General features: G+C 66.7%; 36 protein-coding genes, 2 rRNA genes and 1 riboswitch (2 of these 39 running past the window's edge). Of the genes, 26 read left to right on the top strand and 12 right to left on the bottom strand.

What is annotated here, in order from left to right; genetic code table 11:
• Positions 1 to 1,835, top strand: a 23S ribosomal RNA gene (locus ACSYS9_RS24000) (it extends 1,045 nt beyond the left edge of the window).
• A gap of 127 nt (positions 1,836 to 1,962) precedes the next feature.
• Positions 1,963 to 2,077 (top strand): 5S ribosomal RNA (rrf, locus tag ACSYS9_RS23995).
• A gap of 452 nt (positions 2,078 to 2,529) precedes the next feature.
• Here the strand turns inward: rrf and ACSYS9_RS23990 are convergent.
• The 3 genes from ACSYS9_RS23990 to hemH form a co-directional block, all read right to left on the bottom strand.
• A complete protein-coding gene (locus tag ACSYS9_RS23990) occupies positions 2,530 to 4,635 on the bottom strand; it encodes a methyl-accepting chemotaxis protein (RefSeq protein ID WP_071229438.1) in 2,106 nt (701 codons plus the stop codon).
• A 290-nt stretch (positions 4,636 to 4,925) separates the two neighbouring features.
• The gene (locus tag ACSYS9_RS23985) at positions 4,926 to 5,780 is read right to left on the bottom strand and encodes an alpha/beta fold hydrolase (RefSeq protein WP_071229439.1); all 855 of its coding nucleotides are present in this window, start codon (positions 5,778 to 5,780) and stop codon (positions 4,926 to 4,928) included.
• Complete coding sequence (gene hemH, locus ACSYS9_RS23980) at positions 5,777 to 6,739, bottom strand: ferrochelatase (RefSeq protein ID WP_049462244.1); 963 nt, start codon at positions 6,737 to 6,739, stop codon at positions 5,777 to 5,779. Before hemH ends, ACSYS9_RS23985 begins: the two co-directional genes overlap by 4 nt.
• 165 nt (positions 6,740 to 6,904) lie before the next feature.
• Between hemH and ACSYS9_RS23975 the strand changes: the two genes are divergently transcribed.
• From ACSYS9_RS23975 to tatC, 4 genes are all read left to right on the top strand, one after another.
• Positions 6,905 to 7,798, top strand: a complete 894-nt coding sequence (locus ACSYS9_RS23975; protein ID WP_071229440.1) for a lipid-binding SYLF domain-containing protein — start codon at positions 6,905 to 6,907, stop codon at positions 7,796 to 7,798.
• A 75-nt stretch (positions 7,799 to 7,873) separates the two neighbouring features.
• Positions 7,874 to 8,101: a Sec-independent protein translocase subunit TatA gene (gene tatA / locus ACSYS9_RS23970; RefSeq protein ID WP_032128453.1), complete on the top strand. Its 228-nt coding sequence runs from the start codon at positions 7,874 to 7,876 to the stop codon at positions 8,099 to 8,101.
• Positions 8,102 to 8,116: 15 nt separating this feature from the next.
• Positions 8,117 to 8,578: a Sec-independent protein translocase protein TatB gene (gene tatB, locus ACSYS9_RS23965; protein ID WP_071229441.1), complete on the top strand. Its 462-nt coding sequence runs from the start codon at positions 8,117 to 8,119 to the stop codon at positions 8,576 to 8,578.
• Positions 8,575 to 9,324 (top strand): twin-arginine translocase subunit TatC, encoded by a 750-nt coding sequence (gene tatC / locus ACSYS9_RS23960; protein WP_071229442.1) that lies wholly within the window; start codon positions 8,575 to 8,577, stop codon positions 9,322 to 9,324. Before tatB ends, tatC begins: the two co-directional genes overlap by 4 nt.
• Before the next feature lie 86 nt (positions 9,325 to 9,410).
• Here the strand turns inward: tatC and ACSYS9_RS23955 are convergent, their stop codons facing one another.
• From ACSYS9_RS23955 to ACSYS9_RS23945, 3 genes are read right to left on the bottom strand one after another with little or no spacing between them, the layout of a single operon-like run.
• The gene (locus tag ACSYS9_RS23955; RefSeq protein WP_012512520.1) at positions 9,411 to 10,322 is read right to left on the bottom strand and encodes a BPSS1780 family membrane protein; all 912 of its coding nucleotides are present in this window, start codon (positions 10,320 to 10,322) and stop codon (positions 9,411 to 9,413) included.
• Positions 10,323 to 10,372: 50 nt separating this feature from the next.
• Positions 10,373 to 11,119 carry a glutamine amidotransferase gene (locus ACSYS9_RS23950; protein ID WP_071229443.1) on the bottom strand — a complete coding sequence of 249 codons (747 nt, stop codon included), beginning with the start codon at positions 11,117 to 11,119 and terminating at the stop codon, positions 10,373 to 10,375.
• Positions 11,091 to 12,926 carry a GspE/PulE family protein gene (locus ACSYS9_RS23945; RefSeq protein ID WP_071229444.1) on the bottom strand — a complete coding sequence of 612 codons (1,836 nt, stop codon included), beginning with the start codon at positions 12,924 to 12,926 and terminating at the stop codon, positions 11,091 to 11,093. The genes ACSYS9_RS23950 and ACSYS9_RS23945 overlap by 29 nt, the downstream gene beginning before the upstream one ends.
• Positions 12,927 to 13,009: 83 nt before the next feature.
• Between ACSYS9_RS23945 and glyQ the strand changes: the two genes are divergently transcribed.
• From glyQ to ACSYS9_RS23910, 7 genes are all read left to right on the top strand, one after another.
• Positions 13,010 to 13,921, top strand: a complete 912-nt coding sequence (gene glyQ, locus ACSYS9_RS23940) for a glycine--tRNA ligase subunit alpha (RefSeq protein ID WP_006403404.1) — start codon at positions 13,010 to 13,012, stop codon at positions 13,919 to 13,921.
• A gap of 69 nt (positions 13,922 to 13,990) precedes the next feature.
• Entirely contained in the window at positions 13,991 to 16,066 is a 2,076-nt protein-coding gene (glyS, locus tag ACSYS9_RS23935) for a glycine--tRNA ligase subunit beta (protein ID WP_071229445.1), read from the top strand.
• A gap of 33 nt (positions 16,067 to 16,099) precedes the next feature.
• On the top strand, positions 16,100 to 16,288 hold the full coding sequence (locus ACSYS9_RS23930) for a hypothetical protein (RefSeq protein ID WP_143048257.1): 189 nt from the start codon (positions 16,100 to 16,102) through the stop codon (positions 16,286 to 16,288).
• 34 nt (positions 16,289 to 16,322) lie between these two features.
• Positions 16,323 to 18,119 (top strand): autotransporter assembly complex protein TamA, encoded by a 1,797-nt coding sequence (locus ACSYS9_RS23925; RefSeq protein WP_081352361.1) that lies wholly within the window; start codon positions 16,323 to 16,325, stop codon positions 18,117 to 18,119.
• Positions 18,116 to 21,976, top strand: coding sequence for a translocation/assembly module TamB domain-containing protein (locus tag ACSYS9_RS23920; RefSeq protein WP_049424283.1), 3,861 nt, complete (start codon positions 18,116 to 18,118; stop codon positions 21,974 to 21,976). Before ACSYS9_RS23925 ends, ACSYS9_RS23920 begins: the two co-directional genes overlap by 4 nt.
• A gap of 171 nt (positions 21,977 to 22,147) precedes the next feature.
• Positions 22,148 to 24,295, top strand: a complete 2,148-nt coding sequence (locus tag ACSYS9_RS23915; protein ID WP_049462250.1) for a S46 family peptidase — start codon at positions 22,148 to 22,150, stop codon at positions 24,293 to 24,295.
• Positions 24,296 to 24,430: 135 nt separating this feature from the next.
• Positions 24,431 to 27,877, top strand: coding sequence for a hybrid sensor histidine kinase/response regulator (locus ACSYS9_RS23910; protein WP_049399156.1), 3,447 nt, complete (start codon positions 24,431 to 24,433; stop codon positions 27,875 to 27,877).
• Between the two features lie 72 nt (positions 27,878 to 27,949).
• On the opposite strand, the gene ACSYS9_RS23905 is transcribed toward ACSYS9_RS23910, so the two are convergent.
• The 4 genes from ACSYS9_RS23905 to acs form a co-directional block, all read right to left on the bottom strand.
• Complete coding sequence (locus tag ACSYS9_RS23905) at positions 27,950 to 28,525, bottom strand: manganese efflux pump MntP (protein WP_032128462.1); 576 nt, start codon at positions 28,523 to 28,525, stop codon at positions 27,950 to 27,952.
• Between the two features lie 88 nt (positions 28,526 to 28,613).
• Positions 28,614 to 28,703: riboswitch (yybP-ykoY riboswitch) on the bottom strand.
• Positions 28,704 to 28,949: 246 nt separating this feature from the next.
• Positions 28,950 to 29,321 (bottom strand): hypothetical protein, encoded by a 372-nt coding sequence (locus ACSYS9_RS23900; protein WP_071229446.1) that lies wholly within the window; start codon positions 29,319 to 29,321, stop codon positions 28,950 to 28,952.
• Positions 29,322 to 29,489: 168 nt separating this feature from the next.
• A complete protein-coding gene (locus ACSYS9_RS23895; protein ID WP_005420420.1) occupies positions 29,490 to 30,155 on the bottom strand; it encodes a response regulator transcription factor in 666 nt (221 codons plus the stop codon).
• 121 nt (positions 30,156 to 30,276) lie between these two features.
• Complete coding sequence (gene acs, locus ACSYS9_RS23890; RefSeq protein ID WP_071229447.1) at positions 30,277 to 32,220, bottom strand: acetate--CoA ligase; 1,944 nt, start codon at positions 32,218 to 32,220, stop codon at positions 30,277 to 30,279.
• 245 nt (positions 32,221 to 32,465) lie between these two features.
• On the opposite strand from acs, the gene ACSYS9_RS23885 reads away from it, so the two are divergent.
• The 4 genes from ACSYS9_RS23885 (at position 32,466) to xth (ending at position 38,244) form a co-directional block, all read left to right on the top strand.
• Positions 32,466 to 33,893, top strand: coding sequence for a DcaP family trimeric outer membrane transporter (locus ACSYS9_RS23885; RefSeq protein ID WP_071229448.1), 1,428 nt, complete (start codon positions 32,466 to 32,468; stop codon positions 33,891 to 33,893).
• Positions 33,894 to 34,086: 193 nt separating this feature from the next.
• On the top strand, positions 34,087 to 35,748 hold the full coding sequence (locus ACSYS9_RS23880; protein WP_032128465.1) for an MFS transporter: 1,662 nt from the start codon (positions 34,087 to 34,089) through the stop codon (positions 35,746 to 35,748).
• A 184-nt stretch (positions 35,749 to 35,932) separates the two neighbouring features.
• Positions 35,933 to 37,342, top strand: a complete 1,410-nt coding sequence (locus ACSYS9_RS23875) for a coniferyl aldehyde dehydrogenase (protein ID WP_071229449.1) — start codon at positions 35,933 to 35,935, stop codon at positions 37,340 to 37,342.
• 119 nt (positions 37,343 to 37,461) lie between these two features.
• Positions 37,462 to 38,244: an exodeoxyribonuclease III gene (xth, locus tag ACSYS9_RS23870; RefSeq protein WP_049455824.1), complete on the top strand. Its 783-nt coding sequence runs from the start codon at positions 37,462 to 37,464 to the stop codon at positions 38,242 to 38,244.
• 103 nt (positions 38,245 to 38,347) lie between these two features.
• Here the strand turns inward: xth and ACSYS9_RS23865 are convergent, their stop codons facing one another.
• A complete protein-coding gene (locus ACSYS9_RS23865) occupies positions 38,348 to 38,599 on the bottom strand; it encodes a GlsB/YeaQ/YmgE family stress response membrane protein (RefSeq protein WP_005411656.1) in 252 nt (83 codons plus the stop codon).
• An 84-nt stretch (positions 38,600 to 38,683) separates the two neighbouring features.
• Between ACSYS9_RS23865 and ACSYS9_RS23860 the strand changes: the two genes are divergently transcribed.
• The 9 genes from ACSYS9_RS23860 (at position 38,684) to ACSYS9_RS23820 (ending at position 46,862) form a co-directional block, all read left to right on the top strand.
• Positions 38,684 to 39,283 (top strand): 4'-phosphopantetheinyl transferase family protein, encoded by a 600-nt coding sequence (locus ACSYS9_RS23860; RefSeq protein WP_049399162.1) that lies wholly within the window; start codon positions 38,684 to 38,686, stop codon positions 39,281 to 39,283.
• 39 nt (positions 39,284 to 39,322) lie between these two features.
• Positions 39,323 to 39,961, top strand: a complete 639-nt coding sequence (gene rsmG, locus ACSYS9_RS23855; protein WP_012512505.1) for a 16S rRNA (guanine(527)-N(7))-methyltransferase RsmG — start codon at positions 39,323 to 39,325, stop codon at positions 39,959 to 39,961.
• 112 nt (positions 39,962 to 40,073) lie between these two features.
• Positions 40,074 to 40,871, top strand: a complete 798-nt coding sequence (locus ACSYS9_RS23850) for a ParA family protein (RefSeq protein WP_071229450.1) — start codon at positions 40,074 to 40,076, stop codon at positions 40,869 to 40,871.
• The gene (locus ACSYS9_RS23845) at positions 40,871 to 41,794 is read left to right on the top strand and encodes a ParB/RepB/Spo0J family partition protein (RefSeq protein WP_071229451.1); all 924 of its coding nucleotides are present in this window, start codon (positions 40,871 to 40,873) and stop codon (positions 41,792 to 41,794) included. Before ACSYS9_RS23850 ends, ACSYS9_RS23845 begins: the two co-directional genes overlap by 1 nt.
• Positions 41,795 to 41,919: 125 nt before the next feature.
• The gene (locus tag ACSYS9_RS23840; RefSeq protein ID WP_071229452.1) at positions 41,920 to 42,660 is read left to right on the top strand and encodes a suppressor of fused domain protein; all 741 of its coding nucleotides are present in this window, start codon (positions 41,920 to 41,922) and stop codon (positions 42,658 to 42,660) included.
• Between the two features lie 46 nt (positions 42,661 to 42,706).
• A complete protein-coding gene (locus tag ACSYS9_RS23835; RefSeq protein ID WP_071229453.1) occupies positions 42,707 to 43,672 on the top strand; it encodes an NAD-dependent epimerase/dehydratase family protein in 966 nt (321 codons plus the stop codon).
• Between the two features lie 89 nt (positions 43,673 to 43,761).
• Entirely contained in the window at positions 43,762 to 44,484 is a 723-nt protein-coding gene (locus ACSYS9_RS23830) for a glycosyltransferase family 2 protein (protein WP_010482377.1), read from the top strand.
• A complete protein-coding gene (locus ACSYS9_RS23825) occupies positions 44,484 to 44,831 on the top strand; it encodes a lipid-A-disaccharide synthase N-terminal domain-containing protein (protein ID WP_005414908.1) in 348 nt (115 codons plus the stop codon). The genes ACSYS9_RS23830 and ACSYS9_RS23825 overlap by 1 nt, the downstream gene beginning before the upstream one ends.
• Before the next feature lie 258 nt (positions 44,832 to 45,089).
• Entirely contained in the window at positions 45,090 to 46,862 is a 1,773-nt protein-coding gene (locus ACSYS9_RS23820) for a DUF885 domain-containing protein (RefSeq protein ID WP_071229454.1), read from the top strand.
• 133 nt (positions 46,863 to 46,995) lie between these two features.
• Here the strand turns inward: ACSYS9_RS23820 and ACSYS9_RS23815 are convergent, their stop codons facing one another.
• Positions 46,996 to 47,038, bottom strand: partial view of an efflux RND transporter permease subunit gene (locus tag ACSYS9_RS23815; protein WP_071229455.1) — the final stretch only. 3,167 nt of this gene lie beyond the right edge of the window; 43 of the gene's 3,210 nt are visible here — the last part of the coding sequence; the start codon falls outside the window, past its right edge; the stop codon is at positions 46,996 to 46,998.

Genomic DNA, 47,038 nt, shown 5'->3' with positions numbered 1-47,038 from the left:
GCTTAGAAGCAGCCACCCTTTAAAGAAAGCGTAATAGCTCACTGGTCGAGTCGGTCTGCGGGGAAGATTTAACGGGGCTAAGCACAGAACCGAAGCTTGGGGTGCATAACTTTGTTATGCGCGGTAGAGGAGCGTTCCGTAAGCCGTTGAAGGTGGATTGAGAAGTCTGCTGGAGGTATCGGAAGTGCGAATGCTGACATGAGTAACGATAATGCGGGTGAAAAACCCGCACGCCGAAAGCCCAAGGTTTCCTTGCGCAACGTTAATCGGCGCAGGGTGAGTCGGCCCCTAAGGCGAGGACGAAAGTCGTAGTCGATGGGAAGCAGGTTAATATTCCTGCACCTCGCGTAAGTGCGATGGAGGGACGGAGAAGGTTAGGTGTACCAGGCGTTGGTTGTCCTGGGGAAAGGCGGTAGGTTTGGATCTTTGGCAAATCCGGGATCCTCTAAGACCGAGCACCGAGACGAGCCTTTAAGGCGAAGTCACTGATACCACGCTTCCAGGAAAAGCTCCTAAGCTTCAGCTTACGCAGACCGTACCGTAAACCGACACAGGTGGGTAGGATGAGAATTCTCAGGCGCTTGAGAGAACTCGGGTGAAGGAACTAGGCAACATGGCACCGTAACTTCGGGAGAAGGTGCACCCTTTTTGGTGGCTCGTGCGAGCTATAGCTGAAGAGGGTCGCAGTAACCAGGCCGCTGCGACTGTTTATCAAAAACACAGCACTCTGCAAACACGAAAGTGGACGTATAGGGTGTGACGCCTGCCCGGTGCTGGAAGGTTAATTGATGGGGTCAGCCGCAAGGCGAAGCTCTTGATCGAAGCCCCAGTAAACGGCGGCCGTAACTATAACGGTCCTAAGGTAGCGAAATTCCTTGTCGGGTAAGTTCCGACCTGCACGAATGGCGTAACGACAGCGGCGCTGTCTCCACCCGAGACTCAGTGAAATTGAAATCGCTGTGAAGATGCAGCGTTCCCGTGGCAAGACGGAAAGACCCCGTGAACCTTTACTATAGCTTTACACTGAACGTTGAGTTCGTCTGTGTAGGATAGGTGGGAGGCTATGAAACTGTGGCGCTAGCTGCAGCGGAGCCATCCTTGAAATACCACCCTGTCGTGCTTGACGTTCTAACCTGGGCCCATTATCTGGGTCGGGGACCGTGTATGGTGGGTAGTTTGACTGGGGCGGTCTCCTCCTAAAGAGTAACGGAGGAGCTCGAAGGTACGCTCAGCGCGGTCGGACATCGCGCACTGTGTGCAAAGGCATAAGCGTGCTTGACTGCAAGATCGACGGATCAAGCAGGTAGGAAACTAGGACTTAGTGATCCGGTGGTTCTGTATGGAAGGGCCATCGCTCAACGGATAAAAGGTACTCCGGGGATAACAGGCTGATACCGCCCAAGAGTTCATATCGACGGCGGTGTTTGGCACCTCGATGTCGGCTCATCACATCCTGGGGCTGTAGTCGGTCCCAAGGGTATGGCTGTTCGCCATTTAAAGTGGTACGCGAGCTGGGTTCAGAACGTCGTGAGACAGTTCGGTCCCTATCTGCCATGGGCGTTGGAGATTTGAGAGGGGCTGCTCCTAGTACGAGAGGACCGGAGTGGACGAACCTCTGGTGTTCCGGTTGTCACGCCAGTGGCATTGCCGGGTAGCTATGTTCGGAAGCGATAACCGCTGAAAGCATCTAAGCGGGAAGCGCGCCTCAAGATGAGATCTCCCGGGGCACAAGCCCCCTGAAGGAACCATGTAGACTACGTGGTTGATAGGTCAGGTGTGTAAGTACAGCAATGTATTGAGCTAACTGATACTAATGATCCGAGAGGCTTGACCATATAACCTCAAGTTGCCTTGGCTTTACGACAACGTCGTAAGAGCATCCAAGTGCACGCTACGTCACAAGAACTACGAGAGGCAGGCGCCTTATCCAGCTGCATCGGATGGCGACGCTCCAACCGCCTCCCTGGTGAAATTAGCGCTGTGGAACCACCCGATCCCATCCCGAACTCGGAAGTGAAACGCAGCTGCGCCGATGGTAGTGTGGCTCAAGCCATGCGAGAGTAGGTCATCGCCAGGGTTTATACCCAAAAACCCCGCTGCTTACGCAGCGGGGTTTTTCTTTATGTGCAGAAAATGCGGTTCGTGCCGGCCGCTGGCTGGCACTGCCGTGGCTGCACAGCGGCCGGTAGATCCACGCTATGCGAGGATATTCTCCGCGGGCAGCCACAGCGCCAACCAAGGTTGGCGTCTACCGAGTGCAGCCGGACCAACAGTAGGTCCACGCCATGCGTGGATGGGCTGTCCCTGCAAAGATCGGTGCCAACCCCGGCAGCAGACCAGACAGTGCGCGTCGCTGTGATTGCCGGCCAGCGGCCGGCATTACCAGTAGATCCACGCCATGCGTGGATGCCCTCCGTGAGGAACCACGGCGCCAACCAAGGTTGGCAGCTACTGGCAGCAAGGCCTACGCAACAAAAAGACGGCGCCCTGCGGGCGCCGTCTTGATCAGGATCGAACTGAAGGCCCGGATCAGGCGGCCTGCGAGACCTCGTGCGGTTCCTGCTGGCGGAACACCGACACCGCCTCGGTAAGCGTACCCGCCTGCGATTGCAGCTCGCGTGCGGCGGCGGTGGCTTCTTCCACCAGCGCGGCATTCTGCTGCGTGGCCTGATCCATCTGCACCACGGTCTGGTTGATCTGCTCGATACCGATCGACTGCTCCTGCGACGCCGCGGATATCTCGCGCATCAGGTGGCTGACATCCTCCACGCCGCCAACAATGCCCTGCATGCGTTGGCCGGCGTCAGCTACCAGCTGGGCACCCTCACCCACCTGGCGGCCGGCTTCGTCGATCAGCTTCTTGATCTCCAGGGCCGCCGCCGCAGAGCGCTGCGCCAGTACCCGCACCTCGCTGGCCACGACCGCGAAGCCTCGGCCCTGTTCGCCGGCGCGTGCCGCCTCCACGGCTGCGTTCAAGGCCAGGATATTGGTCTGGAAGGCAATGCCGTCGATGACGCCGGTGATGTCGCCGATCCGCTTCGAGGCACCTTCGATGGCCTGCATGGTATTCACCACCCGCTGCATGGCCGTGTTGCCGTCACTGGCAGCGCTCTGCGTGGAAGCCGCCAACGCACTGGCCTCACGCGCATGGGCGGCGTTCTGGCGCACGGTGGCGGTGAGTTCCTCCATCGATGCTGCGGTCTCCTGCAGGTGCGCGGCCTGGCGCTCGCTGCGCTCGGACAACGCGCCGTTGCCGGCGGCAATCTCGCTGGCGGCGGTACTGATCGACGCCGCACATTCCTGGATGCGACCGACCATGCGTGCCAACTGACCGGCCGTGGCATTCGCATCGCGCTGGATGGCAGCGAAAGCACCGTGATACTCGCCGTGCATGCGCCGGTCCAGATCGCCATTGGCCAGTGCCGAGAGCATCTGCCGCACTTCGTTGACGGTGCTGCCGAGCGTATCGAGCAGCTGGTTGATGCCACCGGTCAGCCCATCGAGGAAACTGGCACCTTCAGTGGCCTGCAGGCGCTGGTCCAGATCACCGGCCGCTGCCGCTGCGACGATGCCGGCCACGGCGTTTTCCAGCGCGAGTTCATGGGTGCGGTCATGCCATTCCACGGCGAAGCCCAGGCGCACGCCCTGCGCATCGAACACCGGGGTGACCACCTGCGCGAAGTGCACCGGGCCGATCTGGACCTTGCCGTTGTGCGTGACCTGCAGGCCATTGAGGATCGCGCGGATGCGGTCCGGGTTGGCGTGGAAGCGGTGGATGCTGCTGCCGACCAGGCGCTCGGCATCGAAGTCGGGGAAGGCCTGGCGCAGTGTTGCCTGCTGGTTGCGCAGCAGGGCCACCACCGAGCGGTTCACGTAACGGATCACGTGGTCGTTGTCGGCAATCATCATCGCGGTGCGCGAGGCATCCAGCGCCTGGCGGATCTGCGCATTCTCGGCATGCGCGTCAGCCTCGCGCCCACGCTGCGCCTGCACGTGGCGGGCGGTATCGGCCAGCGCATGGGCCAGCGAACCGGGTGCATAGGCCGCAGTATCCGCATGTGCGCTCAGATCGGTGCCCGTCGCGATATCGCGCGCCAGTGCCGCCAGGCGGCGTGGGCCGTGGCCAAGTGCCTCGGTCTGCTGCCGCAGGCGCAGCGCGACCTGGCCGAGGAACACGGTCAGGCTGGCGAACAGGCCGGCCTGCAGCAACGTCGGTCCCACGGCTGCGCCGTGCAGCAGCGGTACCAGCAGGGCGAGGGTGCCAACACCACCGGCCAGCCATACCGGCAGGCGATCGCGGTGGCTGAGCAGCACGCCCAGCAGCAACGCGACCGGCAACGCCGGCGCCAGGCCGACGATCGCGCACAACAAGGCCAGCTGCAGCGACAACAGCAATGCCAGGCCATTGCGGGCGACGGCCCGGCCCGCCTGTGGACCGGCCAGCCAGAGGGCGGGCAGTACGGCGGCCGCGGCCAACGCAGCGCCCGGTACGTGGGGCCCACGCAGGGCCAGCACGAGGCCAGCCACAGCCAACGCCGCGCTGCCGATCAGCAGTCGACGGTCAGCGCGGCGCGCGAGCTGCTGCAGATGCGGCATGCGGGCGGTATCGGGGGGACGGGAGGATGCAACGGACATCGGCGACTCCTGGATCAGCAAACGACAACAGCCACGCCGCGGCGCACGCAGGAGTGCGTGAGCAGGGCGCGAGCCGGGAATTCGGGGAATGCGGCGCGATCAGCGACGCGGAGACGGGACACCGTGGCCACATCCTGTGGGTGACGGTGCAGCAGAGCGGGCATGCGGACTTCCTTGCAGAACCAGACACACGCCGCAGGCCCGACCGGACCTGCGTGCTGCGGACGCAGGGGCCCGCAACTGATGTATCGGCCGCAAACGCGCGGAGTGAAGCGCGCGGATACGTTTGCTCAGCCGGCGTTGCCGTTGCTGAAGAAGTGCAGGATCACGCCCGCGATCTGTTCCGGGTCTTCCATGTGCAGGTGATGGTTGCCGGCAAACACCGCCAGACGGCCATCGCGCAGGTGCTGCAGGCGATCGCTGCGCATCGGCTCGGGATAGTACGACTGCGCCGGTGTGGCGTAGATCACCTGCGTCGGGCAGGCGATGGCCTGCAGCAGGTTGTCGATCTGGCCTTCGCTGAGGCGGATCGCAGTGGGCAGCATCAGGCGCGGGTCGCTGCACCAGCGGTAACCACCTTCGACCGCCTCCACGCCGCGCTCGACCAGCAGCCGTGCACAGCGCTCGCTGAGCTGGTTGGTCATCATCCGCGCGCGGATCGGCGCGGCGAGGTCGGGGAACACGCGCAGCTGCTTGCGTGCCAGTGCGCGCGTGGCATTCACATGCTCGCGCAGGCGGTTGGCGGTTTCTTCCTCAGGACCACGCAGGCCGCCGAGTGCTTCGATCGCCACCAGCCGTTCGACACGGTCGCTGACTGAGGCGGTGAGGCTGGCGATGCCGGCGCCCATCGAATGGCCAAGCAGGCTGAAACGGTCCCAGCCCAGCGCGTCGGCGACGTCGAGTACGTGACAGATGGCGGCGGCCGTGGTGTAGCTGGCACCGGCCGGCAGATGCGCGCTGTGGCCGTGGCCGGGCAGGTCGATGGCCACCAGCTGCAACGACGACAGGTGCGGCGCCAGCGGCACGAAGCTGGCCGCGTTGTCGAGCCAGCCATGCAGGGCCAGCACGCGCGGGCCGTCACCGTGGTTGCGCAGGCCGGCGACGCGCGCGCCACCGACCTCCAGTTCAAACGGTTGCAGACTCATGCCAGCGAGGCCACGGCAAGCCGCGCAAGCGCACGCGCGTGCTCCGGTTCGGCGTTGAGGCAGGGGATGTAGCGCATCGTCGCGCCGCGCTCGGCCAGTGTTTCGGTGAAGCCCAGTGCCACTTCTTCCAGCGTCTCCAGACAGTCGGTGGCGAAGCCCGGACACACCACGTCGATCTGCTTCACGCCGGATTCGGCCAGCGCCCACAGGCTGGGCTCGGCATACGGCTGCAGCCAGCGCTCGCGGCCGAAGCGCGACTGATAGCCCATCTGCCAGTCGTCCCTGCCCAGCTCCAGCGCCTTGGCGATGGCCTGCGCACTGGCCTCGCAGCGCTGCGGATACGGATCGCCGGCATCGGCCAGGCGCTGCGGGATGCCGTGGAAGGAGAACATCAGTTTCTGGCCGCGACCGTGCTGTTCCCAGTAGCGGCGGATCGAGCCGGCAACGGCGTCGACCCAGCCCGGATCGACCGAATAGTCGCGTACCAGGCTCACGGTCACGCCCGGATTGCGGCGCTGCCAGGCATCGACGCGGTCTTCGACCGAGGCGGTGGTGGTGGTGGAGTACTGAGGGTAAAGCGGCAGCACCACGACGCGGCGCGCACCGTCGGCCGCCAGCCGGTCGAGTTCGCTGGCCAGCGCCGGTTCGCCATAGCGCATTGCATGGCGCACCGTCAGGGTCGGCAACAGCGCTTGCATGGCCTGCGCCAGCTGGCGCGTATGCACCATCAGCGGAGAGCCCTCCGGCAGCCAGACCTGGGCGTACTTGGCCGCTGAACGGCTGCTGCGCAGCGGCAGGATCAGTCCGCGCAGCAACGGCTGCCACAGCAGTGCCGGGATCGAGACCACGCGGGGGTCGGACAGGAATTCAGCCAGGTAACGGCGTACGGCGGGGGCCGTCGGCGTCTCGGGCGTGCCTAGGTTGACCGCCAGCACGGCGGTATCGGGTGCGTCGAGCATGAGCGGTATTGTCGCCGATCCGGTGCCGCGCCGGGATGCAGGGTTCGGATTGCAGGCATAGCGCGCATCAATGTGAGCAGGGAGCGCTCATTGGGGATTCATGACAACACTACTAATTTCAGTCACTTGCTATATCTTCCTATGGACTGACTTCTGGAGCCTGCCATGCGTCGCCCGATCCAAGCCCTGCTGATCGCCGCCAGCCTGCTGTCCAGCCAGGCCATGGCCGGACCGCAGGAAGACCAGCGTGCCCGCAATGCCGTGCGCGTGCTGGCTGAAATCCAGGAAATCCCTGAACAGGGCATTCCGGACAAATTGCTCGACGAAGGCCGCGCGGTCATCGTCATTCCCGACACGATCAAGGCCGGTCTGGTCATTGGCGGTCGTCGTGGCCACGGCCTGATGTCCGTGCGCATGCCCAACGGTGCCTGGTCCAACCCGGTGTTCGTGAAGCTCACCGGCGGCAGCATCGGCTTCCAGGCCGGCGTGCAGTCCTCCGATGTGGTGCTGGTGTTCCGCAACGACCGGAGCCTGGACAACCTGGTCAACGGCAAGTTCACGCTGGGCGCCGATGCGGGTGTCGCCGCCGGCCCGGTCGGCCGCAATGCCGCCGCCGCCACCGACGGTCAGCTGAAGGCCGAGATCTGGTCCTGGTCGCGCGCCCGCGGCCTGTTCGCCGGTGTCGCCCTGGATGGTGCGGTGCTGCAGATCGACGATGCCGCCAATCTGGACGCCTACGGCAGCAACACCACGCCGCGCATGATCTTCGAAGGCCGCGCGGCCGGTTCGCCGTCGATGGATGTGGTCACGTTCCGCGACCGCCTGGAAGAGGCCACCTACGCCGCGCGTAACAACCGCAGCGGCAACGGCGGTAGCGCGCCGCGCCCGGCAGCGGCCCCGGCGGTTGCTCCGGCGCCTGTTCATGCAGCGCCGGCCGCCCCGGCCGAAGCCACTACCGCACCGCTGCAGAACGTGCCGCAGAACCCGCCGCCGCAGCAGCAGGGCTTCCAGCCGGTCAACGACGGCGAGATCCGCACGGAAACGCTGGGCGGAAACTGACTTTCGTCACGCGCGCCGGCTAACACCCGGTGCGCTATGCTCGACAGCCTGATCACTAACGTAACGAGCGTCTTTATGGGCAGTTTCAGCATCTGGCATTGGTTGGTCGTGCTGGCCATCGTCCTGCTGGTGTTCGGCACCAAGCGCCTGACCAGTGGCGCCAAGGATCTCGGTTCGGCGGTCAAGGAATTCAAGAAGGGCATGCGCGACGAGGACAAGCCGAACGCGCAGCTGGGCGATGAATCGCGCAGCCAGGACGCCTCGCGCGCCGCGCAGGACGAGCACGATCGTAACGCTCGCTGATCCGGAGCGGTCGCGGTGTTTGATATCGGCTTCAGCGAGCTGCTGGTGATTGCAGTGGTCGCCCTGGTGGTGCTCGGTCCCGAGCGCCTGCCCAAGGCGGCCCGCTTCGCCGGCCTGTGGGTGCGTCGTGCCCGCAATCAATGGGATTCGGTGAAACAGGAACTGGAGCGCGAACTGCAGGCCGAGGACATCAAGCGGCAGATGCAGGACGTGCGCCAGGGCATGCAGGACACCGAGAACCAGCTGCGCGCCAGCGGTGAAGCGATCCGTCGCGAAGCGCAGGAGGCCCAGCAGCAGGGCGATACGCTGGCGCAGGAGGTGCGCGCGCCGGCGCCCGCAGATCTTCCGCCGCACATGAGCGCCGTGCCCGACGCCGATGCGCCGGCACGGGAGAGCGTTGCTCCCGAGCCGACGCCGGCGACACCCCCTGATGCCGGTGCGACGCCGCCGCAGAGCAGCCCGGAGCGCCAGCCATGAGTGAACAGGATTTCGGCGAAAGCTCGCTGGTCGAACATCTGGTGGAACTGCGCGGCCGCCTGGTGCGCGCATTGCTGGGCCTGGGCGTGGTGCTGCTGGCGCTGCTGCCGTTTACCCAGAAGCTGTACAACGCGCTGGCCGAACCGCTGGTCTCGCAGCTGCCGAACGGGCAGACGATGATCGCCACCAACCCGGCCGGTGCGTTCTTCGCCCCGCTGAAGCTGACCTTCTTCGTCGCCCTGTTCGTGGCGGTGCCGTGGCTGCTGTACCAGCTGTGGGCGTTCGTCGCCCCGGGCCTGTATGCGCGCGAGAAGCGCCTGGCGGTGCCGTTGCTGGTGTCGTCGGTGCTGCTGTTCTACGCCGGCTGCGCCTTTGCCTACTTCCTGGTGCTGCCGGCGGTGTTCCACTTCCTGACCACCTTCAGCCCGGACGTGATCGCGATCACTCCGGATGCGAACGCCTACCTGGACTTCGTGCTGGCGATCTTCTTCGCTTTCGGCGGCAGCTTCGAACTGCCGGTGGCAATGGTGATCCTGGTGCTGCTGGGCTGGGTGACGCCGCAGCAGTTCAAGGAAGGCCGTGGCTACGCGATCGTCGGCATCTTCGTGGTGGCCGCAGTGCTGACCCCGCCGGACGTGGTCTCGCAGCTGATGTTGGCGATTCCGATGTGCCTGCTCTACGAACTGGGCATCCACGCCGCACGCTGGCTGGTGCCGTCGTCGGTAGCGAAAAAACCCGCCGCCTGAAAGAAAAAAAGGGGACGGAGGGGATTAAGTCGTTAGCTGCACACACTGGGCATAAACGACTTAATCCCCTCCGTCCCCTTTTTCCGTCAGGCGTGGAACACGTCGCTTGAGGTCGGCGTGGTCGGGATCGGTGGGGCCGCGCGGCTGCCGCGATGCACGAACATCTGCTTCCACGCGGCGTAGACCGCGCCGACATACAGCGGCATCAGCACCGTGGTCAGCACCAGCTGGGCGATGAAGGCCGCAGCCAGCGGGCCACCGATCAGCATCGCGACCTGGATCACGATCACGAACAGGATGTACATGCAGAACGCGGCGATCAGGCCGAGCGCGGCGAACACGAACATCGCGCCGATGTTCTCGATGCAGCCCTGCAGGCTCAGGCGCAGCGCATGCATGCCGCTCTGCTTGTCGAACACCACCAGCGCCGGCTGGGTGAACATCGCCAGTGACAGCGCCACCGCGCTCAGGAACACCAGCAGCATCCACAGCGCGATGCGCTTGGCCGGCAGGTTGGCGACCAGCGCGGCCGCGTCGTCCGGCTTGATCTGCTGGCCGCTGCGGCTGATTTCTTCCATCTTGGTCATGACCTCGCTGAAGGCGGTGAAGCCCTCGCGGCCGATCATCATGAACAACAGTGCGCCCAGCAGCAGGACCGCCAGCACCTGTATCGCCAGCGGCACCAGCAGGTGGCTGACGCGGTGGTCGCGGATCGGCTGCAGCAGGTGCGAGGCCAGGCCCGGGCGGCCCTCGTCGATCTCGCCCACGGCATACAGCATGCCGCCGAACATGATCGGCGAAATGGCCAGGGTCATGAGCTGTACTGCCATGCCGGCGGCGCCGGGAATCAAGGTCGACAGCAGGGTCACCACCCAGCTCACCAGCAGCCAGGTCAGGCCGATCCGGGCCAGCTGCAGCGGCGCACGCCGGTACAGGGAGAACGTATCCAGCAACCACTGGGCGCCCGCCGAGGCCGGCAGCTTGCGAATCTCTTTCATGGACATCCGGGAAGGACAGGAGGGGGCCGGGCGGCTGCCCGTGCCGCCGATTATCCCTGTTTTGCCACCGGCTGGGCTGAAGACAGCCGCGCCTGGCGGACGAAGCGGCGCAACAGCTGGCGGGCCAGCGGTGCGGCGCTGACCGCGCGCTCGATGCTGCGGGCGCAGCCGCCGTGGCGGCCGATGCAGTCGGCGCGGGCGCGCACGTAGCCGCGCATGTGGTGGGTGGCGAATTCCGGATGGAACTGCACGCCCCACGCCTGGCGGCCCCAGCGGAAGGCGTGGCAGCCGTCCAGCGGCGAGCGTGCCAGCACTTCGGCACCTTCCGGCGCGCGCAGCACGGTCTGCAGATGGGTGGCATGGGCGGCAAAGTGCTGCGGCAGGCCCTGGAACAGCGGGTCCTGCGCCGCCTGCGGCTGCAGTTCCAGTTCGATCGTGCCGGACTCGCGGCCGGCCGGGTTGTAGGCCACCTCGCCACCCAGCGCATGTGCCAGCAGCTGATGGCCGTAGCAGATGCCGAACACCGGCAGGTCGTCGTGGGCGGTCTGGCGCAGCCACGCGGCGCTGCGCTCGCTCCAGTCGGCATGGTCGGTGACGAAGGCGGCCGAGCCGGTCACCAGCACGCCGGCGAAGGCATGTGGGTCGGGCAGGGCGCCACCGTGTTCGACATCGACCACCACCGTCTCGTGCTCTTCCAGCCCGGCGGCGACGCGGATCCAGTGCGGAAAGCGCCCGTAGCGGCGCAGCGACGGCACCGGTCGGCCGGTTTCAAGGATCAGGAACGGGGCTGGGTTCATCCGGGGGCGGCAGGACTGACAGGACTTCCTCGATTGTAGTCAGCCCCTGCGCCACCTTTTCAAGCCCGGCCTGACGCAGGGTTCGCAGCCCTTCAGCCCGCGCGGCACGGGTGAAACCGGCCAGATCCATGTCGGCGCGGATCTGCCCGCGCAGCCGCGAGCCCAATGGCAGCAACTCATACAGGCCGATGCGGCCGAGGAATCCGGTGCGCCGGCACTCCAGGCAACCGACCGGCCGACAGGGTGTGGCGGCATCTGGATATGCGGCATGGCTATCAGCCAGCACCGCCCAGTCGGCGGCGCCGAGGCTGTGCGGCTGCTTGCAGTGCGGGCACAGCGTGCGCACCAGGCGCTGGGCGAGGATGCCGTTGAGGGTGCTGGCCAGCAGGTAGTGCGGCACGCCCAGGTCGAGCAGGCGGGTGACCGCCGAGGGCGCATCGTTGGTATGCAGGGTGGACAGCACCAGGTGGCCGGTCAGCGAGGCCTGCACCGCCATCTGCGCGGTTTCCAGGTCGCGGATCTCGCCGATCATGATGATGTCCGGGTCCTGCCGCAGCAGCGTGCGCACGCCGCTGGCGAAGTCCAGGTCGATGTTGGCCTGCACCTGCATCTGGTTGAATTCGGGCGCGATCATCTCGATCGGGTCTTCCACCGTGCAGACGTTCACGTCCGGCGTGGCCAGCCGCTTCAGCGTCGAATACAGGGTGGTGGTCTTGCCCGAGCCAGTCGGGCCGGTGACCAGCACGATGCCATGCGGGCGCTCGACCAGCGCATTCCAGCCGGCGGCCTCCTGCGGGCTGAAACCGAGCTGGTCGATGCTCTTGAAGGCGGCATCGGGGTCGAAGATGCGCATCACGCACTTCTCGCCGAAGGCGGTGGGCATGGTCGACAGGCGCATCTCGACCTCGCGGCCGCCCGGCGAACGGGTCTTGATGCGGCCATCCTGCGGGCGCCGGCGTTCGGCCAGGTCCATGCGGCCGAGCACCTTGATGCGGCTGACCACCGCGGTCATCACCGCCGGCGGTACCTCGAACACCTTGTGCAGCACGCCGTCGATGCGGAAGCGCATGCGCCCCATTTCGCGGCGCGGCTCCAGGTGGATGTCCGACGCGCGCTGCTCGTAGGCGTACTGCAGCAGCCAGTCCACGATATGCACGATGTGCTGGTCGTCGGCATTGACGTCGCCGGTGCGGCCCAGCTCCACCAGTTGCTCGAAGCTGGGCAGGGTGGTATTGGCTTCGCCACGCACGTCGCCACGGGCGCCGCGCACCGAACGGGTCACCCCGTAGAACTCCATGGTGTAGCGGTGCAGGTCCAGCGGGTTGACCACCGCCAGCTCGATGCGGCGCCGGGTCAGGTGCTGCAGGTCGCGGCGCCATTCCTGCACCAGTGGCTCGCTGGTGGCCACCAGCACGCGCTCGGCATCCACCGCCAACGGCAGGAAACGGTGGCGGCGCGCGTAGGCATGGGAGACCAGCGCGGTGACCGCGGCGACGTCGACCCGGGTCGGGTCGATGCGCAGGTAGCGGCTGCTGGTGCGCTGCGCCAGCCACTCGGTGAGGCGCTCCAGGGTCAGTTCACCACCGCCGTTGGCGGCCAGCTTGAGGTTGGACAGCAGCACCAGCGGGTGCACTTCACTGGCGTTGCGTGCGCCCTGCCCGGAAAAGCGCATGCGCTCGCGGTCCTGCTCGGCCACCAGGCCATCGGCGATCAGGGCCGCGGCAATCTGCTCGAACTGCAGGCGACCCCACGGCAGCGGTACGCCGCCAGCCTCGCCGGGCGTGCCCACCGGCAGCCGATGTTCCATCTGCCTGCTCCTCCCGGGTACGGAATGCCCCGCAGGTCGGCCGTTATACTAGCGCACCCCCTTGCCGGCCAAGACTCGTACGCATGTCCGCGACCCCGACCGTTCCGATCACCTTCCAGGGCCTGATCCAGACCCTGAACCAGTTCTGGGCCCAGCAGGGCTGCGTGCTCATCCAGCCGCTCGACCTGGAGGTGGGCGCCGGTACCTTCCACCCGGCCACCTTCCTGCGTGCGATCGGTCCGGAGAGCTGGAACGCGGCCTACGTGCAGCCCTCGCGCCGCCCGACCGACGGCCGCTACGGCGAGAACCCGAACCGTCTGCAGCGCTACTACCAGTACCAGGTGGCGATGAAGCCGGCGCCGGACAACATCCAGCAGCTGTACCTGGATTCGCTGAAGGCACTGGGCATCGACCCGCTGGTGCACGACCTGCGCTTCGTCGAGGACAACTGGGAGTCGCCGACGCTGGGCGCCTGGGGCCTGGGCTGGGAAGTCTGGCTCAACGGCATGGAGGTGACCCAGTTCACCTACTTCCAGCAGGCTGGTGGCCTGGAGTGCCGCCCGGTGCTGGGCGAGATCACCTACGGTCTCGAACGCCTGTGCATGTACCTGCAGAACTGCGACAACGTCTACGACCTGGTCTGGACCTATGGCCCGGACGGCCAGCCGGTGACCTACGGCGACGTCTACCACCAGAACGAGGTGGAGCAGAGCACCTACAACTTCGAGTACGCCGACGTGGAAGAGATGTTCCACCGTTTCGACGCCTGCGAACGCGAAGCGCAGAAGCTGGTGGAAGTGAACCTGCCGCTGCCGGCCTACGAGCAGGTGATGAAGGCCAGCCACACCTTCAACCTGCTGGATGCGCGCCGCGCGATCAGCGTGACCGAGCGCCAGCGCTACATCCTGCGCGTGCGCGCGCTGGCCCAGGCGGTGGCCAAGGCGTACTACGAGCAGCGCGAGAAGCTGGGCTTCCCGGGCGCGAAGAAGGCCTGACGGCCGCTCCCCCTTACTCCGGGGCGCCGGACGCGTCGCGCGCTGCGCCCCCACCACAGGATTGAAACGATGAGCCAACTGTCCCCCCTGCTGATCGAACTGGGCACCGAGGAGCTGCCGGTCAAGGCGCTGCCGGGCCTCGCCCAGGCGTTCTTCGATGGCGTTGTCGACGGCCTGCGCAAGCGCGGCGTCGCGCTGGAACTGGGCGATGCGCGCCCGCTGTCGACTCCGCGCCGCCTGGCCGTGCTGCTGCCGGGCGTCGGCCTGGAACAGCCGGAACAGCACAGCGAAGTGCTGGGCCCGTACCTGAACATCGCGCTGGATGCCGAAGGCCAGCCGACCAAGGCCCTGCAGGGCTTCGCCGCCAAGGCCGGGATCGACTGGACCGCGCTGGAAAAGACCACCGACAACAAGGGTGAGCGCTTCGTGCACCGCGCGGTGACCCCGGGCGCGAGCACCGCCAGCCTGCTGCCGGAGATCCTGCGCGAGGCGATCGCGGCGATGCCGATTCCCAAGCCGATGCGCTGGGGCGACCACGCCTGGGGCTTCGCGCGCCCGGCGCACTGGCTGGTGCTGCTGCACGGCGCCAACGTGGTCGAGGCCGAACTGTTCGGCCTGCAGGCCGGCCGCGTCAGCCGTGGCCATCGCTTCCACCATGACCAGGCGGTGTCGCTGGCGCAGCCGCAGGACTACGTTGAAGCGCTGCGCGCCGCGTTCGTGCTGGTCGACCCGAGCGAGCGCCGCGCGCGCATCGTCGCCGAGGTCGAGGCCGCTGCGGCCAAGGCCGGTGGCAGCGCCCGCATCACCGACGACAACCTGGAGCAGGTGGTGAACCTGGTCGAATGGCCGTCGGCGGTGCTGTGCAGCTTCGAGCCCGCGTTCCTGGCGGTGCCGCAGGAAGCGCTGATCGAGACGATGGAGATCAACCAGAAGTTCTTCCCGGTGCTGGATGCCGCAGGCACGCTGACCGAGAAGTTCATCGGCATCGCCAACATCGAATCGAAGAACGTGGCCGAAGTGGCCAAGGGCTACGAGCGGGTGATCCGTCCGCGTTTCGCCGATGCCAAGTTCTTCTTCGACGAGGACCTGAAACAGGGCCTGGTGTCGATGGGTGAGGGGCTGAAGACGGTGACCTACCAGGCCAAGCTGGGCAGCGTGGCCGACAAGGTGGCGCGCGTGGCTGCACTGGCCGAAGTGATCGCACCCCAGGTTGGCGCCGATGCCGCGCAGGCCAAGCGGGCTGCCGAACTGGCCAAGAACGACCTGCAGTCGCGCATGGTCAACGAATTCCCGGAACTGCAGGGCATCGCCGGCCGCCACTACGCCGTGGCCGGTGGTGAATCGCAGGAGGTGGCGCTGGCCATCGACGAGGCCTACCAGCCGCGCTTCGGTGGTGATGACATCGCGCTGTCGCCGCTGGGCAAGGTGCTGGCGATTGCTGAACGTGTCGACACGCTGGCCGGTGGCTTCGCCGCTGGCCTGAAGCCGACCGGCAACAAGGACCCGTTCGCCCTGCGCCGCAACGCGCTGGGCCTGGCCCGCACGATCATCGAAAGCGGCTTCGAGCTGGACCTGCGCGCGCTGCTGGCCAGCGCCAACGCCGGCCTGGCCGCACGCAACGTGCAGGCCGATGTCGGCGAGCTGTACGACTTCATCCTCGACCGCCTGAAGGGCTACTACGCCGACAAGGGCGTGCCGGCCACGCACTTCAACGCCGTCGCCGAGCTGAAGCCGGCCTCGCTGTACGACTTCGACCGCCGTCTGGATGCGATCGGGACCTTCGCCACGCTGCCGGAAGCCGAGGCGCTGGCTGCGGCCAACAAGCGCATCCGCAACATCCTCCGCAAGGCCGAAGGCGACATCCCGGCCCAGATCGACCCGGCGCTGCTGCAGGAAGACGCCGAGCGCGCGCTGGCTGAAGCTGTCACCGCGGCCATCGACGACACCGGCGCCAGCCTGCAGCACAAGGACTATGTGGCTGTGCTGGCGCGCCTGGCACGCCTGCGCCCGCAGGTCGACGCGTTCTTCGATGGCGTGATGGTCAATGCCGAGGATCCGGCGCTGCGTGGCAACCGCCTGGCGCTGCTGACGATGCTGGGCGAGCGCCTGGGCAAGGTGGCAGCGATCGAGCATCTGTCGAGCTGACGCCCGTATTGGTAGTGCCGGCCGTTGGCCGGCATGGCCACCGCGCATCGGATCGATCTGTGGGTTGCCGGCCAGCGGCCGGCACTACCGGATCACCGCCGGCGGATGTCCATCGGGGTCATTGCCGGCATCGCGCACGATGCCGGCATCCTCGGCTGCGATCACGACGATCGCCACAAAGGCGCGTATTTTGACCGCCACTTAACAACCGATCCCCAATGACGTGATGCATTTCGCATCGTCACCTTCGGTCGGTATGCTGTGCCGCATGCAGCCAAAGAAATACGCCCTGCCGCTGATGGTCCTGTCGCTGGCCGCCACCTCCGTGGCCCACGCGCGCGGCACCATCGACAAGGTGGACATCAAGGGATTGGACAAGGGCGACGACGCCGCAATCATCGAGAACATCCAGGAATCGCTGTCGCTGTACGACACGATCGGCAAGGAACAGGGCGAATCGCGCCTGGAGTACCTGCTGTCACAGGCCGAGCGGCAGACCCGCCAGGCACTGGAACCGTTCGGGTACTACAACCCGGTGATCAAGGTCGAGGCGCCGCGCGAGGACGAGCACGTGCGCGTGCTGATCCATGTCGACAAGGGCACCCCGGTGACCGTCCGCCGCGAGCACATCGACATCACCGGGCCGGCGATGTACGACCAGTACCTGCAGGACGATCTGGCCGCGTTCAAGCCGCGCAAGGGCCAGCGTTTCGAACATACGCAGTACGAAGCCAGCAAGATCACCGTCACCCGCCGCCTGGCCGAACGTGGCTATTTCGATGCCGACTACACCCAGCGTCAGGTGCAGATCACCCGTGCCGACAACGCCGCCGACATCGACCTGACCTGGGACAGCGGCCGCCGCTACAACATGGGACCGGTGCGTTTCGAGCAGGACTACTTCGTCGACAAGCTGTTCGATCCGCTGGTGTACTGGGAACAGGGCAGCTACTTCCACGAGGGCAAGCTGGACCGGCTGCGCGAGTCGCTGACCAAGCTGGACTACTTCAGCGTGATCGACATCCAGCCGCGGCCCGACCAGGCCGATGCGAACGGCGAAGTGCCGGTGGATGTGAAGCTGACCCGTGCCAAGCGCACCATCTACACCGCGGGTCTGAGCTACGGCAGCGAAAGTGGCCCGGGTGTGCGCGGTGGCATCGAACGGCGGTGGCTGAACAACCGCGGCCACAAGATGAACACGCAGCTGGACTATGCGCAGAGGCGCAAGAGCCTGGTCACCAGCTACCGCATTCCGGCCTTCAACTGGCTTGATGGCTGGTACACCTTCGCTGCCAGCGCCTACGACGAGCAGACCGACTACATCGACCTGCGCAACTTCAAGCTGATCGCCAGCCGCAGCGGCGAGATCAACGAACACTGGACCGCGATCGCCTCGATCAACGCGCTGCGCGAGCGCTGGCGCTATGCCTCCGGCACCGAATTCACCGACGCGGTCTACAACACGTCGACGCTGGTGTACCCGCAGATGGTCGCCGACTACGTCAACGTCGATGACGAACTGTTCCCGCGCAAGGGCATCAGCGGTACTGCGACGATGCGTGCCGGCGTTGAAGGTGCCGGTTCGGACACCAGCTTCGTGCAGGCCAATGCCGTGCTGCGCTGGTACATCCCGGTGGGCGAAAGCAACCGCCTGATCCTGCGCGGCGAGGGTGGCACCACCTGGACCAGTGATCTGGTGGCCATGCCGCCCAGCCTGCGCTACTTCGCCGGTGGTGACCGCAGCATCCGCGGCTATGCCTATCGCGAGGTGGGCCCGCGGACCCCGGCACCGGACAAGTACGCGCTGGGCGCCAAGAACCTGGTGATCGGCTCGGCCGAGTACGAGCACTACTTCAATGGTGGCCCGTGGGGTGCGGCGGTGTTCGTCGATACCGGCAGCGCCTTCGACAACACCATCGATCTGCATACCGGCGTCGGCTTCGGCGTGCGCTGGAAATCGCCGGTGGGCCCGGTGCGCGTGGATATCGCGCATGGCTTGAACAACCCGGATTCGCAGTTCCAGCTGTACCTCAACATCGGAGCGGACCTGTGAGTACGCCCGCACCCACTCCGAACCCGACCACGCCGCCGCGCGTGCGCTTCTACCGCCGCCGCCGCTTCTGGGCCTGGTCCGGTGTGGGCGTGCTGGGCCTGGTGCTGCTGGCCCTGCTGGCGGTGTACTGGTTGCTGCAGACCGTGGCCGGGCGTGACGTGCTGCTGGCGCAGGTGGTGGCACGGCTGCCGGTGGGCGCCAGCTTCACCTGGGACAAGGTGGACGGCCCGGTGGCCGGTCCGCTGACCCTGTACAACGTCGACTTCCGCTACGACGACATCCATTTCCACGCCGAGCGCGCCCATCTGGAGCCGGACCTGCGCCCGCTGCTGGGCCGCAAGCTGCTGCTGGACAAGCTGGAGCTGACCAACGCGACGTTGAACCTGGCCAAGAGTGACGAGCCGTTCAAGCTGCCGTCGTGGCCCGATTCGCTGCCGCAGATCGAAATGCCGTTGGCGATCCAGGCCGATGCCATCGCCATCGACGGCTTCCGCATCAGCCAGGCCAACGAGCCGGTGATCGACATCAGTCGCGTGCGCGGCGGCATCGAGATCGCCAATGGCGAGTTCCAGGCACACAAACTGGTGGTGGACAGCGACATGGGCAATTTCACCGCCCAGGGTCGTTACATCCCGGCCAAGGACTACGACACCGATGTGACCGTCACCGCGGTGCTGCCGGCGCCGCGTGGCCGCACGGCCGCCACCGTCGGCCTGGTCGCCCGCGGTGACCTGTCGCACATGGAAGTGGCCGTAGCCGGGCGCGCGCCGAAGCCGCTGCACGCGATGCTGGTGTTCGATGGCCGCACCGATCCGAGCTGGAGCGCCAGCATCCGCAGTGACGAGCTGGATCTGGCGCTGCTGTCGCCGGCACTGGCCAGCTCGGCGATCGCGCCGCTGGCACTGGACTTCACCGCCGCCGGCAAGGGCGGCAACGCCAACCTGCGTGGCAAGGTGAAACAGGGCGATCAGGAACTGGAACTGGCACCGTCGGTGGTGTCGCTGCAGGACCAGGTGCTGAAAGTCTCACCGCTGCTGGTGAAGGGTCTTGGCGGTGAGGCGCGGCTGGAAGGCACCGCCGATTTCAGCCAGGAAGACCAGCAGAAGCTCAACTTCTCGGTGGTCGCACATGACCTGACCTACGTGCCAGCGGCGGACCCGAACACCGCCGGCAGCGCCCCGGTGCCGGTCACCTTGAAGGAAGCACGCTTCGGCCTGGCCGGTACCCTGAAGGCCTGGGCGGCGATCGGCCGCGCCGAGGTCGAGCGCGACGCGCAGAAGGCACAGCTGCACTTCGATGTGCGCGGCAACGATCAGGCCGCGTCGATCCACCAGCTGCAGGCGCAGACCCCAGGTGGCCAGCTGCAGGTGGAAGGCCAGGTGGCGTGGGCACCGCAGCTGGACTGGGATGCCAAGGCCACGCTGAAGGACTTCGACCCCGGCTATTTCGTGCCGGGATGGAATGGCCGCCTGTCCGGCAACCTGGCCTCCAAGGGCCGCCAGCTGCCGCCGCCGGCAAACGCACCGCCGGGTACCGCCGGCACGTTGGAAGCCACGGTCGATCTGCCGTCGTTGAAGGGCGTGCTGCGTCAGCGCAACCTGGACGCGCAGGGCAAGTTCGCGCTGCAGGGCGCGCAGGGCCAGGGTGACCTGAAGCTGTCGCTGGGCAGCAGCCGGGTGACCGCTTCGGGCAAGGTCGGTGACCGCCTCGACATCGATGCGCGTTTCGAACCGCTGCAGCTGAGTGACCTGCTGCCGGGCGCCGATGGCGGCCTGCGTGGCCAGGTACAGGTGAAGGGCCCGCGCGATGCGCCGGACATCACCGCCGACCTGGTCGGCAACAACCTCAACTGGGACGGCTACGGCGCCGAGAGCGTGAGCATCAAGGGCCACCTGCCGTGGCGTGGCGACAGCGGCACGCTGGCGATCCAGGGCCAGCAGGTCAATGCCGGCATGCTGCTGGAACGCTTGAATGTGGATGCGCAGGGCAGTGTCTCCAACCTGCGCCTGGCCGCGCAGACTCGCAACGAGATGGGCGCGATCGAGCTGCAGGGCAGCGTGCGCCAGCAGGGCGCGCAGTGGCGCGGCGAGCTGGCCGCGCTGCGCATCGCACCGGTGAAGGGCGATGCCTGGTCGCTGCGTGCACCGGCGGCGTTCGCGATCAACGGCAGCAACTACACGCTGGGCGAAGCCTGCCTGGCCGCTGCCAGCAGCGGCACACTGTGCGCACAGGCCAACTGGCCGCGCGAGGGCCTGGTGGTGCGCAGTGATGCGCTGCCACTGGCGCTGGTGCAGCCGTGGTTGCCGCCGCAGTCCGGCCGTCGCATCTACCTGCGTGGCGATGTCAGCCTGGATGCGCAGATCCGCCCGCGCGGCAACGCCTGGGAAGGCCATGTGGAAGTGCGCTCGAAGGAAGGCGGCGTGCGCCTGGGTGAGAACCGCAATGCCGTGGGGGACACCACCCGTGGCGAGCTGGTGCGCTACGACCAGTTCTCGCTCAAGCTCGACATGACCCCGGCCAGCATCAAGGGCTACCTGGGCATGGGCTTCCAGGGCAACGGCTTCGTCGACGCCAGGATGCAGACCGGCTGGGAAGCCAGCGCACCGCTGAACGGCGAGCTCTACCTCAACATGTCGCGGCTGTACTGGCTGGAGCTGTTCTCGCCGGACATCGTGCGACCGACCGGCCTGATCGAAGGCCACGTCAGCCTGCGCGGTACGCGTGGCCAGCCGTCGCTGGGCGGTGACGCGCAGCTGAGCAACTTCAAGGGTGAATTCCCGGCGCTGGGCCTGACCTTCGACCAGGGCAAGGGCAGCTTCGTGGCCCAGCCCGATGGTTCGGCCAAGATCACCGCGCAGGCCAACTCCGGCCAGGGCACGCTGTACGTGGATGGTGGCCTGTCGTGGTTCGGCGATGCACAGCCGCTGCAGTTGAAGATCCACGGCGACAACGTGCTGCTGTCCAACACCAGCGAGCTGCGCATCGTCGCCAATCCCAACCTCGACTTCACCCTGGCCAAGGCCGCGATGGAGCTGCGTGGCACCGTGCACGTGCCCGAGGCCGACATCGATCTGGAGCGCCTGGACCGCGGCACCTCGGTGTCCGAAGACGTGGTGGTGCTCGACCCGGCCGATCCGGAAGAGTCGCGTACCTCGCCGCTGGACATGGAGCTGACGGTCAGCCTCGGTGACAAGGTGAAGATGACCGGCTTCGGCCTGAAGGGCGCGCTGACCGGCAAGATGCAGGTCTGGGCCAAGCCTGGCCGCGAAATGACCGCCAATGGCGGGCTGGAAGTGAGTGGCCGCTACAAGGCGTACGGGCAGGACCTGACCATCACCCGCGGCAACCTCACCTGGAACTACAACGCGGTGTCCGACCCGCGCATCAACATCCGTGCCGAGCGCCGGATCGGTGATGTCACTGCTGGTATCGACGTGACCGGGCGTGCGCAGCAGCCGCGTGCGGACGTGTGGTCCGATCCGGCGATGTCGCAGTCCGAAGCCCTGGCTTATCTGGTGCTGGGACGCAGCCTGACCGGCGCCAGCAGCGACCAGACGCAGCAGGTCAATGCGGCCTCGGCGGCATTGTCGGCCGGCAGCGGCCTGCTGGCCTCGCAGCTGGGTGCCAAGCTGGGTCTGGACGATGCCGGCGTGAGCCAGTCGCGCGCGCTGGGTGGCTCGGTGATCGGCGTCGGCAAGTACATCTCGCCCAAGCTGTACGTCGGTTACGGCGTGTCGCTGGTCGGTGCCGGTTCGGTGATCACGCTGAAGTACCTGCTGCGCCGCGGCTTCGATGTGGAAGTGGAGTCGAGCACGGTGGAAAACCGTGGGTCGATCAACTGGCGGCGGGAGAAGTAACGATGCGGTAGTGCCGGCCGCTGGCCGGCACCTGCACCGTATCTCCCGAGTTGCGTGGGTTGCCGGCCAGCGGCCGGCACTACCGTGCACGACGCCCCCAACCATCGGCCGTTGCCCCTTCCGCCCCCAGCGGCTATGGTCCCGGGCTGTTCTGTCGTACCGGATTGCCCCATGTCACCACGCAAAGCCCTTCCCACTGCCCTGGCCCTGGGCCTGACCCTCGCCGCCGGCGCCCACGCCGATGAAGGCATGTGGATGCCGACCCAGCTGCCGGAGCTGGCCAAGCCGCTGCAGGCCGCAGGCTTCAAGGGCAATCCGGCCGACCTGGCCAATGTCACCGCACCGCCGCTGAGCGCGGTGGTGCGTGCCGGTGGCGGCACCGGCTCGTTCGTATCGTCGGACGGCCTGCTGCTGACCAACCACCACGTGGCGATGGGCGTGATCCAGTACAACAGCTCGCCCGAGCACGACCTGATCAATGGTGGCTTCATCGCCAGGGACCGCGCCGACGAGCGCCCGGCCAACCCGGACTTCCGCGTGCTGGTCACCGTCGGCTTCGACAAGGTGACCGACCAGGTGCTGGCGCAGGCGCGTGGCAAGACCGGCCGTGCCTACTTCGATGCGGTGGATGCGGCCAGCAAGCAGATCGTGGCCGAGTGCGAGAAGGACGGCAGCGTGCGCTGCTCGGTGGCCAACATGTACTACGGCACCGATTTCTACCGCATTGCCCAGCTGGAGCTGAGCGACGTGCGATTGGTCTACGCGCCGCCGCGTGCGATCGGCAACTACGGCGATGAGATCGACAACTTCATGTGGCCGCGCCACACCGGCGACTTCACCCTGCTGCGCGCCTATGTCGGCAAGGACGGCAAGCCGGCCGCGTACAGCAAGGACAACGTGCCCTACCAGGCGCCGGCGCACCTGCAGATGTCGGTGGAAGGTCCGAAGGAAGGTGACTACGCGATGCTGGCCGGTTACCCGGGCATCACCTACCGCCACCGTACCGCGGCCGAATTCGCTGGCCAGATCGATACCGTGCTGCCGCGCCGCGTATCGGTGTTCCAGCAGATGATCGACACCATCGAGGCCGCCAGCGCCAAGGACGCGCAGGCGCGCACCCGCTACGCCTCACAGCTGCAGTCGCTGAAGAACAACCGCAAGCGCGCCGCCGGTGAGCTGGAAGGCCTGCTGCGCAGCGACGCCAAGGCCCAGCGTGCCGCCGACGAGACGGCGATGCTGGCTGCCACCGACCGCAAGTACCAGGGCGATATCAAGGCGCTGCTGACCAACCTGTCGCAGGGCGCGGCGGTGGGCGAACGTGACCTGCTGCTGGACCAGATGGCCGCACAGAGCCAGCTGCTGCGCTCGGCGCTGCTGCTGGAACGCCTGCGTATCGAATCTGCCAAGCCGGACGCGCAGCGCGAGAGTGGTTTCCAGCAGCGCGACCAGGCGATGATCGAAGGCGTGCTCAAGCAGGTCCAGCGCCGCTACGCGCCGGAGGTCGAGAAGGCGCTGCTGACCACCCTGCTGACCCGTTACCAGCAGCTGCCGGACGCGCAGCGCGTGGCCGAGTTCGATACGGCCTTCGGCCGTACCCCGGAGCAGCTGGCGAAGGCACTGGACACCCTGTACGCCGGCACCCAGCTGGGTGAAGAGGCACAGCGCCTGTCCCGTTTCGCTGCTGCGCGCGAAGGCAAGGCGCTGGCCGCCGATCCGCTGATCACCGTGGCCGCCCCGCTGGTGGCCGCGCAGCTGCGCATCGAGAACGAAAGCAAGACCCGCGAAGGCGAGCAGCTGCGCCTGCGCCCGGCCTACATGCAGGCGCTGTTCGCCTGGCGTGCCAAGCAGGGCCGCGCGGTGTACCCGGATGCCAACCGCACCCTGCGCATCAGCTACGGCAAGGTCGAGGCGCTGCATCCGCGCGACGGCGTGACCTACTCGCCGGTGACCACCGTGGCCGGCATCGTCGAGAAGAACACCAACGCCTATCCGTTCGATGCGCCCAAGCCGCTGCTGGCCGCGATCGCCAAGGGTGACTTCGGCAGCACCGCCGACCCGGCGCTGAAGACCCAGACGGTCAACTTCCTGACCAACCTGGATACCACCGGCGGCAACTCCGGCTCGCCGGTGCTCAACGCCAAGGGCGAACTGATCGGCCTGAACTTCGACAGCAACTGGGAATCGGTCAGCGCCAGCTGGTGGTTCGACCCGCGCTACAAGCGCGCCGTGCACGTGGACATGCGCTACCTGCGCTGGCTGCTGGCCAAGGTCTACCCGGCGCCGGAACTGCTGAAGGAAATGGGCGTGCCGGCCCAGTAAGAAGCCGGCCACGACCAATGGTCGTGGCCCGCACCGCGTAGGCCCCCACCTTGGTGGGGGTGGTTGCCCCCAACGAGCCCGCACCCCCGGCCACGCCTGGCCTACACTGCGGGTTCTTCCGACGGAAACGCGCGCGTGGTCTCCAGCTGGATCCTGCTGCTGGTCTCGGTTGCCTATGCCGCGCTGCTGTTCGGCGTGGCGTGGTGGGGTGACCGTCGGCCGATGTACCCCGACCGGCCGTGGCTGCGGCCGGTGGTCTACAGCCTGGCGCTGGCCGTGTACTGCTCGTCGTGGACGTTCTACGGCGCGGTCGGCACCGCCGTGCGCAACGGCGTGGGCTACCTGCCGATCTACATCGGCCCGCTGCTGCTGCTGTTGTTCGGCTGGCGCATCATCGAGCGCCTGGCGCTGATCGCGCGCAGCCAGAACGTGGTGTCCATCGCCGACTTCATCTCTTCGCGCTTCGGCCGCTCGCGGCGGCTGGCGGCGCTGGTGGCGATCATCGCGCTGATCGGCATCATTCCGTACCTGGCCCTGCAGTACAAAGCGGTGGCGATGAGCCTGCAGGTGCTGACCGGCAACACCGGCCCCACTGGCTTCTTCACCGATCCCGCGCTGTACGTGGCGCTGCTGATGGCGTTGTTCGCCACCCTGTTCGGTACCCGCCAGGTCGATGCCACCGAACACCACCACGGCATGATGCTGGCGATCGCCTTCGAATCGGTGATCAAGCTGTTGGCGATGCTGGCCGTGGGCGTGTTCGCCTACCTGTGGCTGAGCAACCGCACCGACGCGGTGGTCGAATCGGTGCATACGCTGTTCACCGGCCTGCCGCCGGTGGGTTTCATCTCGCAGACCCTGCTCAGTTTCCTCGCCATCATCTGCCTGCCGCGCCAGTTCCACGTGGCGGTGGTCGAGTGCGGTGACGTGCGCGATGTGCGCCGCGCGCGCTGGATGTTCGGCGGCTACCTGGTGCTGATCTCGGGCATGGTGCTGCCGATCGCCACCGCCGGCGTGACCCTGTTCGGTACCGGCGGCAGCGTCGCCGACGACTCGATGGTGCTGGCCCTGCCGCTGGCCGAAGGCCGCAATGCGCTGGCGTTGATCGCCTATGTGGGCGGCTTCTCGGCGGCCACCGGCATGGTGATCGTGTCGTCCATCGCGCTGGCCACCATGGTCAGCAACGATCTGGTGATGCCGGTGCTGCTGCGTCGCAGTGGCGACCACCAGGAGGCCGCCGACGTCGCCTCGCGCGTGCTGTGGATCCGCCGCCTGGCGATCCTGCTGCTGGCGCTGATGGCCTACAGCTACTACCGCACCAGCAGCAACGACAGCACGCTGGCCTCGTATGGCCTGATGGCGTTCGCGGCGGTGGCGCAGTTCGCGCCCGGCCTGATCGGCGGCCTGTACTGGCGCGGTGCCAGCCGGCGCGGCGTCGAGGTGGGCATGCTGCTCGGCTTCGCCACCTGGCTGTACACCCTGCTGCTGCCTGCGATGACGATGGCCGGCTGGGTCGATGCTGGCTGGGTGCAGCACGGCCCGTTCGGCATCGAGTGGCTGCGCCCGCAGCAGCTGTTCGGCATGACCGGCTGGGATCCGCTGACCCACGGCACCTTCTGGTCACTGCTGGTCAACGCGGCGACGATGATGCTGGTGTCCGCGCGCTGGCGGCCCGGTGTCGACGAGCGGCTTCGCGCCGCGCCGTTCCTCGATCCGTATGCCGAGCGTCCGTCGGTGGCCGGTGGCTGGCCCGGTCACGTGCACGTGGGTGACCTGCTGGCACTGGCCTCGCGCGTGGTTGGCGAGCGCCATGCGCGGCGTTCGTTCTTCGAGCAGGCGCAGTCGCTGGGCCGCGAGCTGCAATCCTCGGCGCCCGCGGACCGGCCGTGGGTGCAGTTCACCGAGCGCCTGCTGGCCGCCTCGATCGGTGCGGCCTCAGCACGCCTGCTGCTGACCAGCCTGCTGCGTGGCTCGGGCATGGACCTGGGCGAAGTGGTGGCGGTGCTGGACGAAGCGGGGCAGGAGCTGCGCTTCAACCGCGAGATCCTGTCGACCACGCTGGAGAACATCAGCGCCGGGGTCAGCGTGGTCGATCCGGACATGCGGCTGACCGCATGGAATCGCCGCTACCAGGACATGTTCGGCTACCCCGACGGCATGCTCTACGTGGGCCGCCCGGTGGCCGACCTGATCCGCTACAACGCCGAGCGCGGCGAGCTGGGCGAGGGTGATATCGAAGTGCAGATCAACCGCCGCATCGGCTACATGCGTGCCGGTTCACCGCATGTGTTCGAGCGCACCCGCAGCGATGGCAAGGTGATCGAGATGCGTGGGCAGGCGCTGCCCGGCGGCGGTTACGTGACCAGCTACAACGACATCACCGACTACAAGCACGCGGAAAAAGCACTGCTGGAGGCCAACGAGACGCTGGAACAGCGCGTGGCCGAGCGCTCGCATGAGGCCGAGGTCGCGCAGCAGTCGAAGACCCGCTTCCTGGCGGCGATCAGCCATGACGTGCTGCAGCCACTGAACGCCGCACGCCTGTTCGCCTCGGCACTGCGCGACAGTGATCACGTGAGCGACGAGCAGAAGCATCTGGCCGAGCGTGTGGACGCTTCGTTGCGTGCGGCCGAAGAGCTGCTCGATGGCCTGCTGGATGTGTCGCGGCTGGATGCCGGCGGCCTGCATCCGGTGATCGGCGAGTTCGACGTGAGCGCGTTGATGCGTGAGCTGGCCGCGCAGTACACCCCGGTCGCGGCTGGCCGCGGCCTGCGTCTGGACCTGTTCGCACGCCCTGCGTGGGTGCGCAGTGACCGCCGCCTGCTGCGCCGCGTGCTGCAGAACTTCCTGGCCAATGCGCTGCGCTACACCCGCCAGGGCCGCATCGTGCTGGCCGTGCGCCAGCGCGGCGATGAAGTGGAGCTGCAGGTGTGGGATACCGGCCCCGGCATTCCCGAACACCATATGCGGCAGATCTTCGACGAGTTCCACCGCTACCAGCAACCATTCGACTGGGGCGAACAGGGGTTGGGCCTGGGCCTGTCGATCTGCCAGCGCATCTCGCGCCTGCTCGACCATCGGTTGAACGCACGCAGCCGGGTCGGCAAGGGCTCGATGTTCTCGATCATCCTGCCGCGGGTGGCACCGCTGCCGGGCTACACCGAGCTGGCCACACCCGCACAGACCGTCGCCGCGCCAGTACGCAGCGATTCGCTGGCGGGCCTGCGCGTGCTGTGCGTGGACAACGACGAGGAGATCCTTGATGGCATGCGCGCGCTGCTGGGCCGTTGGCAGGTGCAGGTGATCACTGCGGCCACCGTCGACCAGGCGCTGGAGAAGATCGCCGAGCACCCACAGGTGATGCTGGTGGATTACCACCTGCACGACCGCATGGACGGCCTGGATGCGCTGGTGGCGCTGCGCGAAGCCGCCGGTTACCCGCTGCCTGGCGCGCTGCTGACTGCCGATGGTCGCGACGAGCTGAAGCGGATGGCGCGCGAACGCGGCTACCGCGTGCTGACCAAGCCGATCAAGCCGGCCTCGCTGCGCGCCTTCCTGGGCGCGCTGCGCGATGCGCAGTAGATCCACGCCATGCGTGGATGTGACGTCAGGTAGTGCCGGCCGCTGGCCGGCAACCACGTAATCGCGGAAGCGTTACCCCAGGCCGTGCAGGTGTTCGTACAGGATCGTCGCGCCGATGATCACCAGGATCACGCCGCCGATGATCTCGGCACGCTTGCCGACCATGCTGCCCAGCACGCGGCCGAGCATGATGCCGACAGTGACCATGGTCAGCGTGCACAGGCCGATGACCGCTGCCATCACGCCGATATGCACGTCCATGAAAGCCAGGCCGATACCCACCGCCATCGCGTCGATGCTGGTGGCGAAACCGGTCAGCGCCAGCTTCCAGAAGCCGTGGTGCTGCGAGGGGTCTTCGTCTTCGTCGGCACTGTCCGGTCGCAGGCCGTTGTAGATCATGTGGATGCCCAGTGCGCCGAGCAGGCCGAAGGCGATCCAGTGGTCGAAGGCTTCGACGTACTGCAGGGCGGCACGGCCGAGCAGCCAGCCGATGATGGGCGTGATCGCCTCGATGACGCCGAAGATGATGCCGGCACGCAGTGCGTCGCGGAACACCGGCTTGCGCATGGCCGCACCCTTGCCGATCGCCGCGGCGAAGGCATCGGTGGACATGGCAAAGCCGATCAGGAGGATCGAAATGGGGGACATGGGCGGCGGCTGAGGTCGGGCTAGGACGGACGCACGGCCTGCGCTCGCGCCCAACCTGACGTTGCGCGCGCGGGCCGCTGGTCTCGCCAACCATCATGGTTGTCCACGCCACGGCGCACTGGCCGAGTATGTTGACGTGGACGATTCCTGCGTAGGAATCCGGCTACTCCCCAAGGGGACGCGCAGCTTAGCATCGCGATTCACGCATGGCGCATTTCCAGCGAAACGCGCAGGCAGGGCTGGTTTGTATAGCGATGGCTATATCGAGAGCGCAGCGGTGCCTGGTAGTGCCGGCCGCTGGCCGGCAGGTGCACCATCAAAAGCGTGCCAAGCAAGCTTGGCACCTACCGGAGCAGTGCCTGATGGTGCTGTGCCATGCCTGGAGGCCTGGGACCATCCGGACAGCCTTCGCGAACGAAAGCGATCAACGTGCGGATACTTTCGATTCTGTTGAGGGCAGGGTGAGAGGTTGCTCATCGGCTGGGCGGGTCATTGAACTGATCTGGAACTGACACGAGTCACCCATGATCTGCAGATTCGCAACCCGCTGCGGATCGTCCTCCCCGCTGGGCCCCACTGCACGAATGCGCAATGCAGCGATGCTTCTCTCGAGATCGTCGACATGGGTGAACAACTGCTCATTGGCTGCATATTCAAGATCGGCGAAGAGCCGCTGGTACCTTGAATAGCCGAGATCAGGCATGAACCTGCCACTCACGCGCCAGGATTCATATCGGAAGCACTGGACTACACCAATCTTCAAGCCGTCGGTATCGATCAGTGTCCAGGTGTCCATCGTTCCGGGCGGGAAGTTGGAACGTCCAGCTTGAGACCGAATCCATCATCCCGCCAGAGCTGATTGCGTCCTCGGCGGGGCTGGGCAAAAGTGCCAAGCAAGCTTGGCACCTACCGAAGCGATTTCTGGCGGTTTCAGGCCAATGCCGGCCAGCGGCCGGCACTACCTTCAGTCTTCTTCCGGCGGCAGCACGATGGCGTCGTCGTCGATCGCCAGCTTGCCGGCCATCAGCACGGCCTGGGTGCGGTTGGTCACGCCCAGCTTGCGCAGGATGGCGGTGACGTGGGCCTTGATCGTCGCTTCGGAGACGTTGAGGTCGTAGGCGATCTGCTTGTTCAAGCGGCCGGCGCCGAGCATCTGCAAAACGCGGAACTGCTGCGGGGTCAGCTCACGCAGGCGCTGGCCGACTTCGCGTTCCTCGCTGCCGGTGGGCGGCACGTTGTGCGCTTCCGGCGGTGCCCAGGTCTCACCATCGAGGATGGTGCCCAGTGCGTGGCCGATGGTGTCCGAATCCGCAGACTTCGGAATGAAGCCCAGCGCGCCGTGGTCGAGCGCTCGGCGCATCACCGTGGCTTCTTCGCGCGCGGACACCACCACCACCGGCAGCTGCGGATGCAGCGAGCGCATGTGCACCAGCGCGTTGAAACCCTGCGCACCGGGCATGTTGAGATCCATCAGGACCAGGTCGGCGTCGTTGTGCTGGTCGGCCAGCGCGTACAGCGCTTCCACGCTGTCGGCTTCGAACAGCTGCACGCCGGGGATGACCCGCTGTACCGCCCCACGCAGGGCTTCGCGGAACAGCGGGTGGTCATCGGCAATCAGGAGGGTGGTCATGGGTCGAGCTTATCGATCAGGAAAAAGAGCGACGTGATGGCAGGTGCAGGACGGGTCGGACACGGCCGGGTCCCTCCTCCCGGCCACGTCCCTGGCGCGTCCTGCGCCTGCGGTCACGCCATCAGCGCACCTTGCGCTCGTCCACCAGCGACGCCACCACCGACGGATCGGCCAGGGTCGAGGTGTCGCCAAGCTGGTCCGGTGCGTTCTCGGCGATCTTGCGCAGGATGCGGCGCATGATCTTGCCCGAGCGGGTCTTCGGCAGGCCCGGCGCCCACTGCAGGTGGTCCGGCGTGGCGATCGGGCCGATCTCCTTGCGTACCCACGCAATCAGCTCCTTGTGCAGCTCATCGGTCGGCGCCTCTTCGGCCACCAGGGTGACGTAGGCGTAGATGCCCTGGCCCTTCACGTCGTGCGGGAAGCCGACCACGGCCGCTTCCGCCACCTTCGGGTGCGAGACCAGAGCGCTTTCCACTTCGGCGGTGCCGATGCGGTGGCCGGACACGTTGATCACATCGTCCACGCGGCCGGTGATCCAGTAGTAGCCGTCTTCGTCGCGGCGGCAACCGTCGCCGGTGAAATAGCTGCCCGGGTAGGTGCGGAAATACGTATCGATGAAGCGCTGATGGTCGCCGTACACCGTGCGCATCTGGCCCGGCCAGGAATCGCGGATGATCAGGTTGCCCTCGGTCGGGCCGTCCTGGATCTCGCCATCGGCGTTGACCAGCGCCGGCTGCACGCCGAAGAAGGGCAGGGTGGCCGAGCCGGGCTTGAGGTCCATCGCGCCGGCCAGCGGCGAGATCAGGATGCCGCCGGTCTCGGTCTGCCACCAGGTATCGACGATCGGGCAGCGGCTGTCGCCGACCACCTCGTAGTACCAGCGCCAGGCTTCCGGATTGATCGGTTCGCCGACGCTGCCGAGCAGGCGCAGCGACGCGCGCGAGGTCTTCTTCACCGGCTCCTCGCCTTCGCGCATCAGTGCGCGGATGGCGGTCGGGGCGGTGTAGAAGATGCTCACCTTGTGCTTGTCGATGACGTTCCAGAAGCGCGAGGTGTCCGGATAGTTCGGCACGCCTTCGAACATCAGTGAGGTCGCGCCGTTGGCCAGCGGGCCGTACACGATGTAGCTGTGGCCGGTGACCCAGCCGACATCGGCGGTGCACCAGTAGATGTCGTCCTCGCGCAGATCGAACACCGCTTCATGGGTGTAGGCCGCGTACAGCAGGTAGCCGCCGGTGGTGTGCAGCACGCCCTTCGGCTTGCCGGTGGAACCGGAGGTGTAGAGGATGAACAGCGGGTCTTCCGCGTTCATGCGTTCCGGCTCGCAGGTGGCCGGCTGGCTGTCCACCACATCGTGGAACCAGCGGTCGCGCGGCGCCTGCATGTCCACCGCGCCACCGGTGTGGCGCACTACCAGCACGGTTTCAACCGTGTTCGTGCCGGGCAGCTTCAGCGCTGCATCGACGTTGGCCTTCAGCGGAATCTTCCGACCACCGCGCAGACCCTCGTCTGCGGTGATGATCAGCTTACTCTGGCAGTCGCTGACGCGGTCGGCGATCGAGTTCGGTGCGAAGCCACCGAACACCACCGAGTGGATCGCACCGATGCGTGCGCAGGCCAGCATGGCCACGGCGGCGTCGACGATCATCGGCAGGTAGATGGTGACCCGGTCGCCCTTCTTGACCCCGAGGTTGCGCAGCGCATTGCCGAGGCGGCAGGTGCGCTCGTACAGCTCGCGATAGGTCACGTGCTGCGCCGGTGCGTCCGGGCCGTCCGGCTCGAACAGCAGGGCGGTCTTGTCGCCACGCTTCTCCAGCTGGCAGTCCAGGCAGTTCACGCTGGCATTGAGCTCGCCATCTTCGAACCACTTGATGTGGAAATCGGACAGGTCGTAGCTGACGTTCTTGATCTTCGTCGGCTTGCGCATCCACTCCAGGCGCTCGGCGGCCTTGCCCCAGAAACCATCCGGGTCGGTCACCGAAGCCTGGTACTGCTGTTCGTACGACGTCTTGTCGATGCGTGCCTTGGCGGCGAACTGCGGATCGACGGGGTAGATATCAGCCATGGCACCCTCACTTGCACGTTGACTTTGTATGTGCGGTCGCAGCATCGCAGCGACCGATCCCCTTCAGTTTGCCCCATCCACCCCCGGCCGCGTCACCACTCTGGTTAGACCATGGTCGAAAGTGAGCGCCCAGCAGGGCCGGGTTCGACCAATGGCGAATAGCCGCTATACATAATCGCCCCGCAGTCTCGGCTCGACCGTGCCCCACGCGCGGCATCACCTTGCCACTTGGGAGAGAGGGCAACATGAGCCACCGTACGTTGAAAGCCGTGCGCAAACCTTTGGCGGCCTGCCTGTTGGTCGCCCTGGTCGCACCGGGCATGGCGTTCGCTGAGACCGCCAAAGAGAAAGCGCTGGAAGCACGCGTTGCCGAACTGGAACGCCAGGTCCAGCTGCTGCTGTCTTCGCAGCAACAACAACAGACCCAGATCAGCCAGACCCAGCAGGCGGTGACCGAAGTCCGCACGGTGCAGGCCGAGCAGAAGCCGGTCGCCTCGGTGCCGGCGGGCAAGCAGCCGATCCAGGTCACCACCATCACCCCGGGCGCCGCGCCGGGCACCACGGTCAAGATCGGCGGCTTCATCAAGGCCGATTTCCTCGCCACCCAGACCAGCGATGGCCAGCTGGCCGACGACGCCACCGGCCGCTCGCTGTACCTGCCGGGCCAGACCCCGGTGGAAGGCGCCGGTGGCAGCGGCAAGCGCTCGGGCACCGATTTCAACGCCCACGCCAAGTTCTCGCGCTTCAACCTGGGCATCGACAACGTGAGCGAATCGGGCAACAAGGCCGGTGCGTTCTTCGAGATGGACTTCTTCGGCAACTCGCTGGGCAACCAGACCGCGACCAATACCTACGGTGTGACCCTGCGCCACGCCTACATGTACTGGAACAACTGGATGGCCGGCCAGACCTGGTCCAACTTCATGGATGCGGCCGCACTGCCGGAAGCGGTCGACTTCGTCGGCCCCACCGACGGCGTGATCTTCGTGCGCCAGGCCCAGGTGCGCTACACCCAGGGTGGCTTCAGCGTCGCGCTGGAAAACCCGGAAACCACCACGCTCACCGGTACCCGCAACCCGGTCACCGGCGCCTGGACCAACGCCAGCGCCAACTCCGATCGTGGCAGCCTGCCTGATCTGACGATGCGTTACGGCTGGAAGGGCAACTGGGGCACCTTCGGCGTCGGCGGCATCGTCCGTCAGCTGAAGGTCGACAACCAGGCCACCGGCGCCAAGGCCGACAAGGTGGCCGGCGGCCTGACCCTGGGCGGCAAGTGGGTGATGGGCGACAGCGATTCGCTGCACTACCAGCTGACCGGCGGCGAAGGCATCGCCCGCTACATCGGCCTGGGCATCACCGCCGATAGTGCCTACGACGTTGCCCGCGACGAGCTCAACCCGACCGGCGTGCTTGCTGGCTACGTGGGCTGGCGGCATGCGTTCTCGCCGAAGCTGCGCACCAACCTGATCTACGCGCGCAGCGACTACGACAACGACAGCATCCTCGGCCCGCTGGTGACCAAGAGTGTGCAGAGCATCCGCGGCAACATCTTCTACTCGCCGCTGCCCAAGGTCGATATCGGTGCGGAGCTGATGTACGGCCGTCGCGAAGTGGAGAACGGCAACAAGGGTGACATCACCCGGTTGCAGTTCACCACCAAGTACAGCTTCTAAGAGCGTGCCGGCCAGCGGCCGGCACCTACCGAGATAGGGTGCCGGCCAAGGTCGGCATCTACCGAGATGGGGTGCCGGCCAAGGTCGGCATCTACCGAGATGGGGTGCCGGCCAAGGTCGGCATCCACCGAATTGAGTGCCGACTAACGTTCGGCACCCACCAACAACGATTGCTTCGGAGGGGAAGCGTCCCATGTCCAGTACACCCAGCACCGCCCATAAAGCGGGCACCCTGACCAAGGGCCACAAGAAGGTCATCTTCGCCTCGAGCCTCGGTACGGTCTTCGAGTGGTATGACTTCTTCCTGTATGGCTCGCTCGCCGCCATCATCGCCAAGCAGTTCTTCAGTGGCGTCAATGAAACCACGGGCATGATCTTCGCCCTGCTGGCGTTCGCTGCCGGCTTCTTCGTGCGTCCGTTCGGCGCGGCCTTCTTTGGCAGCCTCGGCGACCGCATCGGCCGCAAGTACACCTTCCTGGTCACCATCCTGATCATGGGCATCTCGACCTTCCTGGTCGGCGTGCTGCCCAACTACGCTTCGATCGGTTTCGCCGCGCCGGTGATCCTGATCATCCTGCGCCTGGCCCAGGGCCTGGCGATGGGCGGCGAGTACGGCGGTGCCGCCACCTACGTGGCCGAGCATGCGCCGGACGACAAGCGCGGCCTGTACACCAGCTTCATCCAGTGCACCGCCACGCTCGGCCTGTTCATGTCGCTGCTGATCATCCTGGCCTGCCGCTACTTCCTCGGCAACGAAGCCTTCGAAGCCTGGGGCTGGCGTATTCCGTTCCTGGTGTCGATCCTGCTGCTGGGCGTGTCCGTGTGGATCCGCCTGCAGCTGAGCGAATCGCCGCTGTTCCAGCAGATGAAGTCCGAGGGCAAGGGTTCCAAGACCCCGTTCCGTGACAGCCTGAAGGGCGGCAACCTGAAGCTGATGCTGCTGGTCCTGCTGGGTGCTGCGGCTGGCCAGGCGGTGGTCTGGTACGGCGGCCAGTTCTACGCGCTGTTCTTCCTCAGCAGCATGCTGAAGGTCGATGCCACCACTTCCTACCTGCTGATCGCCGCCGCGCTGGCGCTGGGCGTGCCGTTCTTCATCTTCTTCGGCTGGCTGTCCGATCGCATCGGCCGCAAGAAGATCATCCTGGCCGGCTGCCTGCTGGCGGCTGTTACCTACATCCCGATCTTCAAGGGCCTGACCCACTTCGCCAATCCGGCCATCGAAGAAGCCCGCAGCAGCTCGCCGGCCCTGGTCGTGGCCGATCCGGCCACCTGCTCGTTCCAGTTCGATCCGGTCGGCCTGCGCAAGTTCACCAGCTCCTGCGACGTGGCCACCGCCGCGCTGACCAAGGCCGGTGTGCCGTATGACGTGCAGCCCGCCGCCGCCGGTTCGCTGGCGATGGTGAACGTGGGCAGTGCCAGCGTCACTTCGTATGAAGCCGCTGGCCTGACCAAGGAAGACGGCAAGGCCAAGGCTGATGCCTTCGGTGCGGAGCTGAAGACCGCCCTGACCACCGCGGGTTACCCGGCCAAGGCCGATGGCGCACGCATCAACATCGCCGGCACGATCTTCATGCTGTGGCTGCTGGTGCTGTACGTGACCATGGTCTACGGCCCGATCGCCGCCTACCTGGTCGAACTGTTCCCGACCCGCATCCGCTACACCTCGATGTCGCTGCCGTACCACATCGGCAACGGCTGGTTCGGTGGCTTCCTGCCGGCGATCTCGTTCGCACTGGTGGCCGGTACCGGCAACCTGTACTACGGCCTGTGGTACCCCATCATCATCGCGCTGATGTCGGTGGTGATCGGCGGCCTGTTCCTGCGCGAGACCAAGGACGTGGATATCACCAAGTAACCGGCGTGCCGACCAACGGTCGGCACCCACCGGGTTTCAGGGGCCGCGGTGCAGACCGCGGCCCTCTTTTTGGTAGTGCCGGCCGCTGGCCGGCAAATGCACGATGTCTGCCGGAGGTCCATGGGGCTGCCGGCCAGCGGCCGGTACTACCATTGCGTTGCACAGCACGCCGTATAGTCGGCCCATGACCACCACCATGCCGACCGAGCTCCCCGCCACCCTGCACACCCTGCGCAGCGCGTGGCAGTCGCAGCGCCCTTCGCTGGACCAGCGCGAGAATGACCTGCGCCGCCTGCGCGAGGCGCTGAAGCCACGCCTGGACGAAATGGCCCAGGCCATCGCCAAGGACTTCGGCCACCGCGCCCACGTCGAATCGAAGCTGGCCGATGGCATGAGCGTGCTGTCGGCCATCGACCACCTGCGCCGCCACCTGCGGCGCTGGTCGAAACCGCAGCGGGTGGGTGCCGGCTGGCGGCTGTGGCCGGCGCGCGCGCAGCTGCGGCCGACGCCGCTGGGCGTGGTCGGGGTGATCTCCCCCTGGAACTACCCGGTCACGCTGGCACTGGTGCCTTTGGCTACCGCGATTGCCGCCGGCAACCACGTGCTGCTGAAACCCTCCGAACACACGCCGCGCACCAGCGCGTTCCTGGCCGATCTGCTGGCCAGTGTGTTCCCGCCCGATCGGGTGGCGGTGGTGCAGGGTGGGGCGGATGTGGCGGCGGCGGTGTCCTCGCTGCCGCTGGACCATCTGCTGTTCACCGGCTCGACGGCTGTTGGCCGCAAGGTGATGGCTGCCGCCGCCGAGCATCTGGTGCCGGTCACGCTGGAGCTGGGCGGCAAGTCGCCGGCCATCGTCTGCCACGATTTCCCACTGGACAAAGCCGCAACGCGGCTGGCCACCGGCAAGTGGTTCAACGCGGGCCAGACCTGCATCGCGCCGGATTACGTGCTGATCGACACCGCGCGCCAGCGTGAGTTCGTGCAGGCCCTGCAGCAGCAGGTACGCGAGCGCTACGGCGACTTCAGCGATGCCGACGATTACACGCGCATCATCAACGAAGGCCAGTACCGGCGCCTGCAGGGCTATCTGGCGCAGGCGCGCGAACGTGGCGTGCCGGTGATTCCGTTGGCGCAGGTGGATGAGGCGCGCGCCGACCGCGAGCGCCTGCTGGTGCCGACCGTGGTGCTGGACCCGCCGGACGACTTGGACTTGATGCGCGAGGAGATCTTCGGGCCGATCCTGCCGGTGCGGGCTTACCCGGATCTGGATGCTGCGCTGGCCGACGTACTGTCCCGCGACCGGCCGCTGGCGCTGTATCCCTTCAGCCATGACCGGGCCACGGTGGAGCGCATCCTCGGCCAGGTGGTGGCCGGCGGGGTGACGGTGAATGACACGCTGCTGCACTTCGCCGCCGATGGCCTGCCGTTTGGCGGGGTAGGGGCCAGCGGCATGGGCGCGTACCACGGCCGGGCCGGGTTCGATGCGATGAGCAAGCGGCTGCCGGTGCTGTGGCAGTCGCGCTGGGCCGCCAGCGACCGGCTGCGACCGCCGTATTCGAAGATTGCGGGGTTGTTGAAGTTCCTCTTGCGGTGATCGGGTTCCGGTAGTTGCCAACCTTGGTTGGCACACGGTGATTGCTGGCGCCAACCAAGGTTGGCGTCTACGGGGGTATATGGGCGCCCATCAAGGCCCACCCGGGTAGAATGGCCCCCATGAAGATCGCCTCGTGGAACGTCAATTCGCTCAATGTCCGCCTGCCGCACCTGGAGCAGTGGCTCAAGGACTTCGGCCCGGACATCGTCGGTATCCAGGAAACCAAGCTGGAGGACCACAAGTTCCCCGATTCGGCGCTGATCGCCGCGGGCTACCGCAGCGTGTTCGCCGGCCAGAAGACCTACAACGGCGTGGCGCTGCTGTCGCGTGAGCCGGCGCAGGACGTGCAGATCGGTATTCCCGGCTTCGAGGACGAGCAGAAGCGCGTCATCGCCGGTACCTTCGGCGACCTGCGGGTGATCAACCTGTACGTGGTCAACGGCCAGGACATCGGCACCGACAAGTACGACTACAAGCTGCGCTGGCTGGAAGCGGTCCATGCCTGGATCGCCGAAGAACTGCAGCGGCACCCGAAGCTGATCGTGATGGGCGACTTCAACATCGCCCCGGACGCGCGCGATGTGCACGACCCGGAGGTGTGGAACGAGAACCACATCCTGACCTCCACCGCCGAGCGCGGCGCGCTCAACAAGCTGCTGCAGCTGGGCCTGCACGATGGCTTCCGCCTGCACAACGACGAGGCGGGCACCTTCAGCTGGTGGGATTACCGTGCCGCGGGCTTCCGCCGCAACCTGGGCCTGCGCATCGACCTGACCCTGGTCTCCGACGCGCTGAAGGGCAGTGCGGTGGCCTCGGGCATCGACCGCGAGCCGCGTACCTGGGAACGCCCGAGCGACCATGCGCCGGCGTGGGTGGAAGTAGAGTCGAGCTTGCTCGACTGATCTCCCATGCAGTCGAGCAAGCTCGACTCTACAGAACGGGGCCCGACGATTGCCGGGCCCGTTCTGGAACACCTGCCGGCCAGCGGCCGGCACTACCCTCAGATCACCGTATGCTCTTTCGGGTGAACAGGTTGACGATCGCCAGCAGGATCACCGCACCGATCAGCGAGAACAGGAAGGTGCGGATGGTGATCGCTTCGTTGATGCCGCCGCCGAACAGCCAGCCGGAAATCAGCGCGCCGACGATGCCGACCACGATGTTGAGGATGATGCCCTGCTGGGCATCGCGCTTCATGATGATGCTGGCCAGCCAGCCTACGATGCCGCCGACGATCAGCCAGATGATGATGCCCATGATCGAACCTCCGGTGGGGAACTGTGACCAGTTGACGCGCAGGGCCGTGAACCCGTCGTGGAATTGCGTGACGGGCGCGTGCGGATGAGCCTGCCAGCCACCCTCGATGGCCCGTGGCGCTTCGGCCCGGTGACGGTCTGGCGGCGCCCGCACGTGCCGGGCCACCGCGGTGAACCGCAGGCGCGGCAGGTGCTGGCGCAGGCGCTGGGCGCCGACCCGGACACGCTGCCGCTGGTCCGCGATGACAAGGGCCGGCCGGAGCTGAGCGGCGCGCTGGCCCACTACGGCACCGGCTGGAGCCACAGCGGCGAGGTGCTGCTGGTGGCGCTGGGCGAGGGCGTGCGGCTGGGCGTCGACCTGGAACTGCTGCGCCCGCGGCCGCGTCTTCTGGAAATCGTGCAGCGCTTCTTCCACCCCGAGGAAGTGGCCTGGCTGGAAAGCCTGGACGAGGCCGGGCGCGAGCACTGGTTCTTCCGCGTGTGGTGCGTCAAGGAGGCCATCCTGAAGGCGCACGGGCAGGGCATCTCGTTCGGCCTGCACCGCCTGCAGCTGGCACCGGGGGCCGATGGCGCCCTGCACCTGCGCTGGTGCGACCCGGAACTGGGCGAGGCCGCGCGCTGGCACCTGCACGAATGGCAGGCCACCGGCCAGTTCCGCGCCGCATTGGCCTGGTATCCACACTGAAGCGGGGAATCAGCGCGCAAAACCGGCGATAATGGCGGCATGAGCGAACACCCACTTCCCGCAAGCGTGGCTGCCACGCTGGAACAGGGCCTGGCCAGCATGGGCCTGGACGCCGCGCTGGCGCCGCCGCTGCTGCGCTACCTGGCCCTGCTGCACCGCTGGAACGGCACCTACAACCTCACCGCCATCCGCGACCCGCAGGAGATGGTCACCCGTCACCTGCTCGACTCGCTGGCGATGCAGCCGTTCGTGGCTGACGGCAGCCTGGCCGACCTCGGCACCGGCCCCGGCTTGCCTGGCATCCCGCTGGCGATCGCCTGCCCGGGCCTGCAGGTCACCCTGGTGGAGAGCAACGGCAAGAAGGCGCGCTTCATGCGCGAGGCCGTGCGCCAGCTCGGTCTGGGCAATGCCCGCGTGGCCGAATCGCGCGCCGAGGCGCTGGACGAAGCTGGCCACTACGACCAGCTGACCGCGCGTGCGATGGACACCCTGGCCGGCATCGTCCGCGTTGGTGGCCACCTGCTGCGCCCCGGTGGCGTGCTGCTGGCCATGAAGGGTGTCTACCCGCATGAAGAGATCGCGGAGCTGCCGGCTGGCTGGCAGGTGCGCGAGGTGACCCCGTTGAGCGTGCCCGGCCTGGCCGGCGAACGCCACCTGGTCACTGTTACAGGTCCCTGATTCCCGTCGCCAGCCCCTTGTGGAACAAGAGGTTGGCGATCCACGATTTCCGCAAGGGCCCGGTTGTACGCATAATGACCGGTCCCAGCACACGTCGACGAGGCACACCCGCATGGCCCGCATCATCGCCATCGCCAACCAGAAGGGTGGCGTCGGCAAGACCACGACCGCCGTCAACCTGGCCGCTTCCCTGGCCAACGCACCCAAGCGCGTGCTGTTGGTCGACCTGGATTCGCAGGGCAACGCGACCATGGGCAGTGGCGTGGACAAGCGTGAGCTGGTCTCCTCCACCTACGACCTGCTGCTGGGCGAGTCCAGCGCCGCCGATGTGCGCGTGCAGACCGCCGAAGGCTACGACCTGCTGCCCGGCAACATCGACCTGACCGCCGCCGAGATCCAGCTGATGGGCCAGAGCGAGCGCGAGCAGCGCCTGAAGCGCGCACTGGCGCCGATCCGCGACGAGTACGACTACATCCTGATCGATTGCCCGCCGGCGTTGTCGCTGCTGACGCTCAACGCGCTGGCCGCTGCCGATTCGGTGATCGTGCCGATGCAGTGCGAGTACTACGCACTGGAAGGCCTGAGCGCGCTGGTGGAAACCATCGAAGCGCTGCGTACCAGCCTGAACCCGGCGCTGGAGATCGAAGGGGTGCTGCGCACCATGTTCGACGTGCGCAACAACCTGGCCAACGCAGTGTCGGCCGAGCTCACCGAGCACTTCGGCGACCGCGTGTTCCGCACCATCGTGCCGCGCAACGTGCGCCTGGCCGAGGCGCCCAGCCATGGCCAGAGCATCGTCGGCTACGACCGCGCCTCGCGCGGTGGCGTGGCCTACCTGGGCCTGGCCGGCGAGATCATCCGCCGCAACAACGAACGCAACAAGGCCGCCAAGGCCGTGGAGACCGTCTGATGACCAGCAGCAAGCCGGCAGCCAAGAAGCGAGGCCTCGGCCGTGGCCTGGACGCGCTGCTGGGCCCGAAAGGCGCGGTCAGCCAGGTGCAGGCCACCACCGCGGTGATCGAACCGCTGCCGGGTGAAGTGCTGCGCAAGTTGCCGGTCGGCCAGCTGCAGCCGGGCAAGTACCAGCCGCGCCGCGAGATGGACGAGGGCAAGCTCTCCGAGCTGGCTGATTCGATCAAGTCGCAGGGCGTGATCCAGCCGATCCTGGTGCGCCAGCTGCCGGCAGGCAACTACGAGATCGTCGCCGGTGAACGCCGCTGGCGCGCATCGCAGCTGGCCGGCCTGGACGAAGTGCCGGTGGTGGTGCGCGAGCTGGAAGACCGCACCGTCATCGCGATGGCGCTGATCGAGAACATCCAGCGCGAAGACCTCAACCCGCTGGAAGAAGCCGAAGCGCTGCAGCGCCTGATCAGCGAATTCACCCTGACCCATGCCGAGGCTGCCGAGGCCGTCGGCCGCTCGCGTGCGGCGGTGTCCAACCTGCTGCGCCTGCTGGAGCTGCCGGTGGCAATCCGCCTGCTGCTGGAAACCCGCCGCCTGGAAATGGGCCATGCCCGCGCGCTGCTGACCCTGGCCCCCGAGCTGGCCGGCAAGCTGGCGCAGGAAGCGGCCGATGAAGGCTGGTCGGTGCGCGAGGTCGAGCGCCGTGCGCAGGCCTTCGCCGCCGGCAAGGTGCCCAGCAATCGCCCGGTGGCCGCGCCGAAGGTGCAGCAGGCCGACATCGCCTCGCTGGAAACCGAGCTGTCCGAATCGCTGGGGGCCAAGGTGGCGATCAGCCATGGCCGCGGTGGCAAGGGCAAGCTGATCATCCATTACACCGACCTGGATACCCTGGACGGTGTGCTGGAAAAGCTGCGTACGCGCCAGGGCTGAGCCCGGCGCAAAGACAGGGGGGGCGGCCTGTTCCTGCCGCGTCCTGTAATTGACAGGGAACGCACCGCCGCGCGCGCCGGGGGATGCACTGCTCTCCGGCCCGTGGCCCATCCAGGGAGCAGGACATGAGCAACGAATACGAGTACGAGGACGTCAGCCCGGACGGTACCCAGATACTGAGGCACCGGCGCGAAAAGGACTTTGTGCTCGCCATCGGCGAAGAGCAGCACATCGAAGCGATCAGCGGCCATATCGAGCGCCATCTCGGACCGATCGCCACGGTCCTGCACGAACTCATTTCCGACCTGGTGCACATTGACGTGCACGTGGTGCCGGCCAATGACCACTGCCCGTACCTGCGCCTGGTCACCTCCGGCATGAGCGACCTGCCGATGACCGTGCCCGCCGACGTGGACGCGGATGTGCCGCGCTACATGGAGCTGATGGTGACCCTGCCGGCCGACTGGCCGATGTCCCAGGACGCCTTCGAGGACGAGCGCAATTACTGGCCGGTGCGCCTGCTGAAGGGCATGGCGCGGCTGCCGCACGAGTACGACACGTGGCTGGGCTTCGGCCACACCATTCCCAACGGCCATCCCAGCGAGCCTTATGCGCCCGGAGCAGGCTTCGACGGTGCCATCGTGCTGATGCCGGTGACTGCTCCGGAGGACTTCGCCACGCTGGAGCTGGAGGATGGCAGGACCATCAGCTTCATGAGCCTGGTTCCGCTGTATCCGGAAGAGATGGACCTGAAGCTGAAGAAGGGCGCCGACGCCCTGCTCGACCGCTTCGATGCGAAGCAGATCAACGATGTGATCGAGCCTGGCCGCGTCAACGTGGCGAAGAAGCGTTTCGGTTTGTTCTGAGACCGGTAACATCAGGGGCCTGAATTTCTGCTTCCGGGCCCCTGCCATGACCATCCTGCTCACCGGCGCTGCCGGCTTCATCGGTGCCTACACCGCCCGCGCGCTGCTGGAGGCGGGCCAGCCGGTGGTCGGCCTGGACAACTTCAACGACTACTACGACCCGCAGATCAAGCGCGACCGCGTGGCCGCGCTGTGCCCGGCGCTGGACCTGCGCACCCTGGACCTGACCGACCAGCAGGGCTTGGCGGCACTGTTCGACGAGGTGAAGCCGACTGCGGTGATCCACCTGGCCGCGCAGGCCGGCGTGCGCTATTCGCTGGAAAACCCGCACGCCTACGTCGACAGCAACCTGGTCGGCTTCGTCAACATGCTCGAGCTGTGCCGCCACCGTGGCGTGCAGCACCTGGTCTATGCCTCCAGCAGCTCGGTCTACGGTGATTCGGCCACGCCGCCGTTCTCCGAGGACCAGCGCGTGGACCAGCCGCGCTCGCTGTATGCGGCCACCAAGGCGGCCAACGAGCTGATGGCCTACACCTACGCGCAGCTGTACGGCCTGCATGCCACCGGCCTGCGCTTCTTCACCGTGTATGGCCCGTGGGGCCGGCCGGACATGGCACCGTTGCTGTTCTCGCGCGCGGTGCTGGCCGGGCGGCCGATCGACGTGTTCAACGAAGGCCGCATGCAGCGCGACTTCACACATGTCTCCGACATCGTGTCCGGTATTCTCGGCGCGCTCGCGCATCCGGCCGATGGTCCGGTACCGCACCGGGTGTTCAACCTCGGCAACCATACGCCGGTCGAGCTGGAGCGCTTCATCAGCGTGATCGAGCAGGCCGCCGGTCGCCCCGCGCAGAAGGTCTACAAGCCGATGCAGCCGGGCGACATGGTGCGCACGATGGCCGATACCCGGCGCGCCCATGACGCATTCGGCTTCGACGCGGTGACCCCGATCGAAGCAGGGTTGCCCCCCGTCGTGCAGTGGTGCCGCGAGTATTTTGGCGACCGCGCCTGAGGAGGGATCCTCACACAGCCGGATTCATCTTCGGATAACCTCGGCTTCGGAGAATGCGCGGTCTTTGTCCCCCTTTGGCCGAGTGCCTTATGAGCCAACCCGAGCTTTCCGTTGTCGTCCCGGTGTTCAACGAACGCGACAATGTCGCCCCGCTGGTTGCCGAAATCACCGCCGCACTGCGTGGGCGGCTTCCGTTCGAGATCGTCTACATCGACGACCACTCGCGCGATGACACCCTGGCGGTGCTGCAGGGGCTGAAGGCGACCACGCCGGAACTGCGGGTGCTGCACCACGTGGACCAGAGCGGGCAGAGCACCGCCGTGCGCACCGGCGTCAAGCACGCACGTGCGCCGTGGATCGCGACCCTGGATGGCGATGGCCAGAACGATCCGGCCGACATTCCCAAGCTGCTGGCCGCGCGCGATGCCGCCGAGGCGCAGGTGAAGCTGTTCGCCGGCTGGCGCGTCAACCGCCAGGACAGCGGCAGCAAGCGCTGGGCCAGCAAGTGGGCCAATGCCATCCGTGCACGCATGCTGCGCGACGATACGCCCGATACCGGCTGCGGCATCAAGCTGTTCGAGCGCAGCGCGTTCCTCGACCTGCCCTACTTCGACCACATGCACCGCTACCTGCCGGCGCTGATGCAGCGCGCCGGCTGGAAGACCACCAGCGTGCCGGTCAACCACCGCCACCGTACCGCCGGTGTCTCCAAGTACAACAACCTCGGCCGCGCCCTGGTCGGCATCCGTGACCTGCGTGGCGTGGCCTGGCTGATCACCCGCAGCAAGCGCACCGCGGTGGAGGAGCGTTGATGGATCTGGAGCTGCACTGGCTCGACCAGCCGCTGACCTGGTTGTACTGGACCGGCCTGCATGTGACCGGCTGGAAGCTGATCGGCTACACCGGCGCGCTGATGTTCGGCGGCCGCTGGCTGGTTCAGTTCATCGCCTCCAAGCGCGCCGGCAAGCCGGTCATCCCGCGCCTGTTCTGGTACATGAGCGTGGTCGGCAGCCTGATGACGCTGAGCTACTTTCTGTTCTCGGCCAAGCAGGACTCGGTGGGCGTGCTGCAGAACCTGTTCCCGGCGTTCACCGCGCTGTACAGCCTGCAGCTCGACATCAAGCACCGGGGCTGGAAGCGGGACAAGGCCAGCCACTAAGGTCTTCGGGGCCTCATCCGGTAGCTGCCGACCTTGGTCGGCGCTGGGTTTGGGGGCCAACCAAGGTTGGCCGCTACCGGAGCCCCGGTCTGCCACGCTACGGTAGATGCCGACCTTGGTCGGCGCTGGGTTTGGGGGGCCAACCAAGGTTGGCCGCTACCGGGGCCCCGGTCTGCTGCGCAGGCAGGACCTTCGTCCCATGCCACGGGCCGTGGGCGGTGCCATCATCGGGGTCTGCCTTCCCGGGAACCTGTGCTCGTGAAAACCCGTCTTGCCGTTGCCCTGCTGATCGCCCTGTCCGCCCCTGCCGTAGCCCTGGCCGCGCCGCCCGCCGCCGCCGCACCGGCCAGCGTGGCCACCGAATCGCCCGCCGATGCCGCCTTCCGCGCGCTGTACGAGAAGGAATGGAAGTGGCGCCAGGAGGGCGGCGGCGAGGCCAGTGAGGACGAGGACGCTCCGGCCAATGCCACCCGCATGCCCGACGTCGGCCCGGCCGCGCAGCAGGCGCGCCTGAAGGTGTGGGATGAAACCCTGGCTGCACTGAAGAAGATCGACCCGAAGACCCTGTCGCCCGACAACCAGGTCAACTACGCGATCTACCGTGACCAGGTGTTCAACCTGGCCGAAGAAACGCGTCTGCGCGGCTACGAGATGCCGTTCAACGCCGACTCCTCGTTCTGGTCCAACCTGTCCTTCATGGCCCGGCGCGAGATGAAGACCGTGCAGGACTACCAGAACTACATCGCCCGCCTGAATGATGTGCCGCGCTACTTCGGCCAGCAGACCGAAAACATGCGCGCCGGCCTGAAGCGAGGTTTCAGCGTGCCGCGCGCGGTGCTCGATGGCCGCGAGGTGTCGATCGCCACCGTCGCCGAGCTGAAAGACCCGACCGAATCGCCGCTGTACGCGCCGTTCAAGAAGCTGCCCAACAGCATTCCGGCCGCCGAGCAGGCCAGGCTGCAGGCGCAGGCGCGTGAAGCGATCAGCGGCAAGGTGGTGCCGGCGTTCCAGCAGCTGCGCACCTTCTTCGTCAACGAGTACGTGCCGCAGGCGCGCACCACGCTGGCCGCCGAAGCGATGCCCGATGGCAAGGCGTACTACAAGCAGCAGATCCACGAATACACCACGCTGGACCTGTCGCCGGACGAGATCCACCGCATCGGTCTGGATGAAGTTGCACGCATCCAGAAGGAAATGAACGACATCATCAAGCAGGTGAAGTTCAAGGGCAGCTTCGCCGAGTTCCTGACCTTCCTGCGTACCGATCCGCAGTTCTATGCCAAGACGCCGGAAGAGCTGCTGTCGCGCGCCGCATGGATCTCCAAGCGGGCCGACGGTCAGCTCGGCAAGTACATGACCCTGCCGCGCGCCCGCTTCACCATCGTGCCGGTGCCGCCGGACATCGCGCCGTTCTGGACCGCCGGCCGCGGTGGCATGGGCACCTACTGGCTCAACACCTACAACCTGCCATCGCGCCCGCTGTACAACCTGCCGGCGCTGACCCTGCATGAATCCGACCCGGGCCACTCGCTGCAGGGGGCGATTGCCGCCGAGCAGAAGAACCTTCCCGAGTTCCGCCGCAACGCCTACATCTCTGCCTATGGCGAAGGCTGGGCGCTGTACTGCGAGAAGCTGGGCGTGGAGATGGGCATCTACGAAACCCCGTACGAGGATTTCGGCCGCCTGACCTACGAAATGTGGCGCGCGGCGCGCCTGGTGATCGACACCGGCGTGCACAGCAAGGGCTGGACCCGCGAGCAGGCGTTGGCCTACCTGCGTGACCACACCGCGCTGAGCGAGCATGAAGTGACCACCGAAGTGGACCGCTACATTTCCTGGCCGGGCCAGGCGCTGAGCTACAAGCTGGGCGAGATCGCCATCGTGCGCCTGCGTGCGCAGGCCGAGAAGGAGCTGGGCGACAAGTTCGACATCAAGGGCTTCCACGACACCCTGCTCAAGCAGGGCTCGGTGCCGCTGCCGGTACTGGAGCAGCAGATCCAGGCCTACATCGCCGAGCGCAAGAAGGCCTGACCGTGCAAGGGTAGTGCCGGCCGCTGGCCGGCAACCCGCATGCACCGCAATTGTTCGACATTGCCGGCCAGCGGCCGGCACTACCCCTGATTGGAAAACGGGGTCGGATCGCAGGATCCGACCCCGTGGTCTTTCAGCCAACTGCCCGCGGCTTGGCCACGCGTGCTGCAAAGGTC

The organism is Stenotrophomonas sp. STK17_22, from assembly GCF_051983905.1.
GTDB classification, from domain to species: Bacteria; Pseudomonadota; Gammaproteobacteria; order Xanthomonadales; family Xanthomonadaceae; genus Stenotrophomonas; species Stenotrophomonas maltophilia_A.
This window is presented reverse-complemented; position numbering and strand designations above follow the sequence as displayed.

Excerpts from the sequence above, each read along its gene's own strand:
- ACSYS9_RS23990 (WP_071229438.1), bottom strand. The coding sequence starts at position 4,635 with ATGTCCGTTGCATCCTCCCGTCCCCCCGATACCGCCCGCATGCCGCAT.
- ACSYS9_RS23985 (WP_071229439.1), bottom strand. The coding sequence starts at position 5,780 with ATGAGTCTGCAACCGTTTGAACTGGAGGTCGGTGGCGCGCGCGTCGCC.
- hemH (WP_049462244.1), bottom strand. The coding sequence starts at position 6,739 with ATGCTCGACGCACCCGATACCGCCGTGCTGGCGGTCAACCTAGGCACG.
- ACSYS9_RS23975 (WP_071229440.1), top strand. The coding sequence starts at position 6,905 with ATGCGTCGCCCGATCCAAGCCCTGCTGATCGCCGCCAGCCTGCTGTCC.
- tatA (WP_032128453.1), top strand. The coding sequence starts at position 7,874 with ATGGGCAGTTTCAGCATCTGGCATTGGTTGGTCGTGCTGGCCATCGTC.
- tatC (WP_071229442.1), top strand. The coding sequence starts at position 8,575 with ATGAGTGAACAGGATTTCGGCGAAAGCTCGCTGGTCGAACATCTGGTG.
- ACSYS9_RS23955 (WP_012512520.1), bottom strand. The coding sequence starts at position 10,322 with ATGAAAGAGATTCGCAAGCTGCCGGCCTCGGCGGGCGCCCAGTGGTTG.
- ACSYS9_RS23950 (WP_071229443.1), bottom strand. The coding sequence starts at position 11,119 with ATGAACCCAGCCCCGTTCCTGATCCTTGAAACCGGCCGACCGGTGCCG.
- ACSYS9_RS23945 (WP_071229444.1), bottom strand. The coding sequence starts at position 12,926 with ATGGAACATCGGCTGCCGGTGGGCACGCCCGGCGAGGCTGGCGGCGTA.
- glyQ (WP_006403404.1), top strand. The coding sequence starts at position 13,010 with ATGTCCGCGACCCCGACCGTTCCGATCACCTTCCAGGGCCTGATCCAG.
- glyS (WP_071229445.1), top strand. The coding sequence starts at position 13,991 with ATGAGCCAACTGTCCCCCCTGCTGATCGAACTGGGCACCGAGGAGCTG.
- ACSYS9_RS23930 (WP_143048257.1), top strand. The coding sequence starts at position 16,100 with ATGGCCACCGCGCATCGGATCGATCTGTGGGTTGCCGGCCAGCGGCCG.
- ACSYS9_RS23925 (WP_081352361.1), top strand. The coding sequence starts at position 16,323 with ATGCTGTGCCGCATGCAGCCAAAGAAATACGCCCTGCCGCTGATGGTC.
- ACSYS9_RS23915 (WP_049462250.1), top strand. The coding sequence starts at position 22,148 with ATGTCACCACGCAAAGCCCTTCCCACTGCCCTGGCCCTGGGCCTGACC.
- ACSYS9_RS23905 (WP_032128462.1), bottom strand. The coding sequence starts at position 28,525 with ATGTCCCCCATTTCGATCCTCCTGATCGGCTTTGCCATGTCCACCGAT.
- ACSYS9_RS23900 (WP_071229446.1), bottom strand. The coding sequence starts at position 29,321 with ATGGACACCTGGACACTGATCGATACCGACGGCTTGAAGATTGGTGTA.
- ACSYS9_RS23895 (WP_005420420.1), bottom strand. The coding sequence starts at position 30,155 with ATGACCACCCTCCTGATTGCCGATGACCACCCGCTGTTCCGCGAAGCC.
- acs (WP_071229447.1), bottom strand. The coding sequence starts at position 32,220 with ATGGCTGATATCTACCCCGTCGATCCGCAGTTCGCCGCCAAGGCACGC.
- ACSYS9_RS23885 (WP_071229448.1), top strand. The coding sequence starts at position 32,466 with ATGAGCCACCGTACGTTGAAAGCCGTGCGCAAACCTTTGGCGGCCTGC.
- ACSYS9_RS23880 (WP_032128465.1), top strand. The coding sequence starts at position 34,087 with ATGTCCAGTACACCCAGCACCGCCCATAAAGCGGGCACCCTGACCAAG.
- ACSYS9_RS23875 (WP_071229449.1), top strand. The coding sequence starts at position 35,933 with ATGACCACCACCATGCCGACCGAGCTCCCCGCCACCCTGCACACCCTG.
- xth (WP_049455824.1), top strand. The coding sequence starts at position 37,462 with ATGAAGATCGCCTCGTGGAACGTCAATTCGCTCAATGTCCGCCTGCCG.
- ACSYS9_RS23865 (WP_005411656.1), bottom strand. The coding sequence starts at position 38,599 with ATGGGCATCATCATCTGGCTGATCGTCGGCGGCATCGTAGGCTGGCTG.
- ACSYS9_RS23860 (WP_049399162.1), top strand. The coding sequence starts at position 38,684 with ATGAGCCTGCCAGCCACCCTCGATGGCCCGTGGCGCTTCGGCCCGGTG.
- rsmG (WP_012512505.1), top strand. The coding sequence starts at position 39,323 with ATGAGCGAACACCCACTTCCCGCAAGCGTGGCTGCCACGCTGGAACAG.
- ACSYS9_RS23850 (WP_071229450.1), top strand. The coding sequence starts at position 40,074 with ATGGCCCGCATCATCGCCATCGCCAACCAGAAGGGTGGCGTCGGCAAG.
- ACSYS9_RS23845 (WP_071229451.1), top strand. The coding sequence starts at position 40,871 with ATGACCAGCAGCAAGCCGGCAGCCAAGAAGCGAGGCCTCGGCCGTGGC.
- ACSYS9_RS23840 (WP_071229452.1), top strand. The coding sequence starts at position 41,920 with ATGAGCAACGAATACGAGTACGAGGACGTCAGCCCGGACGGTACCCAG.
- ACSYS9_RS23835 (WP_071229453.1), top strand. The coding sequence starts at position 42,707 with ATGACCATCCTGCTCACCGGCGCTGCCGGCTTCATCGGTGCCTACACC.
- ACSYS9_RS23830 (WP_010482377.1), top strand. The coding sequence starts at position 43,762 with ATGAGCCAACCCGAGCTTTCCGTTGTCGTCCCGGTGTTCAACGAACGC.
- ACSYS9_RS23825 (WP_005414908.1), top strand. The coding sequence starts at position 44,484 with ATGGATCTGGAGCTGCACTGGCTCGACCAGCCGCTGACCTGGTTGTAC.